42 protein-coding genes (2 of these 42 running past the window's edge) are annotated in these 57,671 nt (G+C 54.4%); 26 read left to right on the top strand and 16 right to left on the bottom strand.

Annotation, left to right across the window (positions count from 1 at the left end):
* On the bottom strand, window positions 1-63 hold the start of the coding sequence (locus tag IRJ17_RS23905) for a M20 metallopeptidase family protein (protein WP_242772095.1). It extends 1,125 nt beyond the left edge of the window; 63 of the gene's 1,188 nt are visible here — the first part of the coding sequence; its start codon is at window positions 61-63; its stop codon lies beyond the left edge, outside the window.
* Between the two features lie 247 nt (window positions 64-310).
* Here IRJ17_RS23905 and IRJ17_RS23900 point away from each other — a divergent pair, with 247 nt between their 5' ends.
* The 7 genes from IRJ17_RS23900 (at window position 311) to IRJ17_RS23870 (ending at window position 8,258) form a co-directional block, all read left to right on the top strand.
* Window positions 311-1,588, top strand: a complete 1,278-nt coding sequence (locus tag IRJ17_RS23900) for an ATP-binding protein (RefSeq protein WP_242772093.1) — start codon at window positions 311-313, stop codon at window positions 1,586-1,588.
* A 430-nt stretch (window positions 1,589-2,018) separates the two neighbouring features.
* On the top strand, window positions 2,019-4,277 hold the full coding sequence (locus IRJ17_RS23895; protein ID WP_242772091.1) for an immune inhibitor A domain-containing protein: 2,259 nt from the start codon (window positions 2,019-2,021) through the stop codon (window positions 4,275-4,277).
* A gap of 356 nt (window positions 4,278-4,633) precedes the next feature.
* Entirely contained in the window at window positions 4,634-5,464 is an 831-nt protein-coding gene (locus IRJ17_RS23890; RefSeq protein WP_122963210.1) for an electron transfer flavoprotein subunit beta/FixA family protein, read from the top strand.
* Entirely contained in the window at window positions 5,461-6,483 is a 1,023-nt protein-coding gene (locus IRJ17_RS23885) for an electron transfer flavoprotein subunit alpha/FixB family protein (protein WP_173599786.1), read from the top strand. The genes IRJ17_RS23890 and IRJ17_RS23885 overlap by 4 nt, the downstream gene beginning before the upstream one ends.
* Window positions 6,476-7,771, top strand: a complete 1,296-nt coding sequence (locus IRJ17_RS23880) for an FAD-dependent oxidoreductase (RefSeq protein WP_122963212.1) — start codon at window positions 6,476-6,478, stop codon at window positions 7,769-7,771. Before IRJ17_RS23885 ends, IRJ17_RS23880 begins: the two co-directional genes overlap by 8 nt.
* Complete coding sequence (locus tag IRJ17_RS23875; RefSeq protein ID WP_122963213.1) at window positions 7,771-8,067, top strand: ferredoxin family protein; 297 nt, start codon at window positions 7,771-7,773, stop codon at window positions 8,065-8,067. The genes IRJ17_RS23880 and IRJ17_RS23875 overlap by 1 nt, the downstream gene beginning before the upstream one ends.
* A gap of 17 nt (window positions 8,068-8,084) precedes the next feature.
* Window positions 8,085-8,258, top strand: a complete 174-nt coding sequence (locus IRJ17_RS23870) for a hypothetical protein (RefSeq protein WP_167470239.1) — start codon at window positions 8,085-8,087, stop codon at window positions 8,256-8,258.
* Window positions 8,259-8,299: 41 nt separating this feature from the next.
* Here IRJ17_RS23870 and IRJ17_RS23865 read toward each other — a convergent pair whose 3' ends face one another.
* From IRJ17_RS23865 to IRJ17_RS23845, 5 genes are all read right to left on the bottom strand, one after another.
* On the bottom strand, window positions 8,300-8,662 hold the full coding sequence (locus IRJ17_RS23865) for a M67 family metallopeptidase (protein ID WP_242772088.1): 363 nt from the start codon (window positions 8,660-8,662) through the stop codon (window positions 8,300-8,302).
* A gap of 46 nt (window positions 8,663-8,708) precedes the next feature.
* Window positions 8,709-8,891, bottom strand: a complete 183-nt coding sequence (locus tag IRJ17_RS23860) for a hypothetical protein (RefSeq protein WP_063227158.1) — start codon at window positions 8,889-8,891, stop codon at window positions 8,709-8,711.
* A gap of 82 nt (window positions 8,892-8,973) precedes the next feature.
* Entirely contained in the window at window positions 8,974-13,107 is a 4,134-nt protein-coding gene (locus tag IRJ17_RS23855; RefSeq protein WP_242772086.1) for a hypothetical protein, read from the bottom strand.
* Between the two features lie 172 nt (window positions 13,108-13,279).
* A complete protein-coding gene (locus IRJ17_RS23850) occupies window positions 13,280-14,482 on the bottom strand; it encodes a BMQ_0737 family morphogenetic spore coat protein (RefSeq protein WP_242772084.1) in 1,203 nt (400 codons plus the stop codon).
* Window positions 14,483-14,589: 107 nt separating this feature from the next.
* Complete coding sequence (locus IRJ17_RS23845; RefSeq protein WP_122963216.1) at window positions 14,590-15,474, bottom strand: glycosyltransferase family 2 protein; 885 nt, start codon at window positions 15,472-15,474, stop codon at window positions 14,590-14,592.
* A 139-nt stretch (window positions 15,475-15,613) separates the two neighbouring features.
* On the opposite strand from IRJ17_RS23845, the gene IRJ17_RS23840 reads away from it, so the two are divergent.
* Window positions 15,614-17,131 (top strand): hypothetical protein, encoded by a 1,518-nt coding sequence (locus tag IRJ17_RS23840; protein ID WP_242772083.1) that lies wholly within the window; start codon window positions 15,614-15,616, stop codon window positions 17,129-17,131.
* Between the two features lie 60 nt (window positions 17,132-17,191).
* Here IRJ17_RS23840 and IRJ17_RS23835 read toward each other — a convergent pair whose 3' ends face one another.
* A complete protein-coding gene (locus IRJ17_RS23835) occupies window positions 17,192-18,268 on the bottom strand; it encodes a peptidoglycan-binding protein (RefSeq protein WP_242772082.1) in 1,077 nt (358 codons plus the stop codon).
* 94 nt (window positions 18,269-18,362) lie between these two features.
* Between IRJ17_RS23835 and IRJ17_RS23830 the strand changes: the two genes are divergently transcribed.
* Window positions 18,363-18,707, top strand: a complete 345-nt coding sequence (locus IRJ17_RS23830) for a DUF1360 domain-containing protein (protein ID WP_122963219.1) — start codon at window positions 18,363-18,365, stop codon at window positions 18,705-18,707.
* 16 nt (window positions 18,708-18,723) lie between these two features.
* Here the strand turns inward: IRJ17_RS23830 and IRJ17_RS23825 are convergent, their stop codons facing one another.
* Both IRJ17_RS23825 and IRJ17_RS23820 read right to left on the bottom strand, forming a co-directional pair.
* Window positions 18,724-19,911: a glycosyltransferase family 2 protein gene (locus IRJ17_RS23825; protein WP_173596256.1), complete on the bottom strand. Its 1,188-nt coding sequence runs from the start codon at window positions 19,909-19,911 to the stop codon at window positions 18,724-18,726.
* A 195-nt stretch (window positions 19,912-20,106) separates the two neighbouring features.
* A complete protein-coding gene (locus IRJ17_RS23820) occupies window positions 20,107-20,955 on the bottom strand; it encodes a DUF1698 domain-containing protein (protein WP_173596257.1) in 849 nt (282 codons plus the stop codon).
* Between the two features lie 212 nt (window positions 20,956-21,167).
* Between IRJ17_RS23820 and IRJ17_RS23815 the strand changes: the two genes are divergently transcribed.
* The 5 genes from IRJ17_RS23815 (at window position 21,168) to IRJ17_RS23795 (ending at window position 26,325) form a co-directional block, all read left to right on the top strand.
* The gene (locus IRJ17_RS23815) at window positions 21,168-22,016 is read left to right on the top strand and encodes a hypothetical protein (RefSeq protein WP_173599789.1); all 849 of its coding nucleotides are present in this window, start codon (window positions 21,168-21,170) and stop codon (window positions 22,014-22,016) included.
* Between the two features lie 168 nt (window positions 22,017-22,184).
* Window positions 22,185-23,552 (top strand): sugar phosphate nucleotidyltransferase, encoded by a 1,368-nt coding sequence (locus IRJ17_RS23810; protein ID WP_242772081.1) that lies wholly within the window; start codon window positions 22,185-22,187, stop codon window positions 23,550-23,552.
* Complete coding sequence (rfbG, locus tag IRJ17_RS23805; RefSeq protein ID WP_242775323.1) at window positions 23,552-24,655, top strand: CDP-glucose 4,6-dehydratase; 1,104 nt, start codon at window positions 23,552-23,554, stop codon at window positions 24,653-24,655. The genes IRJ17_RS23810 and rfbG overlap by 1 nt, the downstream gene beginning before the upstream one ends.
* Window positions 24,652-25,419 (top strand): glucose-1-phosphate cytidylyltransferase, encoded by a 768-nt coding sequence (gene rfbF / locus IRJ17_RS23800; protein ID WP_173596260.1) that lies wholly within the window; start codon window positions 24,652-24,654, stop codon window positions 25,417-25,419. Before rfbG ends, rfbF begins: the two co-directional genes overlap by 4 nt.
* A gap of 6 nt (window positions 25,420-25,425) precedes the next feature.
* The gene (locus IRJ17_RS23795; RefSeq protein WP_173596261.1) at window positions 25,426-26,325 is read left to right on the top strand and encodes an NAD-dependent epimerase/dehydratase family protein; all 900 of its coding nucleotides are present in this window, start codon (window positions 25,426-25,428) and stop codon (window positions 26,323-26,325) included.
* Between the two features lie 104 nt (window positions 26,326-26,429).
* On the opposite strand, the gene IRJ17_RS23790 is transcribed toward IRJ17_RS23795, so the two are convergent.
* The 5 genes from IRJ17_RS23790 to IRJ17_RS23770 are packed head-to-tail and all read right to left on the bottom strand — an operon-like array spanning window position 26,430 to window position 32,197.
* Complete coding sequence (locus IRJ17_RS23790) at window positions 26,430-27,863, bottom strand: FkbM family methyltransferase (RefSeq protein ID WP_242772080.1); 1,434 nt, start codon at window positions 27,861-27,863, stop codon at window positions 26,430-26,432.
* A gap of 18 nt (window positions 27,864-27,881) precedes the next feature.
* Window positions 27,882-28,988 carry a glycosyltransferase family 4 protein gene (locus tag IRJ17_RS23785; protein ID WP_173596262.1) on the bottom strand — a complete coding sequence of 369 codons (1,107 nt, stop codon included), beginning with the start codon at window positions 28,986-28,988 and terminating at the stop codon, window positions 27,882-27,884.
* Window positions 28,985-29,941 (bottom strand): GDP-L-fucose synthase family protein, encoded by a 957-nt coding sequence (locus IRJ17_RS23780; RefSeq protein ID WP_122963226.1) that lies wholly within the window; start codon window positions 29,939-29,941, stop codon window positions 28,985-28,987. The genes IRJ17_RS23785 and IRJ17_RS23780 overlap by 4 nt, the downstream gene beginning before the upstream one ends.
* Before the next feature lie 31 nt (window positions 29,942-29,972).
* A complete protein-coding gene (locus IRJ17_RS23775; RefSeq protein WP_173596263.1) occupies window positions 29,973-31,214 on the bottom strand; it encodes a glycosyltransferase family 2 protein in 1,242 nt (413 codons plus the stop codon).
* Window positions 31,214-32,197 carry a GDP-mannose 4,6-dehydratase gene (locus tag IRJ17_RS23770; RefSeq protein WP_242772078.1) on the bottom strand — a complete coding sequence of 328 codons (984 nt, stop codon included), beginning with the start codon at window positions 32,195-32,197 and terminating at the stop codon, window positions 31,214-31,216. The genes IRJ17_RS23775 and IRJ17_RS23770 overlap by 1 nt, the downstream gene beginning before the upstream one ends.
* Before the next feature lie 237 nt (window positions 32,198-32,434).
* Between IRJ17_RS23770 and IRJ17_RS23765 the strand changes: the two genes are divergently transcribed.
* Window positions 32,435-33,151 carry a hypothetical protein gene (locus IRJ17_RS23765; protein WP_242772077.1) on the top strand — a complete coding sequence of 239 codons (717 nt, stop codon included), beginning with the start codon at window positions 32,435-32,437 and terminating at the stop codon, window positions 33,149-33,151.
* On the opposite strand, the gene IRJ17_RS23760 is transcribed toward IRJ17_RS23765, so the two are convergent.
* Window positions 33,148-34,896 (bottom strand): phospho-sugar mutase, encoded by a 1,749-nt coding sequence (locus IRJ17_RS23760; protein ID WP_242772074.1) that lies wholly within the window; start codon window positions 34,894-34,896, stop codon window positions 33,148-33,150. The two genes, IRJ17_RS23765 and IRJ17_RS23760, sit on opposite strands and share 4 nt — an antisense overlap.
* Before the next feature lie 227 nt (window positions 34,897-35,123).
* On the opposite strand from IRJ17_RS23760, the gene IRJ17_RS23755 reads away from it, so the two are divergent.
* The 10 genes from IRJ17_RS23755 to IRJ17_RS23710 all read left to right on the top strand — a co-directional run bounded on the left by IRJ17_RS23755 (window position 35,124) and on the right by IRJ17_RS23710 (window position 47,528).
* Window positions 35,124-36,092, top strand: a complete 969-nt coding sequence (locus IRJ17_RS23755; RefSeq protein WP_242772072.1) for a GDP-mannose 4,6-dehydratase — start codon at window positions 35,124-35,126, stop codon at window positions 36,090-36,092.
* Window positions 36,093-36,383: 291 nt separating this feature from the next.
* Window positions 36,384-37,409, top strand: a complete 1,026-nt coding sequence (locus IRJ17_RS23750; protein ID WP_122963232.1) for an asparaginase — start codon at window positions 36,384-36,386, stop codon at window positions 37,407-37,409.
* A 69-nt stretch (window positions 37,410-37,478) separates the two neighbouring features.
* A complete protein-coding gene (locus IRJ17_RS23745; protein WP_217021969.1) occupies window positions 37,479-39,149 on the top strand; it encodes a peptide ABC transporter substrate-binding protein in 1,671 nt (556 codons plus the stop codon).
* Between the two features lie 74 nt (window positions 39,150-39,223).
* Window positions 39,224-41,299, top strand: coding sequence for a sigma-54 interaction domain-containing protein (locus IRJ17_RS23740; RefSeq protein ID WP_173596267.1), 2,076 nt, complete (start codon window positions 39,224-39,226; stop codon window positions 41,297-41,299).
* Window positions 41,296-42,732 (top strand): dipeptidase PepV, encoded by a 1,437-nt coding sequence (pepV, locus tag IRJ17_RS23735; RefSeq protein ID WP_242772070.1) that lies wholly within the window; start codon window positions 41,296-41,298, stop codon window positions 42,730-42,732. Before IRJ17_RS23740 ends, pepV begins: the two co-directional genes overlap by 4 nt.
* A gap of 15 nt (window positions 42,733-42,747) precedes the next feature.
* On the top strand, window positions 42,748-43,680 hold the full coding sequence (locus IRJ17_RS23730; protein WP_063227133.1) for an ABC transporter permease: 933 nt from the start codon (window positions 42,748-42,750) through the stop codon (window positions 43,678-43,680).
* Window positions 43,681-43,689: 9 nt separating this feature from the next.
* Window positions 43,690-44,625, top strand: a complete 936-nt coding sequence (locus IRJ17_RS23725; RefSeq protein WP_167470244.1) for an ABC transporter permease — start codon at window positions 43,690-43,692, stop codon at window positions 44,623-44,625.
* A gap of 17 nt (window positions 44,626-44,642) precedes the next feature.
* The gene (locus tag IRJ17_RS23720; RefSeq protein WP_122963237.1) at window positions 44,643-45,671 is read left to right on the top strand and encodes an ABC transporter ATP-binding protein; all 1,029 of its coding nucleotides are present in this window, start codon (window positions 44,643-44,645) and stop codon (window positions 45,669-45,671) included.
* Window positions 45,668-46,618: an ABC transporter ATP-binding protein gene (locus tag IRJ17_RS23715; RefSeq protein ID WP_122963238.1), complete on the top strand. Its 951-nt coding sequence runs from the start codon at window positions 45,668-45,670 to the stop codon at window positions 46,616-46,618. The genes IRJ17_RS23720 and IRJ17_RS23715 overlap by 4 nt, the downstream gene beginning before the upstream one ends.
* A gap of 235 nt (window positions 46,619-46,853) precedes the next feature.
* Window positions 46,854-47,528: a hypothetical protein gene (locus IRJ17_RS23710; RefSeq protein WP_242775321.1), complete on the top strand. Its 675-nt coding sequence runs from the start codon at window positions 46,854-46,856 to the stop codon at window positions 47,526-47,528.
* Here IRJ17_RS23710 and IRJ17_RS23705 read toward each other — a convergent pair.
* Window positions 47,506-47,883 carry a DUF3899 domain-containing protein gene (locus IRJ17_RS23705; RefSeq protein ID WP_242772068.1) on the bottom strand — a complete coding sequence of 126 codons (378 nt, stop codon included), beginning with the start codon at window positions 47,881-47,883 and terminating at the stop codon, window positions 47,506-47,508. The two genes, IRJ17_RS23710 and IRJ17_RS23705, sit on opposite strands and share 23 nt — an antisense overlap.
* 334 nt (window positions 47,884-48,217) lie before the next feature.
* Between IRJ17_RS23705 and IRJ17_RS23700 the strand changes: the two genes are divergently transcribed.
* On the top strand, window positions 48,218-57,671 hold the 5' portion of the coding sequence (locus IRJ17_RS23700; protein ID WP_242772066.1) for an Ig-like domain-containing protein. Its footprint extends 230 nt past the window's final position; only the first 9,454 of its 9,684 coding nucleotides appear in the window; it begins with the start codon at window positions 48,218-48,220; the stop codon falls past the right edge of the window.

The raw sequence follows: 57,671 nt of genomic DNA, 5'->3' as shown, positions 1-57,671 counted from the left end.
GCGTCTGAATGAAACCAGCTCCGGGTAAATTTCCTGTAAACGGGCAAACATTTTGTCTTGCATCGGACCCACTCCTTTTCACGGTGGAAACAGATTGGTAATTCGCAGTCTCCTTATTATAAAAAGAAGTCAAAATAGTTTGCAATCTATGTTGTGCGAAAGTATGTCTGTCAAGAGGGGAGCGCAGGTGGACAGCTTTGAAACAAATCGACTAGAATGGATAAGGGAGTGACACGTCAATGAGAGAACGGCAGAGGAGAAAATGGTAACATCCTTTACAAAAAATCGCAGAGTCTGGATTTGTGTGCTGATGTCAGGCGTCCTGTTTTTGACGATGACCTGTCTTAGCATCGCAGGCTCTTATTACAATACGATGCAGTCGGTCCGCCTTTCGATTGCCAATCAGAGCATGAAGACGGCGGCGATGGTGGCGCAGCGAATCGATATTGCCGCCTATGAGCAATTTTTGCAGCACCCTGCCAAGGACAACCCGGCTTATGAGTCGATTCGTACCCAACTTAGTCAGGCGCGAGAGCAATTCGGGATTCTTTACTCGTACATTATGCAAATCAACGAGGATGGAAACGGCGGCAAAGTCATGGTCGTGGCCTATCCGCCTGATCGGACGCTTCCTTTTCAAATTGGCGATCCTTGCTATGTGACGGCAGAGCAGATTGCCAAAATTCGCACGGGTCAATCCTACTATTCCGACATCATCCGCGACCCTGTTTACGGCGTTTACATGTCGGCCGGTGCGCCGCTGGTCGGAAAAGACGGCCGGCTGCTAGGCATCGTTGGCGTCGACACAGACATGGCGATGGTGGAAGGGATTGGCGAAGAGGTCGTTCGAAACAGCACGCCTGTCTTTGTTTTTCACGGGCTGTTCGTCGTCGTGCTGATCGTGCTGATCCTCGGGTTGCAGCGCTGGTATCGCCGGGAGCTTAAAGCAGCCGTTGGCGAGACAGAGGAGCATTATCAGGATGAGCTGCGCTCCGTCATCAGCTCGATTCGTTCGATTCGCCACGACTTTGTCAACCATATGCAAGTTTTGTACGGTTTGATCGAGTGCGGCTATTTTGACAAGGCACGCGATTACATTCAATCGCTGCTCAAGGAGACGAAGCTGCTCGATCTTACGGTGCGGATCGCCAACCCGGCGTTGATGGTTTTGTTCCACACGAAATGGGAGCAGGCCAAGTCGAAACAGATTGTCATGCAATTTGCCGAATGTCCCGATCCTTTCGAGAGCATTCCGTCTATCGATTTGGTGAAAATATTGTCCAATCTGATCGACAATGCGATCGATGCCGCGGAAACGGCGGAGGGCGAAAAGCGAATCCGGATTGCTTGTCGCCGGGAAGACAAGCAGTACATTTTTGAAGTAGAAAATACAGGGACGGAAATATCGCCAGAGCAGCGCGCGCAAATTTTCACGGTAGGATATACGACCAAGCCAGCCACGCAATCATGTGCAAGGGGAGCGGGCCTGCCGATCGTGCAAGCAGTAGTCAGCAAACATGCGGGGAACATCGAGATCGTGTCAGAGCATGGCGTTACGAGATTCACCGTGACCTTGCCGATCAAGTGATATTTTCCGGCCTATTACGCATCAAGGTATCGAGGGAAAAGCCATCTGTGCGAGATGGCTTTTTGCGTTTTTTTCAAAAAGGAAACGTGATATGCAAGGTAACAGGTAAGGAAAATGCAATTATATTTCGACTTATTGCGACAAAATACGACAATTTTTTCCTGCGTCTTTTGGCAGTAGACATATAAGTGAAGTGGTCTTTTTTTTCAGCCAAATGGACAAGAATCTGCATAAAAATCAAAAAAAATAAAGATTTGTCAAAGTGGGTCAGATTGCTCAGGTGAAAAAATGATTTTGATCATGAAGGATTTTCTGTCGAAAGAATTTTTTTGGCTATAACCAAAAAACATGTAATAATTGTGAATAGTCGGAACTGGGGGTTTCTATCATAGTCCGGCAAAAAATAGATAGAAAAAGAGGGTGAACGGCAGTGAAGAAAAGCAAGAAGCTATTATCCATTTTATTTTCATCATCGCTCGTGCTAACCGCATTTGCGGCGGTACCCGCTACGGGGTTGGCGAAATCGAAGGAGGACAAGCATAGCCTGGAGGTGGACTTGTCCACGGTCAACATCGACCGGCTGGTCAAAGGCTTGATTGAGCAAGGGATCATTGATGAGGATGCCGATCAGGATGAAATCAATGAAGCTTTGGAGGATTACCTCAAAGACAAGAAAGTGCCGCATGGCGTAGACGAATCCTCTTCCTTCGGGAAAAAGGCGACGAAATCCCAGTTGGCGGCTTTGTCGGATGCAGCGCAACGAGTTACGGAGATTGAAGATGAAGAAGAATTGCGCGCTTCGAAAAGAGTACATACAGACAATATCGTGATCGCGCTGGTTGAGTTTTCCGATCGCGAACACAACGAACTGCCTAAAATGAACGATACGCTCTGGACAGCGGATTTCAACGAAAAGCACTACAAGGAAATGCTGTTCAATCAAAAAGGATACGAGACGCCAGAAGGCACCAGCATGACGACCATGGCGGAATACTACTACTTGCAATCCGGCAGAAGCTGGACGGTAGACGGGGTAGTCACTCCGTGGCAAATGGCTGAGAAAAGCTACAAGTATTATGGCGAAAACAACTCCGGCGGCAGCGATTCCGCTCCGCGCGACTTGGTCGTGGAAACGCTTGACGCAGTAGGAGAGGCAATCGCAGGCAAAGAAGACGAGTACGACCAACGCGACCCGTACGATTTGGATGGCGACGGGGATTTGATGGAGCCGGATGGCATGTTGGACAACCTGATGCTTGTTCACGCAGGCATCGGGGAGGAAACAGGGGAAGATGTAGACGCAATCTGGTCGCATCGCTGGACTTTGAAAAAGCCGGTGGAAATCCCAGGCACCAGCCTGAAAGCTTTTGACTATATGATCCAGCCAGAAGACGGCGCGCCAGGCGTATTCGCTCACGAGTACGGGCACAACCTCGGCTTGCCAGACTTGTATGACACAAGCAAGCAAGGGCACGATTCCCCAGTAGGGGCTTGGTCCTTGATGTCGTCCGGAAGCCATACCGGCCAAATTTTCCAAACGCAACCGACCGGAATGGACCCTTGGTCTAAAATGATGCTGCAACAAATGTACGGCGGCAAATGGATCTCGCCGCGCGTGCTTGACTACAAAGATTTGGAAAACAAGAAAAAGACAGTCAGCCTGGTTGACGCTTCCAGCCTGGAAATGGGCGGAAAAGTCATCAAGCTCAACATGCCGCAAGTAGAAAAAGAGCCACCGATTCAGCCAAAAGATGGGGACTACTCCTACTTCTCTGACGAGGGTGACAATCTCGATACCAAAATGGTTTCCGACGTCATTGACTTGAGCGGAGTAAGCTCGGCTTCCATGAGCTTTGATTCTTGGAGAGCGATTGAAACCGACTACGACTTCCTGTACGTCAATGTGATTGATGAAAATACCGGGGAAAGCAAAGAAGTAGAAGTGTTCGACGATGTAACGAAAGGCTGGGATCACGAAAAAATCAGCCTGAACGATTTTGCCGGCAAGAAAATTCGCGTTGAGTTCAACTACAAGACAGATGGCGGCTTGGCTATGGCTGGCTTCTATCTCGACAACTTTGAAGTTGAAGGAGACGGACAGGTTATTTTCGAGGATGACGCAGAAGGCGAACCGAAGTTCAAGCTGGACGGCTTCCAGCACTTTGATGGAAAAGGCAAAATGTACGACACGTACTACCTGATCGAGCTGCGTTCTCACGAAGGCGTAGACGCTGGATTGAAGTATTTCCGTCGCAACGATACGTTCTTCACTTACGATCCAGGTATGGTGATCTGGTACTACGACGGCCGTTACGGCAAAACGCAGGACAACAACACAAGCCAGCATCCAGGCTACGGCATGCTCGGCGTAGTCGATGCGCATCAAGAAGTGCGCTACTGGAACAACGACGAAGGAAACAAAGACGCGATCGCAGACTCCCGCTACCAGGTGAACGATGCGGCATTCAGCCCGAACAAAACATCTGGCATGGATCTCGATTACATTTACGGCACGATGGATTATGAGCCGCTCGCTGGAGTAACGACATTCGACGACGGCGACGACTACACGATGTCGGAAGTGCCGGAAATCGGTAAAATCCTTCCTGAGATCGGACTGCAAATCAAGCTGAAACGGGTATCCAAGAAGTTTACCGAAGGAACCGTTGAGCTGTCTGTGAAAAAGTAAGAAGCAAAGAGCAAGACGCCCGCAAGCCACGAGTTGGCAGCGGGCGTCTTTTTGCATGCCGTAGACAAACAGACGGAAAAACATGCCCAGAAACGAATGCATGATCTCGGATCGCTCGTCTTTCCGATAAGCGACACCTGCTTCCAAGCGAATGCTCACGTCCGCGAAGGGGCGGCAGACAACGGATTTTCCCCCGTGCAAAGGCATTCCGGCTGTTTACTGGTCTAAGCCTGCCTCTGGTGCAATAGGTTATAACAACGAACGACAAGCTGCCCGCAGGAAATCGCGCGAAAGAAAGACAACCTTTGCACAGGCCGACAGAAAAGCCCGCGCCAGGCAGCAAGGGGGGATTGTTCATGCTGCACATCGTTGCCTGTATCAAGCAAGTACCGGATACGAAGATCATCAAGATGAATCCGAAGACAAACACGATGGATCGCGCCAGTGCGCCTGCGATCCTCAACCCGTATGACGCGCATGCAGTAGAGGAAGCCGTCCGTCTGAAACAGCGTTATGGCGGCGTGGTTTCTGTGGTGACGATGGGGCCGCCGCCAGCCGTAAAAGCGATTCGCAAATGCATCGAGATCGGCGCAGACGCGGGTTATTTGGTGACGGACCGCGCATTTGCCGGAGCAGACACGCTGGCGACGAGCTATGCGATCACGAAGGCGATTGAAAAAATCGCTGAGGAGCATCCGGTTGACCTCGTCATCTGCGGAAAGATGACGATTGACGGAGATACGGGACAGGTCGGGCCGGGAGTTGCCAGACGGCTGGATATTCCCCCGCTGACCAATGTGAAAAAGGTAGTGGAAGTGAACAAGGAACAAGGCTATGCCATCGTTCACCGCAAGCTGGAAGACGGTCATGAGGTTGTCCAGTCGACGCTGCCTTGTCTTTTTTCCGTGGAAAAGGAAATCAACGAGGTGCCGTATTCTCCTCTGCCCAACATGCTACGAGCGGCCAGGTACAATCCGGTTGTCTGGTCCGTGAACGATCTCGGCGATATTGACCGGACTTTGCTTGGATTGAAAGGCTCGCCGACGATCGTCGCGAAAGTATGGCCGCCGGAAAAGCCGAAGGGCGGAGAAATGCTGGAGGGAACAGCGACAGAGCAAGTGGAGCGCTTAATGGACATCCTCCGGGAGAAACAGGGATTGTTTCGTGTGAAGGAGGGACAGTCATGAATCTGGAGGAGTATCGCGGCATCTGGGTCTATCTGGAGGCGCGGGATGGACAGATTGCGCCCGTATCGCTGGAGCTTTTGGGAGCAGGGCGGCAAATGGCGGACAAACGCGGCGTGCCGCTGGCGGGACTTTTAATCGGAGATGGCGTGGAGGAGTTGGCGCAAACGGCTTTTCCGTACGGGGCGGATCAGGTGTACGTCTACGATCAGCGCATTTTTGCCGACTACCGCACGGAGTCGTACATGCGCGCTGTCATCGAGTGTGTGGAGAAGCACAAGCCGGAAATCATTTTGTACGGGGCGACCACGACAGGAAAAGACTTGGCGAGCGCGGTAGCTACCGACTTGCAGACGGGGCTGACCGCTGACACGACGATGCTGGATGTCAATGCGGAGACAGGACTGCTGGAAGCGAGCCGACCTGCTTTTGGCGGGAACATTATGGCGACGATTTTATGCAAAAAGCATCGGCCGCAAATGGCGACGGTGCGCCCGAAAGTCATGAAAGCACTGGAAGCGGATCAGATGCGGACGGGCGAAGTCATCAAGGAGAGCATCAAGCTTGCAGAGGAAGATATTCGCACCAAAGTGTTGAAAATCGTGCGGGAAACGAGAGAAAAGGTCAGGCTGGATGAAGCCGATGTCATCGTAGCTGGCGGGAAAGGGCTGGGCAGCAAGGAAGGGTTTCAGCTCATCCACCGTTTCGCGGAATCGATCGGAGCGACAGTTGGGGCGAGCAGGGATGCCGTCGAAGCGGGCTGGGTCGATCACGCGCATCAGGTGGGACAGACCGGGGTTACGGTTACGCCGAAAATTTACTTTGCCATCGGCATTTCCGGGGCGATCCAGCATCTGGTCGGCATGCGCAATTCCGGGCTGATCATCGCGATCAACAAAGACCCGAATGCCCTGATCTTCCAGGCGTGTCACTACGGCATTGTGGGCGACGCTTTTGAGATCGTGCCATTGCTGATGAAAGCGTTCCAAAAGGAGCCGGACAGGGAGGTTACGTATGGCTGAAAAATTTGACGTGATTGTCGTCGGGGCAGGTCCGGCCGGAACAGCCTGTGCTTACACGCTGGCGAAGGCTGGTGTCAGTGTGCTGTTGATGGAGAGAGGCGAATATCCCGGCTCCAAAAATGTGATGGGCGGGGTGTTGTATCGCAAGACGATGGAGGATATCATTCCGGGCTTTTACAAGGAGGCTCCGGTCGAGCGGCCGATCGTGGAGCAGCGCTTTATGATGCTCGATAAAGAATCGGCGCTCAATTTCAGCTACAAAGGCATGGAATGGGCGCAGGAGCCGTACAACAACTTCACGGTGCTCAGAGCCAAGTTCGACCAGTGGTTTGCCGATAAAGCGGTGCAGGAAGGCGCGCTTTTGCTGAATGAGACAGTGGCGTTATCCTGTATTGTCGAGGACGGCAAGGTCGTCGGGATCAAGACTGACCGACCGGACGGCGATGTTTACGCCGATGTGGTCGTCCTCGCTGACGGGGTCAATTCGTTGTTGGCAAAATCGCTCGGCTTCCACAAGGAGTTTCGCCCTGACGAGGTTGCGCTGGCCGTGATGGAAGTATTGAAGCTGGATCGCAAAATCATCGAGGACCGCTTTAATCTGGAGGGCGATCACGGCTGTACGATCGAGATTTTTGGAGACTCGACCAAGGGAATACTGGGCACAGCCTGGCTCTATACGAACAAGGACAGCCTGAACATCGGCGTGGGCACGATGCTGTCCGGGCTGATCAAGCATAAGCTCAAGCCGTATGAGCTGCTGGATTACGTCAAGAACCATCCGATGATCCGCCCCTATATACAAGGCTGCGAACAGCAGGAGTATTTGGCGCACCTGATCCCGGAAGGCGGCTATCGCTCGATGCCAAAAGTCGTCGGAAACGGCGTCATCGTCGTGGGAGACGCGGCACAGCTCGTCAACGCGATTCACCGGGAAGGCTCGAACATGGCGATGGCTTCGGGGGTAATGGCTGCCGAGACGATTATGCAGGCAAGAGAGGCGAACGACTTCTCGGAAAAAATGCTCATGCCGTACCGCGACAGCCTGTTGAACAGCTTCGTCGGTCAGGATTTGAAAAAGTACAAGGATGCTACACACCATTTTGAAAAGTTCCCGCAATATTTTGAGCAGTACATCCCGCTGATGAACAAGGCAGCCAGCCAAATGTTCACGGTGGACGGAAGCTCGAAGTGGAACAAGCAGAAAAAGATATGGAGCGATCTGGGCAGCGCCAAGGACAAGTGGAAAATGGCGCGCGATCTGATGAATGCATGGAGGGTGATGAAGTGATGACGCAAATACCCAAAGGGCAATCGATCGAAGAGAAGCAGTATCTCGTTCGCTTCAAGGCAGATACGCAATCGCACCTGCACGTATTGAGCGCGGATGTGTGCGCGTCGCAATGCCCGGATAAGCTCTGTACGATCTTTTGTCCGGCGGAGGTTTACAAATGGGAAGAAGTGCGGATGCATGTGGGCTACGAGGGCTGTCACGAGTGCGGGAGCTGTCGCATCGGCTGTCCGCACGAAAACATCCGGTGGGAATACCCGAAGGGCGGCCACGGAATCATTTTCAGACTCGGATAATGGGCGGGCGATCTCCGGTGATCCAAGTGGGCGATCTGGTCGTATTTGTGAAGGATGGAGCCAAAGGTGTCGTCATCAGCATCGAGGAAGAACGGTGTCAAGTTTTGTGGGAGGATGATTTTGTAAGCTGGGAGCAGCGCGAATGCTTGCTGGTCGCCAAAAAGGAACAGCCAGAACAGCGGGGGAGATGACCCGGCGTTCTGGCTGTTTTTCCTCTGTGGGTGAATAGTGTTTATTCAAGGCGGAAGGGGCGTGGAAAAGCTCTGGCCCCCCAAATGCGATAACAACCGAGTGCAGGTTGGGGCGAAGATAAGGAAACGATGAGGTAAGCGGCTTCCGTGTAGTGGGCGTAAGCGATGTCCTCGGTGGACGGAACGGGCGGAGCGGTTGGATGGGAATGGTAAATCCCGACCAAATTCTCGCCGCGCATGGCCATTTTATTTAGCACCTTCTGAATTTGCCGTGTGCTCATGGCAAAAGCATCGGGGCGTTTCAGGACGTTTTCCATCCGCCAAATGGTCTGGGCGCTGTTGCCCCTTCCGGAGAGCAATCCGCATGCCTCATACGGTTTTTCTTCTTGGCAATGTCGAACCATTTCGTCCCACACAGATCGGGTCATGGAAAAGGGTGTTTCGGTTGTATTAGCCTTGCCAACGTCTGCCGCAGCATCCTCCGGTTGTTTTGGATTGGACAAAGGGTTTCACGTTGTGCACAGGCCCGGATTTTGGCAGTGGCGATGGCGGCATCCCCAGCGGACGCATGCCTTGGCGAACAGGGCGTTGCTGACGCTGATTGTAAAGTGCGCGGAGTTGATCTGGTGTCATGGATTTCCCTCCCTTTCTGTACTGTACTATGTTTTATTCAGCGAGCTGTCGAGTGGTAACGGCGATCGCACATTGCAACTGGTCACTTGAACGGGTTGAATGTGTTTCCTTGCTGCGTATGCGGCGGCATCTTGAACGAGATTGGGCTGGAAGCAGGGATGTTGTTGTTTGCGTTGCCGTTCATGTGGCCGTTCATAGACGAAGAAGTGCTGTGCGGCAGTTGGCTCAACGTCTTGTTTGCCCGCGCTTCTTTTTGGCTGAAATCTTTTATGGCTTGTCTGTACTTCTCCTCTTTCTCCTGATGCTCCTTGACCAACTGTTTTAGTCCGGCGACTGTCTTTTTCAAGACAAGCTCCTGGGTAGTGATTTGCTCCAGTTGTTTTTCTTTTTCTTTGAGCTGTTGCTTGAAGGAGTGAATCGTGTCTTCCAGGCGTTTGTTCCAGCTGCTTTCATCCGTCTGTTGCAAAGTCAGCTTGTCTTCGGCGGCCCGCAGCTGCTTTTGGATCGCGGACAAGTTTGCGTTTGCTTCGGTTAGCTGTTTTTGCGCGTCGTCGAGCTGCTGTTGTTTTGCTGTCAGGCGCGCTTCCAGTTCTTTCGTTGCTTCCAGTTGTTGGGAAGCGGTGTTTAGCTGCTGAATGAGCGAAAGGTGCTTGTCGTTCAATTGCTCATACGATTGGCGACTCGTTTGCAGTTCGCTGCTCTTTTGTTCCAATTCTTGCTTCAACTGCTGCTCCTGTTGCTCCAAGCGGGCGATCGCTGCTTCCAGCTGTTGCTGCTTGGTCAGCAGCTGTACCTCCTGCTCGCGAGCGGCATGGAGTTGCTGGGAAGTAACGTCGAACCGGGAAGTTGTGCTTTGCAGTTGGGTTTTTGTTTCGTCCAGTTGTTTGGTCGTCTCGGCGAGTTGTTGCGCAGAACTGTTAAGCTGCTGAAGCGTCTGGGTGTGCTTTTCGCCCAATTCGAGATAGTCGCGGTGGGCGTCTTGCAGTTCGGTATTTTTTTGTTCCAAAGCTTGTTGCCACAGTCGCTCTTGTTGCTCCCACTGGGCAATGCTTGCTTCGAGTTGTTGCTGTGTTTCGTCGAGTTGTTGGGAAGATGCGTCCAGTTGGGAGCGGGTGCTTTGTAGTTGGGTGATTGTGTCTTCCAACTGTTGAAGTGCCTGCTCGTTTTTTTCGCTCAATTCGCGGTAGTCTTGCTGGGCGTTTTGCAACTCTGTCTGCTTTTGTTGCAAAGCTTGGGTCCACTCGGCCTCTTGTTGTTCCCAATGTGCGATGCTCGCCTGGAGTTGCTGCTGCTTTGCTATCAGCTGAGTTTCCGCGTCGCGGGAGGCAGCGAGTTGCTGGGAGACTGTGTCGAGCTGGGAGCGGGTGCTTTGCAGCTCGGCTTGAGTATCTGCCAACTGTTGCTGTGCTTCGTCAAGCTGCTGGGAAGCTGTGTTCAACTGCTGAAGCGCTTGCTCGTGTTTTCCGCTCAGTTCGAGGTAGTCCTGATGAGCGCTATGCAGCTCGGCTGTTTTTTGTTCCAAAGCTTGCTGCCAGAAAACTTCCTGTTGCTCCCAGTCCGCGATGCTTGCCTGAAGCTGTTCCTGTCGCGCAATCAGCTGCGCCTTGGAGGCAAGGGCGCTTTCGAGCTGTCGGGAAGTGGCGTCAAGCTGCTGCGCAGTCGCGTCAAGTTGCTGTGAAGTGGCGTCCAACTGCTCCGACTTGGCGTCGAGCAGGGAAGTCGTGTCTTGCAGTTGAGCCGCCGTTTCCGCCAAAAGCTGGTTCGCTTCGCCGAGCTGGGCGGAAGTGGTGTCCAGCTGCTGCGAAGTAGTGTCGAGTTGCTGAGTAGTCACGTCAAGTTGGGCGGAGGTGGTGTCAAGCTGCTGCGCAGTCGTGTCGAGCTGCTTCGTGGTCACGTCAAGTTGCTGCAAAGCGTCGTCAAGCTGCTCGGACTTGGCATCGAGCAGGGAAGTCGTGCTGTGCAGTTGAGCCGCCGTTTCCGCCAAAAGCTGGTTCGCTTCGACGAGTTGGGCGGAAGTGGTGTCAAGCTGCTGCGAAGTAGTGTCGAGTTGCTGAGTAGTCACGTCAAGTTGCTGTAAAGCGTCGTCAAGCTGCTCGGATTTGGCATCGAGCAGGGAAGTCGTGGTTTGCAGCTGAGCCGCCGTTTCCGCCAAAAGCTGGTTCGCTTCGTCGAGTTGGGCGGAGGTGGTGTCAAGCTGCTGCGCAGTCGTGTCGAGCTGCTTCGTGGTCACGTCAAGTTGCTGCAAAGCGTCGTCAAGCTGCTCGGACTTGGCATCGAGCAGGGAAGTCGTGGTTTGCAGCTGAGCCGCCGTTTCCGCCAAAAGCTGGTTCGCTTCGCCGAGTTGGGCGGAGGTGGTGTCAAGCTGCTGCGCAGTCGTGTCGAGTTGCTGCGTAGTCACGTCAAGTTGCTGCAAAGCGTCGTCGAGCTGCTCAGCCTTGGCATCGAGCTGTTGAGAGGTCGCGTCGAGCTGCTCAGCCTTGGCATCGAGCTGTTGGGAAGTCGCGTCAAGCTGTTGAACCACCTGGTCGTGCTTCGCATTCCACTCGTGGGACAGGTGGAGCGCAGCTTGCACCTCAGCGTCTTTTTGCTCAAGCGCCTCGGTCCACACGATCTTTTGTTGCTCCCAGTGCGTGACGGCTGCTTCGAGCTGTTGCTGTTGGGCGAGAAGCTGCGTCTCGTGTTCGCGAGCGGCATCGAGCTGGCGGGAAGCGGTGTCAAGCTGTTGTGTAGTTTGATCCAGTTGCCGGGAAGTCGCGTCAAGCTGTTGCGCAGTGTGATCCAGCTGCTGGGAGGCGGCGTCGAGTTGGGAAGTTGTGCTGTGCAGCCGGGCTGTGGTGTCTTCCAGTTGCTGATTTGTTTCGTCGAGTTGCTGTGCCGTTGTGCCCAGCTGTTGCAGCGTCTGATCGTGCCTTTCAATTAACGCTAAATAATCGTGATGAGCCGCGATCAGCTCAGCGTCTTTTTTCTCCAGGGCTTGCTGCAACGAAAGCTCCTGCTGTTCCCGCTGAACAAGGGCAGCTTCCAGCTGTTGCTGCTTCTCGACCAGCTCCTGCTCCAGAGCGCGGGCCGCGTCAAGCTGCTGGGAGGTAGCTTCCAGCTGGGCCGAGGCGTTTTGCAATTGTACGGTTGTCTCGTGCAGTTGCCGTGCGGTTTCATCTAAGTGCTGCTGTTTGAGCAAAAGCTGCGCTTCCAGATCGCGTGCAGCTTCCAGTTGCTGGGACGCGTTTGTCAGCTGTGCGGACGTGTCTTGCAAAAGTTGAGTCGTTTCTTGGAGTTGCAGGGAAGTTGTTTCCAGATTCTTGTTTGTCGCTTCCAACTGTTGGCGCTTGGTGTGCAGGTCTTGCTGGGATGCTTCCAGCTGCTCTTGCAAATGCTCCAGCTGGGAAAGCTGCTCCTGTTCCACGAGTTGGGCGCTTTCGTATTCGTCGTGCATATGCTCAAGCGCTCGTTTCCAGGAATTTTCCTGCTGCTCCAAATGGGTAATCGTTTCGAGCAACTGCTGGCGTTCTGCAAGCAGCTCCTCGATCTTGTCACGCTGTTGTTGCTGCTGCTCATGCAACTGGGTGTTGACCTGCTCCGACGAGGCGATCAGCTGTGCCAGTTCTGCTTCTTTTCGTCTTGCTTCCTCCAGCTTCTGCTGTGCGTGCTCGCTGGCGGACTCATATGATTTCAGCTTCGCCAGGCTTTGCTCCCACTCCGCTTCCTTTTTCTCAAAGTGATCCAGCCTGCGCTGCAATAGTTCGATACGCTCCCGCAAAGTGGCTTCCATGGCCTCATGCTTGGAAATGGCTTCCGCGAGCTTGGGGGATGTTTCATGCTCGTGCAGCTCGCTCCGCAGCTCATCTACCGTTCGCTTCAGCTTGCCCTCCCGATCTTTGTAGACCGAAATGGCTTTTTCGCGCTGCTGGAGAAGGTTCTGGTAGTGGTCCAGTTTCGCTTCCAGATCGCTGAGCAGCTTCTGCGACTGATCTGTGTACTGCTGCCATTCATTTGCTTTTTGGTCCAGATCGGCGAGGGTCTGGTGCAGTTCCTCCAGCTGTGCCCGGTATTCCTGGTTTTCCAGGCTGGTTGCTTCTATCTTTTCCTCAAGCTCCATCACTCTCATGCCCAGTTGGTTAGCTTTGTCCTCGTAGTAGTACGCCTGTTTTTTCAGCAAAAGGAACTTCTCGTTCCCTGCTTTTGGCTTGCTTGTGCTGGAGGTTCTTTTTTTAAGCACAGTGTTGTCCTCCTTTTTTGCGTAAGGTTATCCTCTATAGACATATGTAATGGTCGGCATTTGGTGCATGTATCCCGATGCGGCCAATCTGGCGGCAAAAGAAACGAAAAAAGGAGAAGACAAAGTCTTCTCCCGGTGGAAACACCAATATGGTTTGCAGGAAGCAGGAAGCTTACGGCGTGGTGATGACGATGTCTCCGAATGTGACGCAATCGCGCACCAGCAATTGCTCGTCGGGAACGATGGTGAGGTTGGCAGAGAAGACGAGGATGCCGTTTGCATCTGTCAGTGTCAGGATGATCACGTCTGGCAGACCGAGTGCTGTTTCGGCCAGAGTCAAGGAGTAGGTCATGAACTCTTGCGCTCCGGTTGCTGTGAAGGTTCTCACGCCGGTACCGGATACGACCAGACCAGTGATCAGATCCAGACCTGGCAGCACGGTAATGCACGTAGGCGAACTGATCGAGGTAGGCGAGAAGCTGAAGCTTTGGTCGCCCAACAGGTCAGTCAAGACTGTATCGAAGAAATTAAAGGTGAACGAGCTGCTGGATGGATCGCAGCTTGGGCAGATATCGGCGATGAGCTGGACTGTACCGACTGCGACTTCGAGTGGGATACCGATGCTGATCGATACGTTCGGGATCAGTGCGTTTACGGACGCCTGGCAATCGCAGTTGCGAACTGGGAAGATTGGCGGGCATTGTGGCGGGAATGTGATCGGCGGGCAACGGAAAGAAGGCGTTGGCGACGGTACAGGAATGTTGTTAGGACGCGGCGAGCAGAATTTGGCGAGCACTTCGAGTTTGACTTCCGCTTCTACCTGGATTTCCACGCACACAATGACATCCAGCTGAACCATGCCGCCGAGGAGTACGTTGCCGGTAGGGCTGCATTCCAGGGCGCTGATTCGGCAAACGATGTTGTCTTCGTCAAGCGGTTCAGGCAAGCACAGTACGACCTCCTGATCGAACTGTACCGTTGTCGTAAATTCGCAGAGTGGCGTTCCGTCTGCGAAAACGCGCACGATAACAGTGGCGCTGAACACGAAGCGGACAACACCTACGCGGACGGTTGTGCCGTTGACTGTGATGTTTTCGCGGCGAATGCTGACGACGCTGCAGCTAGGGCCAGGAGATACAGGCTCTACGCACGAGATGGAAATATCTTGCCCTGCACGAATAGCTGCGTCCACAAGTGCTCGACAATCGTCGGGAAGGGCAATCTTGTTCCGGTAGCTGTTAGCAAGAACGACCCAGTCGTACACCTTTTGAACGCGAATGCACTCTTCCTGAAGGTTGTTCGGAGTAGGAGGAGTAGCGGTCGGTGTTGGTGTAGGGAGCTGGCGACCCATAATGGGCTTCACAGGATGTTTCACCGTAAGAATCCTTCCTTTCCTAGGGGATTTGCTTTGCAGTTACATACTATGTGGGCAAGGGGAAATTTGCTTGTCAACGAATGCCCATTTTTTAGGTGAAAGACGGATTAAAACGGGATTTGAAATTGTTGGAAAAACCAGTTGTCATCGCGTTTTCTCTGGGCGAGGTAGCGGATGCGCTGGGCAGCTGCTCCAGAGGTCAGCACGTCGTCTTCGATTTCGCTGGCATTTGCGTACACGATGAGCTTCTTCGTGGCTTCAATCCGCTGTTCGCTAAAATGGCTGTACGCCATCCGCAGCATATTGTAGTAGATGTGCTCATGCACCACTGTATAAGGATGAGTTTGCCTGAACAGATGGCGAATTTTCACGGAAGGGTGGACAAAGCAGGTGAAGCCGAACAGCCACATTTTGATGGAAAACTCGATGTCTTCAAAGCCCCACACGCGGAACCCGCGATCGAATCCGCCGACCTTCATGAAAGCTTCCCGCGTGACAATAAAGCAGCCCCCTGGCAAAATCGCAATCGGAGCAGGCCGCTGCGGATTCGGATACCAGACGACGCCCAGCTTTTGATCAAGCTTTTGGCCGTAGCCGATTTTGTGCGGCTCTGTCATGGAGGCGATCCCCGGTGCGACGCCGTCCGCTTTTTTGGTGAGGATCAGCTCCAGCATGCGATCGATCCAGAAATTTTCAAAAGCGAGGTGCGCATCGCAAAAGATCAAAAACCTGCCCTGCGCGTGATCGACGCCCAAATTTCTCGCGGCGGCTGCTCCGATCCCTTCTGTCGTGATCAGCTTGATGTTTGACGGGTTTTCCTGATTGCGCAAAAAATGACAGCCATTATCAGTAGAAGCATCGTCGACCACGATGACTTCATAGGTCATATTGGTTCTCGCATTGACGAGAGAAGTAATCGTTGTGCGCACATTGTCTCCTTCGTTTTTGACAGGGATGATAATAGAGACCAATGGCGGTTGCTCGACGGACATATGACCACTCCTTTCTAGTAGCCATGGTATGCCGCACGTCAGGGGAGGGAACGCCCGCTGCCAAATTTGCTCACTCTTGGCACTAGGCATTCATACAATATCGCGGAGAGTCTAGATCGTGTCGTGAGGAGTGAAAAGGATGGACGTCGAGGTATATTACAGCGGGCAGCGTGGCGGGACCATGCCGTATGCGGCTCTGCCTGCTTTTCGATTGTTTTGCAAGCAAAACGGATTTCAATTGAAATGGGACCCGAAACAGAAGCGGATCGATCTCGATTCGGGCCTGAAAGGGAAAGTATGCGTTCTTTTTACAGGCGGCCAAACGACGGAAACTGCCTACGAGTGGGATGTGTTGGGGAAAGTGCAGCGCTTCGTTTCTGATTATGGAATGGAAGTGGTGCTGACGAAAAACAACCTCAGCCTGGCGAAAAATACGGATGTTGCGATCCGCTTCAGCATGAAGGAACTGCGCTTGCTGGAAAAGCCGCGGCTGGTTTTATATCCGCACGAAAATGAGCGGCAGAGAGAGCTGATCCGCTGCTTGCAGCAAGAACTGAAGCAGACGGGGATAGCGTGCCAGCAAAAAGCGAGCAAAGCGCCCAAACAAGCGGGCGGAATCGTGCATATCCAGTTGCAAATTCCGATTCACACGGAAGTGTACAAAAGAAAAGCTTACGGCGAAAAAATAGCTTTCTATCTCGCTTCGGGCATTTTGGAATATTTTCAAAACGGCTTGCACATTCAGCCGCTTGCTTACCTTCCCCCGAACATATTGAAGCTGTTCTACTCCAGCGTCTGGTCGTCCGAGCAAAGTCAGCTGACCACAAGCACAAGCGACGATGAGGAATTGCTTGCAGAAGTGGAGGAGCTGCTTGACCAGGCAGATGAGCACGATTGCGAGCAAATCGAGAGCGAAGCTGGCGAGGAGCAAGCAGAGGCGCCAGTCATGACCGCACAGGCGGCGCTAGACGTTCAGGAGGAACAGACAGCAGTAGCCAGCCTGCAAAAGGCGGAACAGCCGCAGGCAGAGCAAGTGGTTCAGCAAGAGCAGGAAGCTGCTGCACACCTGGCAGAAGAGGTAGTCGCATCGCAGGAGCGAGAGCAACCACAGGAACCGCACGCAGCCGTCCTCCATATAGAAGAAGCAGCTCCCGAACAAACAGAGGAACAGGAACAGGCTGTAGAAGCGCGCACAGCGGCAGAAGTGTTTTTTGACTATACATTGATTCACTCAGACTCCAATGAAAAACCGTATTTGCTAATAGGCACTTTGCAAGTCAAAAACACGGGAACAGAGGTGCTGTACAATCCGATCGTTTGCCTGCGGGTAAGCCCAGCCGACTCGATCAAGATGGGCGGGCAAATTTTGCCGCCGCGGCTGGTCGAGACATTGGCTGTGCAAGGCAGCAACGGCTTGAAAGGCTGGCGGTATCTTGATGACGACTGGTTTACCCAAGCGATGGAACGCGGCGAATACTGGATTGCTCCGATCCAGCCTGTCGCGATCCCGCCGCAGTCAGCGGAAGCTTTTCAAAATTTCCAGGTATCTTTTTTGAAGCAGGATTCGGGCAAGGCGATCGTTGTAGAAGGAGTCGTTCTCTGCAACGACCAATCCGTGCATTTTTCGGCGAACAACCGGATTGCTGTTTCGTTCTAGGCATAGGCAAAAAAAGCCACCATTTCGATAGCGAAATGATGGCTTTTACATTCAGCGAGCTTACTTTTTCAAAAACATTTGGACGAACGTTTTTCCGTAAGGGCCGCCATTGACTACAGCGATTCCCACATAGTCATACGTAGGGCTGAGGATGTTGGTCTTGTGGCCCGAAGAGTTCATGAACATTTGATGGGCACCGCTCACCGACGGATTTTGGGCAATGTTTTCAGCTGCCGCCATATAATTGATACCAAAGGTGTCCATCATCTGGAAAGGCGAACCGTACGTCGGAGAAGTGTGGCTGAAGTAGCCTTTGGTCACCATCTCCTGGGCTTTGACTCGCGCTACTTTGACCAGTTGCATATCGACCTGGTACGGCGCGAGTCCGCGGCTCGTGCGCTCCTGATTGACCAACTGGACCATTTCCTTTTCGTCAGCAGTCAAATCGGCTGGCAAAGGAACGGTCGTGCCAGTGCCCGGGTTTTGCGGTTTTTCCGGCTGTGTTGGCGTCACAGGCGGTGTCGGGGCTGGCGTTGGTGTCGGAGTTGGCTTCGGATTGTTCTTGTTGTTCTTGTACTGTTCCTCAATCGCCTTGTACGTTTTCGCGTCGGCTTCCCCGGTCAAAGTCTGCTTGTTGCGGGATTGAAACAGCATGACGGCAAAACGGGTAGAGTCATCATAAGTGCCTGTCGCAGTCACCTTGTAGCCGAGGTTGGCGAGCATGGCTTGCAAATCTTTGACGCGCTCACCTGTAGAGCCGAGCTTCAGGGTGACAGCTGGTTCGGCAGGCTTGCTTGGCGTCTCCGGTTTGGGAGCCGGTTTTGTCTTTTGCGCCTTGTACACTTTGTTCAGCTTGTCGTAAGTCGCTTTGTTCACAATTCCCGTTTGCTTGAGCTTGTACTTTTTCTGGAATTGCTTGACGTTGTACACGGTGTCGACGGTATAGAGCTTGTCTACTTTCAGCTTGTGGTCAAAATGCAGGGCATCGAGCATTTTCTCCACTTCGAGCACGCGTGCATTATTCATCCCCTTTTTCAGAGGGGTAAATGTTGTTTTTGCAAATGCAGGTTGTCCGATCATGGTGAAGGTGACGGACAGGGAAAGGATAGCTGCAATCTTCGAAATGTTGCGATTCATGTCATCACGCCTTTCTCTGGTTTGTCGCCCTCCAATGGTACCCGATATTGTTTTGGGAAAGAAACCACAAAATATTGGAAAGAGGGAAAATTCGATGTTTGGCATCTCGTGGATTGACCTGGTCATTCTCGTGCTGGCCAGCTTTCGCCTCACCCATTTGATTGTGTATGACGAGATCACGTCGTTTCTTCGCAACCCGTTTTTTACCGTCGTGTACGAGGCAGACGCGACCGGACAAATGAACCGGCAGTATCGTTTTAAAGGGGGAAAAATCCGCCGCTTTTTTGGCGAATTGCTCAGTTGCCACTGGTGCACGGGCATTTGGGTAGCTGTGGCGACAGTGGCGGTCTACGCGTATGTACCAGCCGCCTATCCCATCTTGTTGCTGCTGGCGATTGCAGGGGCGGCGGCTGTTCTGGAGACGAGGCTGTACATGTGAAGCATGCGCAGGGTCTTTAGGCTCGCGAAAAAGCTTGATACACAACAAATTCATCATGAGACAGCGGGATCACTTCCTCGGCCTGATAACCTCCGACCAGCTTGTTTTGCAGATGCGGGACGGTCGCCGGGGCCGTCAAGGAAGAAGCGATGTCTACGCGATGCACGTTTGTTCGCGGGTCGAGCGGGATTTCCAGGGCGAACTGCGACTTTTCGACGGTGAAAGACTTGGCCCGAGCTCCGTTGACGAGAGCGGTCAGTTGAAAAGGTTTGGGCAGCTTCGCTGGCGCACCGGGAATTTTGCCTTTGATCAGCAAAATATGTGCCGGCTTGTCAGGGTCAGACTGAATGATCGTGCGCAAGACGGGAGGCGCCCATGTGTCCGGGAAGCGGTTCGTGCTGGTGACATGTGTGGAGTTGGAAGGAAACGACTTGAATATTTTCAGCAAGTCAATTACGCCCATCCCCCGATATTGCGAGACGTGCGAGATCCAGCCGCTCGGGATGCTCGAATAGTGCTTGGCGAGCGATTTGAACACTTCCGGGATTCCGACCGAATGCCACTGCGTCGTCGATTTGCAGGTGGCGTGGATGCGGGCATTGGCGAAAAACTCCGGAACAAAGCCAATTTGATGAAATTTGGCGATGCGCATCCAAAGCTCGTAGTCCATGCAAAAGTTCAGCTTTTCGTCCACGCCCTTCATGTGGGTGATGACATTGCGGCGAATAAACGCGGCGGGCTGGCAGATGCAGCACGTGTAGTAAAGCTGTTTGGCATCGGCGTGCGAGGAGGGAAACGTATTGACTGCCTGGCTATGTTCATTGATGACCTGACATTTTCCATGAACCATTCCCCAAGCCGGATGCTGCAATAAAGCGTGGACAGCCTTGCGAATCGCTCCGGGAAGATAGGTGTCGTCCGAGTTGAGCCAGCCGATGATGGTTCCTTGCGCCATGGCAAAACCTTTGTTGAGCGCATGGGATTGTCCGTTGTCCGGTTCGGAAATATATCGGAAGCGGCTGTCCGCACTGGCGTATTCCTGCAAAATGGCGAGTGTTCCATCCGTCGAACCGCCGTCGATCACGAGCATTTCCAGGTTCGGGTAGTCCTGGAGCAGCACGCTGTTGATCGTTTCGCGAATGAATCTGGCCTGGTTGAAGGAGGGGGTTACGATACTGACGAGAGGCAGCTGCCCGCTAGACATTTCTGTCACTCCTTTTCAAAAAGTCAGCGCAAAAAAGAAATGGCACGCCTGCAATACCATATGTACAAGAACCGGATTTGGCATCGGGATACGTTTCTTATTTTGACAGATTCCCATAGCAAAAAGGTGTGGCGCCCTCGCTTGCAGGAGGGAGCGCACACCTTGATAGACGCACATGGCGAGATTGTGCTTACCTTACAAATAGTCCGGCACCAGACCCGGGTTGCGGTAAATGCGCAGCAGTTCCGCGTACGAATCGGCAGCTGTTTCCCGCCCGCTGATGGCCCGCGCAACCATCGTGACGCGGCCGATCGGGTAGTCGTTTTTGGTCCCGGAGTTGACGGTTGTGATGCTTTGCGGCAATACTTCGAAAAGCGTGCTGGCGAGCATCTCCCGCAAGCATCTGATCGAAGGCACCCAGTAGGTCGTTATATCGTGGTAGATTCTGTTCATATTTCCCGGAGGGCCGTTGAAGATCATTCTTGATTCGTTGTCGTCGAGGATGCAAGCCGTCTCCAACAGCAGATGTCCGCCAGTCTTGATCACACTGCGCGCTTGCGACAGCGTCCACAAAGGATCGCGGACGTGGTAGAGCAGTCCGGTATGCTGAACGATATCGAACAGGTTGTGGCGAATTTGCTGCGGGAACGGCAACGGAGCGGAGAAATCGTCCATCAGCAGCACTTTCAAACCTTCCCACAAGTTGTAGGGAGAAATGTTATACAGCGGAAGAACCTTGCTTTCGAGAATGTCTTTGCACAGTTCAAAGTTGGAGTACAGCGGCTGCATGCAGTCGGTGGCGACGACGAGCGAGGCTCCGAGCTTTTCTGCTTCAAACGCCCACATTCCGTCGAAGCTGGCAATGTCCAGCACCCGTTTCCCTGCGTAATTGATGTGCGCTCTGGATTTGCGCGTACTGTCCCAAAGTGGCTCCAAAATTTTCAGGCCAGGAGTTGCGATCCCGGGACGCAACTGAATTTTATGGTACCAGGTGCGCTTGGCAATCTCCGCCAAAATTTCACTGTCTGTCCATGTTCCTCCCACTCATGTCCCTCCTTCAGAAGAATCGGTGTCTAGGCAAAATGCGATCATGCTACATTACGATATGAACGCCGCAGATGTCGGGAAACGGGTGTAATCCCCCATTCTCAGGCGCATGGCGGCGGATTTAGGCGTCCGGTACAAGCAGTGGCCGTTTCCGGCACGATCCGAAAAGCATACGGTGGAGGAAAAGGAATGTACAGGAGGGTGCGCCAATGACCTTGCCTATCATTTTCATGCACAGGGACGATGAGGATTATTTAGCCTACAGTTTGCGGCAAGCCAAGATGAGCAATCCCCGCTCTCCCGTTTACTTGCTCGGCAGGGAGGCTAACCGGAAATACGCCTCGTCCGGCGCCATGCATGTCATGATGGATTCGTATATGCAGACAGCGCAGATGTTCGCCAAGGTGTATCAGCACATGCATGTCATGAGCTACGAATATAATTTGTTCTGCTTTCAGCGCTGGTTTATTCTCCGCGACTTCATGCGCAAAAACCGGATACAAGGCTGCTTTTACCTCGATTCGGACGTGATGCTCTACACCCAGGTCAACAAGCCGGAATACCGGGCGTTTTCCATGGAGTTTGCGTGGACAAGTTTCGTAGGCTTGGATACGCTGGATCGTTTCTGCAATTTGACGATGCAATACTTTGTGAATCCGCAGATGTTCCGGCTGCTCGTGCAAAAAACGATCGAGCTTGACCAGGTGATCGAAGGGGTTCCGCTGGTGTCGGACATGGTGCTGTGCCTGCTTTATTTCCGTTCTTACTCCGGCCAGGCGCATACGCATGGAACGTTCGGCGACAGCTTCTTCGACGAAAATATTAACCGCCCGCGGTGGGCAGAGAGTCTTTCGGGCAAGAAAAAAGTGTACGCCATCGACGGACAGCTCTACTGCAAGGATCAGGCCAGCGGTGCCCTCAAGCGGCTAAATTCGTTGCATTTCCAGGGGCTTACGGCCAAAAGCTACATGAAAGATTTCTGGCTCCCCCATATCCCCAGGCAACCCGGCGTTCATTATTACGACTATGCATCGTCCCAATGGACCATACAGAACTGAAGCTCATGCCCCGGCGAATCGCGTCGGGGTATTTGTCTACTAGGCTAGTGATTGCCGGTTTTCCAAAAGGCGGGAGAATCGACCATTTTCGCGTACCAAACAGTCACCCTCTATCAACTTTTCATATGATGATTCATGCATGAAGTTTAACGGACAGAGGTGGCCTGGATGAAACTGGTGTTGCTATCGGGCGGTTCGGGCAAAAGACTGTGGCCGCTCTCCAACGATGTTCGCTCCAAGCAGTTTTTGAAGCTGATTCGCAATGGGGAAAGCGAACCGGAATCCATGGTTCAGCGGGTATGGAGGCAGCTTGCTGCCAATCAGTTTGAGGACATGGCTTATATCTCAACGAGTCAATCGCAGGTAGATCTCATATACAGCCAGCTGGGAGCGGATGTGCCGCTGATTCTGGAGCCGCAAAAAAGGGATACGTTTCCCGCCATCGCGCTGATCGCCAGTTATTTGCACAGCGTCAAACAACTGGGGCCAGACGAGGTCGTGACTGTGATGCCTGTCGACTCTTTTGTGGAGGATCACTTTTTTCAAAAGTTGAAAGGACTGGAAACGGTCATACAGCAGTCAGGGGCCGACCTCGCCTTGATGGGAGTCAAGCCGACGTACCCTTCCACCAAGTATGGATACGTCATTCCGGTGCAAGCCGACAACGAGTCTGGCAGCTTTTTGCAGGTCGCGCGCTTTACAGAAAAGCCTTCTGTGGAAACAGCTTCCCAGTTGATTGCGCAAGGCGCCCTGTGGAATTGCGGCGTATTTGCGTTTCGCCTGGGCTATATGCTGCAAGAGCTGCAAAAGAAACAACTGCCGACGGACTACGATCAGCTGGTTGCGCGCTATACGGCATTGCCGAAAATCAGTTTTGATTACGAGGTTGTCGAAAAAGCCAAGCATGTCGTCGTTGTGCCGTACGCAGGCGATTGGAAGGACCTTGGCACATGGAACACGCTGACCGAGGAAATGAGCGACAGCTCAGTGGGGCGCGTGCATCTGGAGGAAAGCACGAATACGCATGTCATTAATGAACTGGATTTGCCGATCGTCGCAATTGGCGTATCCGACCTCGTCGTCGCCGCCAGCCCGGATGGCATCCTGGTCGCAGCGAAGGGCAAAAGCCACAAGGTCAAGGATATTGCAAGCGATTGGTCGCAGCGGCCGATGTTCGAGGAGCGGCGCTGGGGCTGGTACCACGTCTTGCAGTTTCAGAAAATGAATGAAAAGGTCGAGGTGTTGACCAAGCAGCTCCACCTCCACGCCGGAAAAAATTTGAGCTATCAATACCATCACTTTCGCAGCGAGGTGTGGATGATAGTGGAGGGAGAAGGGGAGTTTGTCCTGAATGATCGCTTGATGATCGTCAAGCCTGGCGATGTGGTGGAAATTCCTGTCGGAGCCAAGCATGCGATCAAAGCGATCAGCGACCTCGACATTATCGAGGTGCAGATGGGCAGCAAGCTGGTCGAAGAGGACATCGTCCGGCTGGGCATGGACTGGAATGACATCGTGGAAATGGTCAGTGAATGATGATGCGACCAGACGCTGCCTTTTGGCAAGGAAAAAGAGTGTTCCTGACAGGACATACGGGCTTCAAAGGCTCGTGGATGTGCCTGTTGCTGCATCGTTTGGGGGCGCAGGTGACCGGATATGCGCTGGCTCCGCCGACCCATCCCAGCCTGTTTGAGCTGTGCCGCATCGATTCCTTGATCAACTCCGTGTCAGGCGACATTCGCGACAGTCAGCAGCTGCAAACGGCGCTTTTGCAAGCAAAACCGGATATCGTCATCCATATGGCGGCACAGCCTCTGGTTGGCCTGTCCTATCAGGAACCTGTCGCCACTTATGAGACGAACGTCATGGGAACGGTTTATTTGCTGGAAGCCGTTCGCCTGGCGAGAAATGCAGGTATTCCCATCCGCGCGCTGGTCAATGTCACGACAGACAAATGCTACGAAAACAAGGAGTGGCCCTGGGGGTATCGGGAGGTGGACACGCTGGGCGGGCACGACCCGTATTCCAATAGCAAGGCGTGCGCTGAAATGGTGACCGCCTGTTACCGCGCCGCTTTTTTTCAGCAGGACGGGCAGGCCCAAGACTTGCCTCCGATCGGACTTGCAACAGCACGCGCAGGCAACGTCATCGGTGGCGGCGATTTCACACCCGGGCGGTTGATTCCTGATCTGCTGCAGAGTTTGCTCGCTGACCAGCCGATGCAGCTTCGCCATCCGCAAGCGGTTCGCCCTTGGCAACACGTTTTGGAGTCGCTGCACGGGTATTTGCTGCTGGCGCAAAGGTTGTATGGGGATAGTCCACGCTACTCCTGTAGCTGGAATTTCGGGCCGGATGCCAACGACGCCAAAAGCGTGGAATGGCTGGCTGCGCGTCTGTGCCAAAAATGGGGAAAGCAGGCGACTTACGAGGTTGACGAGCGAGCTTCTTTTCACGAGACGACGTACCTCAGGCTCGACAGCTCGCAAGCGCGGGAAAAGCTGGGCTGGCGTCCGCACTGGACGATCGAGCAGGCATTGGATCGCATCGTGGAGTGGACAAGAGCCTACCAGCAACAAGCCGACATGCGGCAAGTCTGTTTTGCGCACATCGATCAATACGGAAAGGAGGGGGCTTCATGAAAGTCGTTATCTTGGCTGGCGGATACGGAACGCGGATCGGAGAAGAATCGCAGCTTAGGCCGAAGCCCCTGATTGAGATCGGGGAAAAGCCGATCATTTGCCATATCATGTCCATCTACTCCAAGTACGGGTACAACGATTTCATTATTTGCCTCGGCTACAAAGGCTACATGATCAAGGAATATTTCGCCCACTACTTTTTGCACCAGTCGGATGTCACGTTTGACTTTCGCCGCGGGAACGAGATGATTTTGCACAATCGCTGCCAGGACCCGTGGAAGGTGACGCTGATCGATACGGGCAAGGATACGATGACAGGCGGCAGGATCAAGCGAATCCAGCCATTCGTCGGCGAGGAGCCGTTCATGCTTACGTATGGAGACGGGGTGGGAAATATCGATATTGCCGCTCTCGTTGCGTTCCATCAGTCACACGGCAAGCTGGCGACGATTACGGCCGTGCAGCCGCCAGGAAGGTTTGGCGCGCTCGATCTGGAAGCAGACGGCCAGGTGAAAGGCTTCCAGGAAAAGCCGAGCGGCGATGGCGGTTGGATCAATGCCGGATTTTTCGTGTTGCAGCCAGAGGTGTTTTCCTATCTGGGCGATGATGCGACTGTTTTTGAGCAAGCGCCGCTGGAACGACTGGCGCAAAGCGGCAAGCTCGCAGCCTATCGGCACAGCGGATTTTGGCAGCCGATGGACACGATGCGCGACAAAAATTACCTGGAGTCGCTGTGGAAAAGCGGAAAGGCGGAGTGGAGGTAGCAGAGCATGAACATTTTGCTTACGGGAGCGACCGGATTTCTCGGCAGCCATCTGGCGCGGGCATTGGTGCAAGCTTCGCATCGGCTGGTCATCGTCAAACGCAGCTCGTCCGATTGCGCAAGGCTTGCGGACATCGCCAGCGAGATGATCGCGTACGATGCAGATGAGGAAGCGAGCGTGTACCGGCTCTTTGCCGAGCAAGGGCCTTTTGATGCCGTCATTCATGCCGCAACCGCTTACGGCCGGAGAGGGGAGTCAGACGTGGGACTGCTGGAAGCCAACGTCTTGTTCCCGCTTCGGCTCCTCCAGCTTTGTTGTGAGCAGGGCACCAGGCTGTTTGTGAATACGGATACGTTTTCCCGCGATTCCCTTGCACAAGGAGCGCCGCATTTGGCAGGCTATCACCTGACGAAAAAGCAGTTTGCGGAATGGGGGGCGTACATAGCCAAAAAGTACGGGCTGACGTTTGCCAACATGCGGCTGGAGCACGTATACGGGCCGTTCGACCAGTCTGACAAATTCATCCCGTACGTAATCAGCCAGTGTCTTCGGGATGGGGCACAGCTCGCGCTCACTTCCGGGGAGCAGAAGCGCGACTTTGTATATGTAGAGGATGTCGTGGCAGCGTACTTGCTTTTGCTGCGGGAAAAGTCGTCCTTGCCAGCCGAATACGCCGAGTTCCAGGTGGGAACGGGCAAAGCGACGGCGGTACGTGAATTGGTCGAAAAAATTCATTCGCTGACTCGTTCGACGGCGGTGCTGCAATTCGGAGCATTCGCCCAGCGAGAGGGGGAGCTGATGTGCTCGCAAGCCGATACGGGCAAACTCGGCGCACTCGGCTGGCAAGCGCGCGTTTCCCTGGAGCAAGGATTGAAGCTGATCTTGCAAAAGGAAGCCGCGGATTAACACAAAAACAGCGAACGAACAACAAAACAGCCCGGCTGCGCTCCCTTCATTCGGGACGGCGCAGCCGGGCATTTTTTTGTTGCGGCTGACGAGGCTGGCGTGGATTACAGCAGGGCCGTTTTGTTCGTGCAAAACAAATCGCCGTGAAACGGCCTGATGGCCTCCAACAGTTGGGGATAGGAGTGGATCGGGAGCAGCCCGCCTTCCCGTTTAATCAAGTAGATGTTTTTGTACAGCGCGAACAGGCGCAGGAACAGCTCGTTGGGGTCCTTGCCGAAATAGCCGCGCAGGTTGTCGGGATTAAATTCGATCACCAGATCGGGATCGAAGGCTTTGAATGTTTCCTGCCCGCCTTGCAGCACCTGAATCTCCGAGCCTTCCACGTCGAGCTTGATCAAGTCGATCCGGGACAGGTTATGAGCAGCGACCCAGTCGTCCAGACGCGTGCACGAAATCGTGTTGGTAGCAGCAGAAGTCGCTTCGCTGGCGATGAACGACCAGCCGCCGCCGCGATCGACCTCGCAAAACTCGATGATGCCGTTGCGGTCGAATACGCCGAGCGGAACAGGCTCTACATTGCCGATCCCATTATCCTGCAAAGTCTGATGCAAGAAGGCGAGGTTGACGGAAGATGGCTCAAACGCGTACACCTTGCCCTGCGGTGCGAGATGACTGAGCGCAAGCGAAATCGTTCCGAGGTTCGCCCCGATGTCGAGACAGATGGAATCTGGCTTCACGACCCGCTTCAGCACGTTAAGCACGTACTCCTCGTAGAGGCCGTTTGCCATTTCGATGTAGTACAGGACGCTCTGGTCTGAACTGCTGCCGTGGACCAAAAACGATTTTTCGTCAAAAGGCAGACGGAAGGTGACCGTCTTTTGCGGATCATGGGCAATCGGCGGATGAATGCGGATGATGTCGTCCTTCACTTCGAAGTGCAGATCGGGCCGCAGGGTAGCCACGTACTGTTTCAGCTCGGCGATGGTCGGATAGTCTTTTAACAGCGGATTGGAGCCGATGAAGCAGCGGGCGTCGTCAATCAGGATGACGTGATTCGGCACGGGATGGGACAAGATGGCGGCCAGTTCGGCCAAAATCGGCGTATCGAGATTGCCTTTGGCAGACTCGGTTGACAGCGGGATGTAGTGTCCGTCCAGCCAGAACAGGCAAGGTTCGTCAATCGATGCGAGCAGTTGGGGAAGCACTGTGCCGCTGTCGCCGTGCAAGATGGATACATGGGCGTCGGCGGCGAAATGCGTTTTGGCTGCCGTGTACAGTGCAAGGTCAAGCTCGATCGAATAAATTCGTTGAAAAACAGCCTTCTGGGTATCCACCATGTAACCGCGATACGTGCCGGTTTCAATCAGCGTGTTGATTTGGTGCTTTTTTCCGTATTGGGCGACAGCTGTCGTTTTCACCTCGTAAGGCGGCGATTCCAGCAGCCAAAAATCCCACGCTTCCTGAGCGGTGAGCGGAAACGGAATGCGCAACTCCTGTTGCCAAACCCGCCTGATTTCGTCCATGCGTGACATGAGCATGCTCCTTTCCTCTTTCGGTTATTTTCCTGCGACCTGATGCAGAATCGCGAGCGTTTCCCTGGCGCATTTGGACCAGGAAAACTGTGCCGCTTGCCGCAATCCTTTGGCGATGAGGTCCGAGCGCACAGACTGGTTTTGCACCTCGACCATTTTGCGGGCGATGTCTTCCGGAGAAATCGGATCGAAAGTAAGCGCAGCATCTCCGACGATTTCCGGGATGCTGCCGTTGTTGGAGCAAATGATCGGCAGCTCGGTTCGCATCGCTTCCACCAGCGGAATCCCGAAGCCTTCGAACAGGGACGGGAAGCAGAGAAAGTTGGCGTTGCGAAACAAATACGGCATCTCTTCCTGCGGAATGTAGTCCAGCCACGTAATTTGATCGGACAACTGGTGCTCACGGATCGTCGCCAGAACCTGGTTGTGTGCTTCCTGGGGGGCTCCGGTGAACACCATATGAATTTTCAACTGGTGTGCATCGCGCAAATAAGCGAGCGCCTGCAAGAGCGAAACGTGATTTTTGTGCCACCACGTATTCGCAGGATAATAGCCGTAATGAGCGGGCAGCCGATACTTTTGCCGCACCCGCTGATTGACGGATTCGTTGTACGGGAGCGTAAATTCATGGGCAGAATCGAGATGGATCGCATGTACGCGATGCTTCGGAATCCCGAACTTGGTAATGATGCTCTCCCGGGAATACTCGGACAACGTCAAGACGGCGTTTGTCTTCAGCGCGGACGATTGGTAAGTCGCCTTGCGCCATTGCAGCGAGTTCTCGTCAAAAAACTGCGGGTAAAATTCATGCTGAATGTCCGGGATGTTGATCACGCTCGGGATGGGAGCATCGATCGGATTCAGCACCAGGAGCGGGCAGAACCACAGATCGAGCGCAAGCGCGCGAATCCAGGCGTGGAACTGCTTGTGCGCGTCTATGTGCTCGTGCATCATCACTTTTTGGATTTTCGGATGGTTGGGAAAGGTGTGGTAATTCGTCTTGGTCAAAAACAGGAACCATTGGTCGTTGTCCTTGTTTTGAATCGAGTACGCCAGCAAATTCCGCACGTACTGTTCCATGCCGCCGATTTTTCCAGGGATACAGGCGAGCAGATTTACACCGATTTTCACGGAGCCTTCACCTCGTCATCGCGTCTGTGCTGGCGATACCAGTCAATCGTTTGCTGCAAGCCTGCGAGAAGCGGAGTGGTTGCCGTAAAGCCAAAAGCGTCCCTCGCTTTGTCTGTTGCCAGCTTGCGGCGCGGCTGTCCGTCAGGCTTGCTGGCGTCCCAGACAATCCGTCCTTCGTACCCGCACAGCTTTTGAATCGTACTGGCCAGCTCGGCAATGGTCATTTCTTCACCGGAGCCGATATTGACCGGATCGGAGGAATCGTATTTCTCGGTCGCCAGCACAATGGCGCGGGCAGCGTCCTGTACATAAATAAATTCGCGGGTGACGTTCCCGGTGCCCCAGAGAACGATCTCGTCCTGTTTGGCGGCTTTGGCCTCCAGGCATTTGCGGATGATCGCCGGGATGACGTGCGAAGATTCGAGATCGAAATTGTCGTGAGGGCCGTACAGGTTGACGGGCAGCAAGAAAATCGAATTGAAGCCGTACTGCTCACGATACGCCTGAGACTGCACCAGCATCATTTTTTTCGCCAAACCGTACGGAGCGTTCGTCTCTTCCGGGTAGCCGTTCCACAGGTCTTCCTCCAGAAAAGGGACGGGTGCGAACTTGGGATAAGAGCAAATCGTTCCGATGGCGACAAACTTTTTCACGCCAAACAGTCTCGCTTGCTCGATCAACTGCGTGCCCATGATCAGGTTGTCGTAAAAAAATTTGCCGGGATTTTTCTGGTTGGCGCCGATGCCCCCTACGACGGCGGCGAGGTGGATAATGATGTCCGGTGCGTAAGTATGCAGCATCAAGACGATGTCGTTTTCTTTGCGCAGATCAAAGTCGCGGCTTCTCGGGACGAACACATGCTGGCATTGCTGGGCTTGCAGCTGGCTGAGCACATGCTTTCCCAGGAAACCTGCTCCGCCGGTAACGACGATTCGTTTGTCCGACAGATTCATGAAAGCAACACCTTCCTTTACGCGAATGTGGTCACAGCGAAGGGACTGGCTGCCTGTTTTTCAACAACCAGTTGGCGACATCCCGAGGATTTTTTTTGTATTCCAAGTAAAAGTGGTATTCCTGGGCAGAGAGCGGCATCGCGTTTTGCACCTGGAAGCTGACCGTGCCGATGCTTGCCGCCATTTCTGTTTCCGGCAAAATTTGCTGCCTGCTGCACACCAGCTCGACGACGGCATTTGGCGTAGTAACTGGGAATACGATGCTCGTTTCAAAGTGACCGGCCGGAATGACGTGATGAGCGGTCGGCACTTGATCGACCATGACGTGGACGTGAACAGGCTGGTTGAATAACGTATTGATGCCTTTGATGACCAGAGCATGCATCGGCTGGGCCGGATCGACGTACAGATGCATCCGGTAGCGCGGCGGGACCCAGAAGGAAGCATGGCGATTGCTGTCCACGAGCAGGGGAGTATTTCCGAAGACCCGATGACTTTTGAACAGATCGAGATACCAGAACACGCCTTTGTTCGGATAGTGCGTAAGAAAATGATACAGCCAGTGATTGGCGACGGTGCCGAAGTGCCGGACGCTGGCCAGCAATATTTCCGGCAGTCCGAGATCGACCTCCAGCGCGACGGACTTGCAGGCTGCATGCAGGCGGGAGGCAGCGAGAAAATCGTGAATGTAGCCGACCTGGTGCGTTTTGGACAGGCGCATCCACAAGTCGTAGTCCATGCAATAGTGCAAGTTTTCGTCCACACCGCCGACAGCTTGAAAGACTTCTTTGCGGATGAAGGCAGTCGGTTGGCAAATGATGCAAAACAGAAACAGGGCCTGGCGGGAAAACGGCTTTGTCGGGTAGACGCTGGTAATCTTGTCCTCGGCGTTGATGTGCAGGGCGTTCCCGTACACCATCGACCATTGCGGGTTGGTTTGCAGCGCATAGATGGCTTTGCCGACAGCGCCATTCAAATACTTGTCATCCGAGTTCAGCCAGCCGATGATCTGGCCTTTTGCCAGTGCCAAGCCTTTGTTGATGGCGTGCGACTGGCCCCGGTCAGGCTCGGAAACGAAGCGGAAGCGCTGTTTTTCATGGGCGTATTCCTGCAAAATCTCCAAAGTCCCGTCTGTGGAACCGCCGTCGACGACGATGTGTTCGATGTTCGGATAGTCCTGGCTGCGCACACTCTCGATCGTTTGCCTGATAAAGGCGGCCTGATTGAAGGAAGGCGTAATGATACTGACTAGCGGCAAGTTCTGCGATCCCATCAACTGCCCTCCTTTTCCCCGGCTTGTGCTTGCAAAGTGTCTCGCCAATATTGAAGTAAGTCGTGCATCGTCTGGTGAAAAGGAATTTCCGGCTGCCAGCCCGTTTGCGTGCAAAAAGCGCTGGCGTCGCCGAGCAGTACCTCTACGTCGGAGGGGCGCAGCCGCTTGGGATCGACGAGAATCTGCACAGGTGCGGAAGTGAAGGACAGGAGGGTATGCAATACTTCTTCAATCGTTCGCGTGTTCCCCGAAGAGATGTTGTAGACGCTCCCGGGCACTCCCCGTTCCAGCGCGAGCCAATACGCTTTGACGACATCGCGCACATCTGTAAAGTCACGTCGCGCTTGCAAGTTTCCGACATGGACGTGCGGCGGCTGCAAGCCAAGCTCGATTTGGGCAATTTGTTTGGCGAAATTGGAGGTGGCAAAGCGCTCTCCCCGCCGCGGCCCTGTATGGTTAAAAGTACGCGTGCGAACAATGGAAAGTCCGTAGCTTTGATAATACTGGTAGCCGAGAAAATCTTGGGCGATTTTGCTCACGGCATAAGGACTCTGCGGCCGCAGCGGGTTTGTCTCCCGCACTGGCAGTTCGTCAGGGTAGACGAGGCCGTATTCCTCGCTGGAGCATGCCACCTGTATTTTGCACGGAATATCAGCTGCCCGGATCGCTTCGAAAATGTGCAGCTGGCTGACGATATTGTTCATCATCGTGTCGGCGGGCGAAGTCCACGAAGCGGGGACAAAGCTTTGGGCAGCGAGATGGTAAATATGTGCCGGCTTGATTCGGGCAATCATTTGGGCGACGGCTGCGGGGTCTTGTAGTTCGCATTCCACGAGATGAAGCTGATCCGCGATGTGGGCGATATGGTCCATTCGGCTGCGAGCCCGGTAAGTTCCATAGATTTCGACATCGCCGCGCGAGAGCAGATATTCTGCCAAATGGCTGCCGGCAAACCCGGTAATGCCTGTAATCAAAACTTTCAAGAGGCTTCCCCCCTTGCTCGTGATGTTTTTTTGCAGCAGCAGGCAAAACCGTTTCCAAAAAAAGAAAGCAGTTGCTTTATATATAGTAAGAACATGCGGATACTGGCACGGCGAATGTCTTTTTATGTACAGGGAAAGTGCGGCACGCCTTTTTCTCGCCAAAGGGGAGCAGATGACTACGCCTTTCGCGCATACGGCAAATACGATGGAGAAAAGAGAACGAAAGAAGGAGGGGCGATGAACCGAATGGACTCCATCAATCTCTATGAAAAGCGTGTTTTCTCGCAAAATGGTGAAGATGGCATGATCGAGGAGTTGTTTTCGCGGATCGGGACAACGAATCGATTTTTTGTTGAATTTGGAGTCGAGGGGGGCGTGGAGTGCCTGTCTCGAAACCTGGCGTACGCGCACCAATGGTCGGGAGTGTTGATCGAGGGACACCCGCTCAAATACATCTATTTGCAGCAGAACTATGCCGCGCTCCCTCAGGTTGCCACCCATCAGGCGTTCATTACCAGAGAAAATATCGCCTCGTTGTTTGCCCAATTTCGCGTTCCGGCACAGTTTGATTTGCTCTCGATCGATCTGGACGGGATCGACTATTGGGTCTGGCAAGCGCTGGCTGCCTACAAGCCGCGAGTGGTGATCATCGAATACAACGCTTCTTTTCCGCCACCGCAAAAGATGGTCGTAGCGTACGATCCTTCCTTTGCATGGAACGGAACAACCTATTTCGGAGCGAGCCTGACATCGCTTGCCGAACTTGGGAAAAAGCTCGGCTATGCGCTGATCGGCACCGATTCGCGTGGAGTCAACGCCTTCTTTGTCCGCCGGGAGCTGTTGGGTCTGGCACGCTTTGTGGAGCGAACTCCACAAGAGGCGTACCATCCGCCAAGCTACGGCCCTGATGGCGGGGGCCACCCGCGTGGAAATGGCCCCTACCTGGAAATCTAGGCGGGCAACAGCTGCTGCAAATAGTCGAGCACCGCTTTTTTCATGTTCGCAAGGGCAGTCAAGGCTGCACTTTCCGAGACGTCCCTGACCCCAAAATACAGCTTCATCTTCGGTTCCGTACCGGATGGACGGATGCAAAACCAGGCATGGTCGCCCATGATGAACTTCAAGACATCGCTTGCTGGCAGCGCCAAAGGCTGTGACTCGTTTGTCGCTTGCAGCCGACGTTCGCCAGTCAAGTAGTCCTCGATGGAGGTCACCGCATCGCCCGCGACAGTTGTCAGCGGCCTGTCGCGCAAGGCAGCGAGGATCGCTGTCATGGTTTGCATGCCGTCTTTTCCCGGATACGTAATCGAGATCAGCTCTTCCCGGAAAGTGCCGTGCTTGGCGTACAGCTCCTGCAAACGCTGGTGGAGGCTTGAGCCTTGCGACAGCTGGAACGCGCAGGCGTCCGCCAGCAAAAAAGCGGCCTGGACGGCGTCTTTGTCCCGGACGAAATCACCGCGCAAATACCCGCAGCTTTCTTCCAGTCCAAACAAAAAGTGATGCGCTCCGCTTTGCGCAAATTCCTCGATTTTTTCCCCGATGTACTTGAATCCGGTCAAGGTGTCGATTGTAGCCACACCGTAATCAGCGGCGATCGCGCGAACCATTTCCGAGGTGACGATCGTTTTCACGACGGCAGCGTGGGCCGGGAGCGTTCCGGCAAGCTTTTCTTGCGCCAAAATATAGTCCAAAAGCAAGACGCCCGCCTGATTTCCGTTCAGGATGACATGCTGGTTAGGGCCCGTCCTGATGGCTACCCCGAGCCTGTCTCCATCCGGGTCTGTACAGATGATCAAGTCGGCGCCTTTTTTGCGAGCGTTCTTCAAGGCAAATCGAAAGCTTTCCGGCTCTTCCGGATTGGGGGTGGAGACGGTAGAAAACAAAGGATCTGGCTCCGCCTGCTCCTGAACGACCTTTACCTGCTCAAAGCCTAGCGATTGCAGTCCTTGCGCAATCGGTACAAGCGTCGTGCCGTGCAGCGGAGAAAAGACGATGCGCGGCTGGTGGGCAGCGACGATGGCGGAAGCGGCAGGGGAGCGAAGCTGTTTTTGGCAGGCCATATAGGCGGTAAATACTTCGTCGCCCAACATTCGCAACAGACCGCTGTCCAACAGCTCATTCACTTCACGCGTTCCGATTTGCAGCTCATCTCCGGCTTGTTCCATTTGGGCAAAAATCCGGTCGGCAGCTTGCGGCGGAATTTGTCCTCCGTCTGATCCGTATATTTTGAAGCCGTTGTACTCCGGCGGGTTGTGGCTCGCCGTGATGACGACGCCTGCGGCAGCTCCCAGATGCCGAACGGCAAAAGACAAGAGCGGCGTCGGACACAAATTCTCGAACAAACATGCGGAAACGCCGTAATAACCGAGAACTTTTGCCGTTTCCAGTGCGAAGGTGTACGAATCGTTGCGCGAGTCGTAGGCGATGACGACCGCAAGCTGGGCCGCAGCCGAATGTTGCTCCAGCAAATGCAGGGCCAGCCCTGCGGCAGCCTTGCGAATCGTATAAAGGTTAATCCGGTTGATCCCCGGCTCCATGACCCCGCGCATGCCACCTGTACCGAAGGCAATCGGCTTGTAAAAGCAGTCTTCCAGCTTTTGCTCGTCGCCTTCCAGTTGCTCCAGGTGGCGCTGAAGCTGCGGGTCCAGGTCTGTGTATTGCTTCCAGCGCGTATAATGCTTGTGCCAATCCATCTGCATGCCAAACCTCACTTCCCGTCAAAAAAGTCTTGCCTCTTTCTTAGCGTATTAAGGAAAAGGGCGGGAAGTGAGGGAGGAGCAAAAGATCATTCGCAAGAGACAGGGCGGAGGCACATGCGAAAAACGAAGTTGCTGCAAGCGTCCAGCCCTGTTTTTGAACGAATGCGCGCAGGGTGGCATATGCTTTTAACGATTGGGATTGGATCAGGCCAGGGGAGAGGTGACGCATGAAAACAGCTTTCCTTACAGGAATAACCGGGCAGGACGGTGCGTATTTGGCGAAGTTTTTGCTGGACAAAGGCTATCGCGTGGCAGGACTTGTGCCGCGCCGCAGCACTGTGGATCGCTGGCGGCTGGAGTATTTGGGCATTGCCGATGAAATCGAGTACAAGGACGGCGATATTTTGGATTTGTCGTCTTTGACCAGGGCGCTCAAAAGCGTGAAGCCGGATGAGCTGTATCATTTGGCGGCGCAAAGCTTTGTCGGCTCATCGTGGGAGCAGCCCGTCTTGACGGCGCAATCGACCGGGATGGGTGTTTTGCATGTGCTGGAGGCCATTCGCGAGACGAATCCCGCGATCAAAATGTATCAAGCTTCCTCAAGCGAGCTGTACGGACTGATCCAGGAGCCGCAGCAATCGGAGCAAACCCCGTTTTATCCGCGCAGTCCGTATGCGGTATCCAAGCTGTTCGGCTACTGGATGACGAAAAACTACCGGGAAAGCTTCCAGATGTATAGCTGCAACGGCATTTTGTTCAACCATGAATCGCCGTTGCGCGGGCTTGAATTTGTCACCCGAAAAGTAACCGACGCTGTGGCGAGAATCGCCGCGAACAAACAAAAAGAGCTGCGGCTCGGCAATATAGCGGCCAAACGGGACTGGGGCTTCGCAGGCGACTTCGTGGAGGCGATGTGGCTCATGCTCCAGCAGGAGAAGCCGGATGACTTTGTCATTGCGACCGGAAAAACGTCAACCGTCGAGGACATGTGCAAAATCGCCTTTGACTACGTCGGCTTGAATTATCAGGATTACTTGGTAATTGATCCGAAGCTGTACCGCCCCGCAGAAGTGGACGTCTTGCTGGGAAATCCGGAAAAGGCGAAGCGGGAGCTGGGCTGGACGCCGAAAACAAAGCTGGTCGAGCTGATTCATATGATGGTGGAAGCCGATATGCAGCGCGTGGCAAAAGAGTAGCGAAACAGCAGCGAGAAAATCATTAGTGACACCCTATTTCTGGAAGCGCAAAAGAAAAGGGGTGTTTTTTTGTTTGGGCAAAAACGAGTTAACCTATTTATGATTAAAAACAACCTATTAAACCTTGTGTAACAACCAGTTACCCTCTGCTGCTCCCCGCTTTTTCACTCGCTACAGCGATAAACTTGCAGAAAATTCGGTTTTAACCCTGCCTTGCCAGTGGTTGGCACGCAACTTGCTTTTGAGAAAAGTACAAACATTTCAACTATCGCGTCAAAAGGAGACTTTGCTATGAATGTAGTTGCCAACGTATACCGGGGAGAACAGGTGGAAAGCTCGCACCTTGGTCATATCGCCGTTGTGGATGCTTCCGGAACTTTGCTGTATGCATTCGGAGATCCACACCGAATGACCTATGCCCGTTCAAGCATGAAGCCGTTGCAGGCGATTCCGGTCGTGGAGACAGGCGCCGCTGATCATTACGGATTTGAGCCTGCCGATCTGTCGCTTTGCTGCGCCTCCCATAGCGGGGAGCCGCGCCATCGCACGCGCGCGCTTTCGATGCTGGAACGTGCGGGTCAACCGGAAGCGACCTTGCAATGCGGGACGCACGTGCCGCGTCACGAGGAGAGCTACAAAGAGCTGATCCGTCAGGGGAAACCGCTTACACCCGTATTTTCCAACTGCTCCGGTAAGCATTCGGGCATGATTGCAACCGCGACGTACATGGGAGAAGAGGTCGCCACCTATCACCTGCCAGAGCATCCGGTGCAGCAGCGGATTCTCGATGTCGTGGAAGACATTACAGGCTATCCAAAAGAGAAGATCAACCTGGGAACAGACGGTTGCGGAGTGCCTGTTCATCAACTGCCGCTCGCGAACTTCGCCTGGGCTTTTGCCAAGCTCGTTCGCCCGGAAGTGATCGCGAAGCCGGAGCGCCGCAAAGCGGTAGAGAGAATTACAGAAGCGATGACGGCTCATCCGGAAATGGTCGGGGGCGAAAATCGCTACTGCACCGATCTGATGAATGCTTTTGCCGGGCGCATCGTGGGCAAGGCGGGCGCTGAGTCTGTCTACTGTCTGGGTGACAGAAAAACAGGGCTGGGTATCGCAGTGAAGATCGAGGACGGCGGGCCACGCGCCATCAATCCGGTCGTAAACGAGGTGCTGCGCCAACTCGGGATCGGTACAGACGGCCCGCTGGAAGTGTTGGCACAATACACAAACCCGCCGATCACCAACATGAGCAATAGCGTCGTAGGCCGGATCGAAACGCCGTTTTTGCTGACGCAAACGAGCGTGTCACTGGGGGTATAAGCGGCAGCTACCTTTCGTTGCCGTTTATCTATAAAGATTTTTTCAAAAGAAGAAGGGGGTCACAAAAAAATGAAGTTGCACAAAGGATGGAAGCTGCTCAGCACTGCCGCCCTGGTCGCGGTTTTGGCCGTGACAGGATGTAGCCAGTCGGCTGCTCCGACGAAGCAAGGCGAGGGAACACCAGCCGGACAGCCAGCAGGCGACTCTGGTGGACAAGCAGATCCGGCAGCAAGACTGAAGCTCAACCTGAAGACCGAGCCACCGTCCCTCGATCCGCCAAAAGGCTTTGACAGCACGTCCAATGAGGTGCTGAATGCGACGATGGAAGGTTTGGCCCGTCTCGACAAAGACCACAAGCCGCAGCCTGCCATGGCGGAAAAATGGTCGGTGAGCGAGGATGGAAAAACGTACACCTTTACGCTGCGCGACAGCAAGTGGTCCAATGGCGATCCGGTAACGGCGCAAGACTTTGAATTTGCTTTCAAGCGCATCGTCGATCCGAACAACGCGTTCCCGTCCGCTTTCCTCGCCTACTACATCGATGGAGCAGAGGAGTTCAACAAAGGAACCGGCACCGCAGACGGCGTGAAGGTAAAAGCGGTCGATGAAAAGACGCTGGAAGTACATCTCAAGGCGCCAGCAGGCTTTTTCCTGCACATCATCACGCAGCCTACGTTCTTCCCCGTGAATAAAAAAGTGGTGGAAAGCAATCCGAAGTGGGCAGAAAATGCGTCGAGCATCGTCACAAACGGTCCTTTCAAAATGGAAGACTGGGTGCATGACCAATCTGTCAAACTCGTGAAAAACGACGGCTACTGGGATCGGGACTCCGTCAAATTTGCCGGAATCGACTGGGTGATGGTCAACGACGAAAATACACAGTATCAAATGTACTCCACCGCACAACTGGACATGATCCAGACCGTACCGAACGACTTGAAGAAAAAGCTGATCGATTCCGGAGAGGCCAAAGTAGAATCCGAAGCGGCGATTTACTACTACCGGATGAACACGCAGATGCCTCCGTTTACGAACGCCAACATCCGCAAAGCGTTTGCGCTGGCGATCGACCGCCAAACGCTGATCGACAACGTGGTACAAGGCAAGCAGGCTCCTGCACTGGCGCACGTGCCATTCGGCTTCCCGGAACCGGAAGGCGGCGACTTCCGCGAGAAGGGCGGAGACTTCATCAAAGACAACGACATCGAGCAGGCAAAAGCTTTGCTGAAAAAAGGAATGGAAGAGGAAGGCTGGACAACCTTGCCGCCTGTAACCATGACGTACAACACAAGTGACGCTCACAAAGCGATCGCGCAAGTTTTGCAAGAGATGTACAAGAAAAACCTCGGGGTAGACGTGAAGCTGGAGAACAAGGAATGGAAAGTGTTCCTGGAAGAACAGCGCGGCCGCAAGCTGCAATTCTCCCGTTCCACCATCCCGGCTGACTACGGCGATCCGGTCAACTATCTGGAGCTGTTCGTCACCGATCACCCGGGCAACCGCATCAATTACAGCAACAAAGAGTACGACGCGCTGGTCGAAAAAATTCGCAACACCGCAAACGAAACCGAGCGCTTCAAGCTGATGCACGATGCAGAAAAAATCTTTATGGAAGACATGCCGCTGGTGCCGATCTACTTCAGCACCAAAGTGTTCATGGATCAGCCAAACATCAAGGGCATCATTCGCCATCCGGTCGGAACTCTCGACTACAAATGGGTAGAGATCGGGAAGAAATAGTAGAATAGACGAAGACAAGAGCGCAAGGGCAGCTTTGTGCTCTTGTCTTCACACTACATCTGGAGCGAGTGTCCATGCCAAAAAAAACAATTACGTTCATCGCGAGAATGGACGAATTTTTGCAATCCGTGGTCAGTCAATGCCACGAACTGGGGATATCTGAAGACATTCACGTGGAAGCGATCCGAGTGGACCAGCTTCCGTTTCGACCGATTACGCCGGGGGCGCTGGTGGTTTTGTCCACGAAAAGCATCGTCTCGCTTGTCGAGCCGTATTTGCCTGGCGATGCGAGCATTCTCGTCGCCAAGCGGATGCTGCCGTATCACAATTTGCGCGGCATGCTGGAGATTCCGAAAGGCGTCAAAGTGCTTTTGGTAAGCGATACCAAAGAAACCGCAGAGGAAAACGTTGATTTGCTGCGGGCGTCCGGCATGGATTTTGAGTTGTATCCGTACTATCCCGGAGCGGACTATCCGTCCGATATTGAAATTGCAGTTACGCCTGGCGAGCCTGAACATGTTCCGCCCGGCATTCGCAAAGTAGTCGACATCGGTTACCGCGTCATTGATTTATCGACCTGGATGGCGATCTACTCGCATTTTGGCAGTGGAAATTTCCAAAAGGTGACGGCGAGAGCGATGCAATCGTTGATTTACGTCACGAAAGAGCTGAACAACGAGATTCAGCACGCGCACCTTTTGAGCAAATACTTGGAAGCCATCGTCAACCGGATCGAGGATGCGATCATTGCGTTTGATGAGAAGGAATGGATTCGCTTCGTCAATCAAAAGGCAATCGAATCGTTGCATCTGGAGGGCAGGCAAGTGGTCGGAGAGCGTGCAGCCGACTGTCTTCCGCCGGACTTTTACGAGTTGATCCGGCAGTGTGAAGAGAATGAGGACGTTTTGGTAGATTGGGCGAACAAAACCTACTTTTTCCGCAAGATGCACATTGTCATGGAGGGCAGCTTTCTCGGAAGCTTGCTGTTGTTCCGCAAGGCGGCGGAGATCGAAAAGCTGGAGCACGACTACCGCATGCGCCTGTACAGCAAGGGGCTGGTTGCCAAATACCATTTTGATGATATCTACGGAGAAAGTCCTTCTGTGCAAAAAGTGATCCAGATTGCCAAGAAAATGGCCAGAAGCAATTCGACGGTGCTTTTGTTAGGCGAGACAGGAACAGGGAAGGAATTGCTCGCCCAGGCTATCCACAATGCCTCTCCGCGCAGGCGAGAGCCGTTTGTCGGCGTCAACTTCGCGGCTATCTCCGAATCGCTGTTGGAGAGCGAGCTTTTTGGTTACGAGGAAGGGGCGTTTACAGGGGCGCGAAAAGGCGGCCACATCGGCTGGTTCGAGCTTGCCCACAAAGGAACGATTTTTCTCGACGAGATTGGCGACGCCAGTGGCGCGATTCAAAATCGGTTGCTCCGGGTGTTGCAGGAGCGGCAAATCATGCGGGTAGGGGGCAACAAGGTCATTCCGACGGACATCCGCGTGGTCGCTGCCACCAATCAGGATTTGCAAAAGATGGTGACAGAAGGCTCTTTTCGCGCTGATCTGTACTATCGGCTGAACATCTTGCCGATTCACCTGCCGCCACTTCGCAAACGCCGGGAGGACATCCCGTGGCTCGCGCAGCAATTCGTGAAAAAATACTCGCTCGATTTGCGGCGTCCGCCTTTTACCTTGACCAGCGAGGCGATGAAGGCGCTGATGAACTACGATTGGCCGGGGAATATCCGCGAGCTGGAAAACGTCATCGAGTATTTGGCGCACGTCGCAGAGGAAGAGGCGTACGTGTATCAGTTGCCGTTTTGGAACGAGGCACCGGAAATGCCGCTTGTATCAGACGGGCAGGAAGAACGGTTTGAGTCGATCGCAAGCGAATACGTCAAGCGAGGCTTTTTGGAGGAGGTCTTCGCGATTTTGCAGGAGCTTGGAGCCGGGAGCGGCGGTCGCTACTCCTTGATGGAACAGCTTGGCGAGCGCGATGTGGCGATTTCGTCGCAGCAGCTGCGTTACCGTTTGAAACTGATGCAGCAAGATGAACTGATCCATGTGGGAAAAGGCAGACAAGGAAGTCATATTTCTGCGAAGGGAGAAGCGTTTCTGAGATTCCTTGCGCAGAGGAAAGCAGGTGGACACAGATGAGCGAATATTGGAAGAAGCAAGCTCTCCTGCAAAAAGAAGCGTTCGTGGACGAGCTGGTGGCGTTTCTTTCCATTAACAGTATCGAGGACATGACGACTGCGACAGAGGGCAAGCCGTTCGGACAAGGTGTCGCGGCCGCACTGGAAGCGATGCTTGAGCGCGGACAGCAGGACGGGTTTGCGACGAAAAACCTCGACGGCTACGCAGGAACGATTGAGTATGGCGACGGCGAAGAAGAGATCGGGGTGCTCGTCCACATCGACGTCGTGACGGTCGGAGAAGGCTGGACGACGCCTCCTTTTGAGCCGACGATTCGCGATGGGCGCATGTATGCCAGAGGAGCGCTCGACGACAAGGGACCGGCTCTTGCTGCTTACTATGCGCTCAGGCTGGTGAGAGACTCCGGGCTTGCTCTCTCCAAAAAGGTGCGTTTGATCATCGGAACTGATGAAGAGAGCGGCTGGCTGTGCATGAAGCATTTTGCCGAGCATGACCGGGTGCCGCCTGTCGGCTTTTCGCCAGATTCGGCTTTTCCGATGATTCATGCGGAAAAAGGCCAGATCAACCCGACGCTGACGATCGCTCCGACACAGCGGAGTGCGGACGCGGACCGGGGCTGGACGTTGCTTTCCTTTGTTTCCGGCGATCAGGGCAACAGTGTGCCGGACAAGGCGGAAGCGGTTGTCGAGCTGGGCGCACAAGCGAAAGCGAAGTTCGACTTCGCGCAGCTCGCTGCCGAGTGGGATGCCTTTTTGCAGGCAATGGGAACGAGCGGGCGGATCGAGCAAGTCGATTCAGACAAGCTGACATTCACCCTGGCAGGCAAGCCCGCACACGGAATGGCTCCACACGAGGGCGTGAATGCGGGAACGATGCTTGCCTGTTTCTTGCGGGAGCAATCGTTTGAAGGTTCCGCATCTTCGTTTCTTTCGCTCTTGTCAGATATTATTCACGAAGATTATTACGGGCACGAGCTTCATCTGGCTTGCGAAGACGAAGTATCCGGCAAGCTGACAGTCAATGCGGGAATTTTGCGCTACAGCGAAACGGACGGGGGAAGCGTTCGGCTGAACATCCGCTATCCTGCGACGATTTCCTGTGAGGAGTACGTGGAAAAGCTGAGGGCGCGCGTGGCGGAGCTGGGCTGGACAATCGCCAGTCTGCGCACGTCGAAGTCGCATTACGTTCCGGCCGATCATTCTGTCATTCAGACGTTGTCCAAGGTGTACGAGGAGCATACGGGCGAGCCGACTGCCCTGCTGTCATCCGGCGGTGCGACCTACGCCAAAATCATGCCGTACGGAGTCGCTTACGGGCCGCTTTTTCCAGGCAAGGAATCGACGGCGCACCTGGTGGACGAATATGTGGAAATCGACGACCTGCTGCGGGCGATGGCGATTTACGCCCACGCCATCTACGAGCTGGCCAAATAAACGAGGAGGAACTTCATGTCAAACTACCTGGTGAAACGCGTTTTGATGATGATCGTCACGCTGTGGATCATCGTGACGCTGACTTTTTCCTTGATGCATGCCATTCCGGGAAATCCGTTCGCCTCCGAGTCGGATCAGCTGCCGGAGCAAATTTTGAACAACTTGCGGGCCAAGTACAACCTCGATCAACCGCTGCCCGTCCAGTACGTGCTCTACTTGAAAAATTTATTGCTGCTCGACCTCGGCCCGTCCATCAAATCAGACTCGCGCGGCGTCAACGACATGATTTCCGACGGCTTCGGCGCGTCCGCCTGGCTGGGGGCGCAAGCAATTGCGATCGCCCTGGTGTTCGGGATCACCTTTGGTATCGTGGCAGCGCTCAACCGCAATAAATGGCTGGACTATGTCGCGATGGCGCTGGCCGTTCTCGGGGTAGCGATTCCGAGCTTCATTATGGCTCCGTTGCTGATCAACTTTTTTGCGATCAAGGTGTCGATTTTTCCGGTGGCAACGTGGGGCACATGGATGCACACGGTGCTGCCGTCACTCGCTCTCGCCTTCGGTCCGGTCGCCATCATCACGCGGTATATGCGGGCCAGCATGATTGAAGTGATGAATCAAAACTACATTCGCACGGCCGAGGCAAAAGGCATTCCGATGTTTTTGGTCGTGTTGCGCCACGGCATTCGCAACGCGATTTTGCCTGTCGTGACGTTTCTCGGTCCATTGATCGCCTCGCTGATCACGGGAACGTTTGTCGTCGAGAAAATTTTCGCGATTCCCGGCATCGGCAAATACTTCGTGGACGGTATTTTCAACCGTGATTATCCGGTTATTTTGGGTACGACGATTTTTTACAGCGCCATTTTGATCGTGACCATTTTCCTGATCGATATCGCGTATACGCTGATCGACCCGAGAATCAAGCTGACCAACAAGGAGAGATAGCCTGTGGCGATGGAACATAGAGTAGACCCGTTATTTCAGCCGCTGTCCAAAAAAGGGCAGGCCAACGTCATTTCCCGGCCGAGCCTGAGCAATGGGCAGCAAGTGATTCGCAAGTTGGCAAAAAACAAGCTGGCGATGCTCGGTTTGTTCATCATCACGGCACTGGTCGCGATGGCGATTATCGGACCGAACCTCGTGCCTTACAGTTACTCGGATCAGAGCTTGTTGACGAAAAATCAGGAAGTGTCGTCCGAGCACTGGTTTGGAACTGACGAGCTTGGCCGGGACATGTTTGCCAGAACGTGGTACGGCGCGAGAATCTCGTTGACCATCGGGGTGGTGGCGGCGCTCATCGACCTGGTGATCGGCGTAACTGTCGGCGGCATCGCTGGCTACATGGCAGGGCGCGGCAAGCGGGGGGATCGGATCGATACGATTATCATGCGCGTGATTGAAGTGTTGTACGGCTTGCCGTACTTGCTGGTCGTGATCTTGCTGATGGTCGTCATGGAGCCGGGCATATTGACGATTATTATTGCGCTGTCCGCTACGGGCTGGGTCGGCATGGCGCGGCTGGTGCGCGGACAAATTTTGCAGTTGAAAAACCAGGAGTTCATTTTGGCTGCGCAAGTGCTGGGAGCCAAATTCAACCGGATTTTGCTCAAACATCTGATCCCGAATACATTCGGCGTCATTATTGTCAATTTGACGTTTACGATTCCGTCCGCGATTTTTGCCGAGTCGTTCCTGAGCTTTCTCGGACTCGGCGTGCAAGCGCCTGTGGCGAGCTGGGGAACGATGACGAACGACGCTCTTGGCGTTATTTTGACCGGAGACTGGTGGCGGCTGTTTTTCCCGGCGCTCATGATCTCGCTGACGATGTTCGCTTTTAACGTATTTGGAGACGGTTTGCAGGATGCGCTTGACCCGCGCCTGCGCGACTGATGGGGGAGAGGGAGAAAATGACGAAAAATCAGCATTTGTTAGCAATCGACGAGCTGCGTGTCAACTTCAAGACCTACGGTGGCGAAGTGCAAGCGGTGCGCGGCGTCTCCTTTCACGTGGACAAGGGCGAGACGGTCGCGATTGTAGGGGAGAGCGGCTGCGGCAAAAGCGTCACCGCGCAGGCGATCATGGGGCTGATCCCCAACCCGCCTGGCAAAATCGTCGGGGGAAAGATCGTGTTTGACGGGCAGGACATCAGCGGGCTTTCCAAAAAGGAGCTGCTCGGCATTCGCGGAACGCAGATCGGGATGGTGTTCCAGGACCCGATGACCGCGCTCAACCCGACGATGAAGGTCGGAACGCAAATCGTAGAAGGATTTGTGCGCAGTCAAAAAGTGACGCGTGAAGAGGCGCGCCAGCGTGCCATCGAGATGCTCCGGCTGGTCGGCATACCAGACCCGGAAAAGCGGATCGATCAATACCCCCACCAGTTCAGCGGCGGGATGCGCCAGCGCGTCGTCATCGCGATTGCCCTTGCCTGCCAGCCGCGGCTCGTGATCGCCGATGAGCCGACGACAGCTTTGGACGTAACGATTCAGGCGCAAATTCTCGATTTGCTGAAGCGGCTGCAAGCAGAGCAGGAGCTTTCGGTTGTCATCATTACGCACGACCTCGGTGTCGTGGCGGAAATCGCCCATCGGATGGTCGTCATGTATGCAGGCATGGTTGTCGAGACAGGAACGGTCGAGGATGTGTTTGCCAACCCGCGCCATCCGTACACGTGGGGATTGATGCGCTCGCTGCCTCGTCTCGATGAGGGCGAGAAGCAGCGGCTCGTACCGATCGACGGCACGCCGCCGGACTTGTTCCAACCGCCAAAAGGCTGCCCGTTTGCGGCGCGTTGTGATTTTGCCATGGAAATATGCGATCAGCAAATGCCAGCCAAAAACGACTTCGGAGCGGGCCACGAGGCGGCTTGCTGGCTGCACGATCCAAGAGCGCCGCGCATCGATGAATTGGTTGCAGCAGGGAGGCAGGGAGTATGACAGAAGCGTTGGTTGATGTACGCGATTTGAAAAAGCATTTCTCCATGGGTCCCGGTTTTGATCTGAAAGCCGTGGACGGGGTGACTTTTACGATTCAAAAAGGCGAGACGCTTGGACTGGTAGGCGAGAGCGGCTGCGGCAAATCCACGCTGGGCCGCACGATTATCCGGCTGTATGAGAATACGGCTGGCGAGGTGCTGTTCAAAGGGAAGAACGTCCACCAGTTGCGCGGAAAAGAAGTGGGCCAGTTCAATCGGGATGTCCAGATGATTTTCCAGGACCCGCAGGCCAGCCTCAATCCGCGCATGACGGTAGAGGACATCATCGCGGAAGGTTTGGACATTCACGGACTCAGCAGAGGATCGCGCCGGGAGCGGGTCGCCGAGCTGTTGCAACTGGTCGGTCTGCATAAAGACCACGCCCAGCGGTTCCCGCACGAGTTCAGCGGAGGCCAGCGCCAACGGATCGGCATCGCCCGCGCCCTCGCTGTCGAACCGCAATTCATCATTGCCGACGAGCCGATTTCCGCTCTGGACGTCTCGATTCAGGCGCAGGTCGTCAATCTGCTGGAAGATTTGCAGCACGATCGCGGTCTTACGTATTTGTTCATCGCCCACGACTTGTCCATGGTCAAACACATTTCCAATCGCATCGGCGTGATGTACTTGGGCAAAATGGTCGAGCTGGCTGCCAGCAATGATTTGTACGCCCGTCCGTTGCATCCGTATACGCAGGCACTGCTCTCGTCTGTGCCTGTTCCCGACCCGACTGTCAAGCGCGAGCGAATCGTGCTTCAGGGCGATTTGCCAAGCCCGGCGAACAAGCCAAGCGGCTGCGGCTTCCGGACGCGCTGCCCGCTCGCCACTGCGCGCTGCGCCGAAGAAGAGCCGAAGTGGCTGGAGGCAGAGCGAGGACACTGGGTCGCCTGTCATTTGCTAGAAGCATAGGTACGGAAACAAAAGACGCCTTTTTCCAGGCGTCTTTTTGCGTTAGATGGCGGGTGGCGGCAGGTGATAGATAAAGGAGCGATGTTCGAGTCTGCCCGGTTCTGGCGCGATCCTTTGCCTAATCCCTTGGTCAATCCCTTGCAATCCGTGAATGTCCAAGCCTTCCTTCCGCGATGTCTCGTCATTTACAAGCAGTTGTGTTTTTACATATATTAGGAGTTGAGGTTTGGATGAGGTGTTTGCGAGATTGTGGGGAGAGGTTGTTCGGAAAGGGCGTGCGACGGTGAAAAAGAGAACGATGACTGCCATTCTAGTATTACTGGCTGTTGGGCTTGGCTTGACACTCGCTTTTATAAAAAGGCAGGAAGCATCTTTGGCGGATTCTTCCGGTTATTCATTGTCAAAAGTGTACAACTCCACCAGCGAGTTGGTCGATTTTTCCAATGTAATCCTCAAAGGAAAGATTTCCAAGGAACCGAGACAAGAGCAATTGGCCGAGCTCGTTTTTCATGTGTACGACGTCGAGGTAGAAAAGCTGTACGACAACCAGACCGAGCAAAATATCAAGGCTGGGGATACGGTTGAGGTTTACCGGATCATTGGGTACGCCCCAGGGGATATCCACGAGATGGCCAGTCTCGTCGCCCCCGAGTATCAACAGCTGGAGCAAGGGGAGTACCTGCTCTTTTTGAATAGCAGTTATGAGGAAGAAGGCGACAAGCACATCTTGATTCCCAATTCACCCGAGCAGCTTTACAAAGCGAAGGGAGCAGAAGGCTTTCCCTGGCTGAAGCCGGCAGGCGAACGCTTTGACAGTATTTCGCCGCAAGAGCAGCTGCCGACGATCTATGAATCCGATGTATTCCTGGCCATCGGCAAATCGTTGCTTATAAATAGTAGAAACAAGTAAGCACCAGCGAAAACACAATCAATCCGGTCCCGGAGGCGAGAAAGAGGGAAGTCGCCACCTTGATGACGGATTGTTTTTTTTGCGCAAAAACGGGATCGTCTCCTTGCACGAGATCGTTCTCCATCATGCGCGGCTTGCGAAAAAAGAAGCCTTTGAGCTGCTTGAAGCCGCGCATGAAAACGGTGAAGAAGCCGGAACGGGTAACGACGGCAGCACAGCCGACCATCAGCAAAATCAGCCCGAGCAGAAAGCTCTGATTGATATAAGGCAGCAAGGCAAGCGTCTCGGAGGTCACCCCGAGTACGAGGCTACAGGTGATTGCTAGGACCAGGATGATGGCAAACCAATTGTTCACAGTAGAAGCACGTCCTTTTTCGAGTCAGTCTTTTGCCAGCCAAGCCGGCAGTAGGTGCAAATCGACATTTTCAGAGAAAATCCTGTTCATTTGACTTTACCGCAAATGTTGAAAAATTGCCAATGGTGTCGAAAATGCAAATTTCAAGTAAATTCCTGTTGAACCATGTTTTGAAATTTAATATAATTCGCCTGAATGCAACAGGAATATTTTACTATTTTTGCTGTGAATTTCATACCTTTGCAAACTGTTGACAGGAGGGAGAGGTACCATTTTCATTGGGCAAATGACACAGCCGCAACCAACAAATCAATCCAGATAAGGAGTCACGTGAATGAACCAGGCCTTCATCCGTTTATTCAGTATGTTCCAAGCGTTCCTCCTGGTGTCGCTCCTGCTTTTGCAGCTCGTTCCCGCGCATGCGGCGGCGAGTGCGGACAGCAAGACGTACCTGATCGGCTTCAAAAAACAGGAACGCGCCAAGGTCCGAGCGATTCAGCGGTCATCGGTGGAGCCACTCACCGGACAAATCGTGGTCGCCGAACTGACCGAAAGCGAAAAACAGGCGATGCTGGAAGACGAAAATGTCGCCTACATCGAAGAAGACAGCGAAACCGAGCTGGCGGAAGCGAATCTCCCGCCAGGTCAAAGTCAGCAAGTGCCGTGGGGCGTCGAGCATATCGGTGCCGCCGCTGCGCACAGTCAGCAGTACAAAGGGCAACGCATCAAAATCGGGGTGCTGGATACGGGAATTTCCGCTCATCCAGACTTGGAGATCAAGGGCGGTGTGTCCTACATCGAAGGAGAGGACGATTTTGGCGACCAGCACGGCCACGGTACGGCTGTAGCGGGAGTCATTGCCGCTCGGGACAACGATTTTGGTATCGTCGGCGTCGCGCCGGAAGCGGAATTGTACGCGATTAAAGTGTTGGACAAAAAAGGCCACGGGACCTACTCCAGCATGATCCAGGGGATCGAATGGGCGATTCAAAACCGGATGAACATCCTCTCGATCAGCGCGGGCGGTTATGTAAACAGCCGCGCCTTGCACGACCAGATCAAACGGGCGAACGAGCACGGCATTCTGGTCATTGCGGCGGCGGGCAACCGGGGCTTGGGCGAAGAAACCGAGCTGTTTCCAGCCCAGTATGCGGAAACGATTTCGGTCGGCGCGGTTGACCGGGAAGACCAGCGCGCCGATTTTTCCAGTGTCGGAAAAGAGCTGGACCTCATGGCGCCAGGGGTGGATATCCGCAGTACCGCGCCTGGTGGCGATTTTCAGACGAGATCAGGCACTTCGCTCGCTGCTCCGCACGTAGCGGGGGCGGCGGCCGTGATTTGGTCGGCGAAAGGAAACATTTCTAGCGCTGAGCTGCGCGATCTGTTGACGAAAAGCGCTACGCCGCTGGGCGAGTCCCGTTTTTACGGCAAAGGGCTCGTCCATCTGGAAAAGGCGCTGGGTCAAGGGGAAAGTTCTGCGGAAATCGCAGCGCTTTTGCCTTCTGTTTCAGAACTCAAGCTGGCACAAGGGGAAAGCCATCCGCTCAAAGTCACAGCCAAGCGCACAGATGGTTCGGAGCAAGACGTGACCAAGCGGGTCAGCTATGCCGTGCAGGATGAGGCCATTGCCAAGGTAAGTGCAGCAGGACTTGTGAGTGCTGTCGGTCCGGGCGAAACCAAAGTAACCGGAGAGTTGGAAGGACATCACTTCGAGATTTCCGTTACGGTGACCCCGCCGGAACCGCTGCGTCCACTGGCAGGGCTGGATAGTCCGGAAAATGGCGAATGGACGAGCGGCCTGTTGAATGGAAAAGGGTGGTATCTCGATCCTGCGGGAGTGGCGAGCATTCGCATCCAAGTGGATGGGGCTGACGCAGGAGAAGCGCAGTACGGTCAGCCACGGCCGGATATCGCGGCGAAATATCCGGCGTATGGCAATCCAAACGCCGGGTTTACGTTCCAACTGGACACGCAAACACTAGCGAGCGGAGCGCATACACTGGCCGTTGTGATTGAGAATACGGCTGGCGAGAAAACGACCATCGCGGGCCGAGCCTTTTATGTCGGGGAAACGCCGTTGCCGGAGGGCTTGCAGGCGGATGTCCAGAAGCTGGAGCTGGCTCCGGGCGACAGCCACCCGTTGAAGATATCCGTCATTTTGGAGGATCGATCGGTCCAAGACGTGACGCAGCAGGCGACCTATGTTTCCTCTGACCCGGGAGTCGCTACCGTGAGCGAGACGGGAGTCGTGCAAGCGGTTGGAGTTGGCAGCACAAACCTTACCGTCACCTACGAAGCCAAGACGCTGGTCATCCCGGTACAGGTTCAAGTCAAGGAAGAAACACCGCTCCCTGCGCGCGGGGAAGTGGAGCACCCAGCAAACAACGCCACCGTAGCGGGTCAAGTGCTGGTGGAAGGCTGGTACTTGGACCCGGCCGGAGTGGCGAAAATCGAGGTGCAACTGGACGGAACGCGGCTGGGGGATGCGCAGTACGGGATTGTCCGTCGCGACATCGAAACAGCTTACCCGGACTACCGCAATCCGGCGGCAGGTTTTCAGTTCCATTTCCAGACAAGCGCTGGGCAAGAAGGAGCGCATGTATTGAAAGTAACGGCTGTCAGCAACGACGGCACGGAACATGTGCTGGCGGAGCGAGCTATCCTAGTTGAACAAGAACAGCCAACGACAAGCATCTCGGCTGCGCCTGAAAAAGTAGAGGTGGCTCGCGGGAAAACGCAACAGCTACGCATTTCGGCTGTCCTTTCCGATCAAGGGACAAAAGACGTGACCGCAGGAGCGACCTATACCGCAGAACATCCGCATGTGGCCAGTATTTCGCCAAGCGGAATGGTTACGGGATTAGAAGCCGGACAAACGACCATCACCGTCCACTACCAGGAACATGTGCTGACCGTTCCCGTAACGGTGCGGGAAGCGGCAGGCTTGATCCAAGGCGGCATCGATACCCCACCAGACAACGCGACCATTAGCGGCGTGTACCCGATTACGGGCTGGTATTTCCACTCGGGCGGAGTCGCCAAGGTAGAAGTGCTGGTAGACGGTGCCCTCCAAGGAGAAGCCGCCTACGGCATACCACGTCCAGAAGTAGAGATCACAGATGTTTCCTCGCCGAATCACGATATCGGCTATCAATTCGATCTCGATACAAGCAAGCTCCAGGAAGGAACGCATACGCTTTCCGTACGCGGAACGGGCCAAGACGGGACGCAGACGATGCTTGGGGAAAGAAAGATCCACGTCGTTCCGCTTTTGCCAGCGAAAAGCTTGCGGGCAGACCGCACTGAACTGAGCCTCGCAGAGGGAAAAACGCATCTACTCGTGATCAAGGCGATCTTGGAAGATCAGAGTGAGCATGACGTCACCAAGTTAGCTCGCTATATAGTGGATAATGCGTTAGTAGCGAAAGTAAACACAGATGGCCTCGTCACCGCCATTACACCTGGCACGGCAAACTTGACCATTACCTACGGACAGCAGAGCCTCCTTATCCCCATCACCGTTACGGAAGCCGGACCACTGTCCGCAATGGGCGAAATCGAGACGCCCGTCCAGGGAGCTGTCATCGAGGGCACAAGCACGATCGCCGGATGGTTTTTAGCAGCGACTCCTATTACGCGTTACGACGTTCTCGTAGACGGAACGAAGAAAGGCGAAGCAAAAGCAGGCATCGCTCGCCCGGATATCGCCTTGCTGCACCCGGATTATGCGAACAGCCACGCCGGTTTCAGCCTGACGCTGGAGGGATCCGACCTGTCAGCCGGGGAGCATACCGTTGCCGTGGTGGCCATCGACGGAGAAGGCAAGTCGCATCCGTTGCCAGAAAAACGTTTTGTCATCGGGAAACAACCCCCGATCCTTCGTTTGCAGCCACAAGAGCCAACCGTCACCTTGCCGAAAGATTCCAGCAAAAAGCTGACCATCTCCGCGCTACTGACGGAGCAAACGACCAAAGAGATCACAGGAGAAGCACAGTACACGGCAGAAAAAGCCGAAATCATCCACATCAGCCCTCTCGGTGTGGTAACGGGGCTGCAAGTCGGCCAGACCAACGTAGTCGCAAGCTACGGCGGGCAATCTGTTACCATCCCGATCACCGTGACGGAGACAGAAGCCGGGTCCACGCAGCCAAAAGGGCAATTAGAGCTGCCATTTGACCGCGCTGTCATCGGTGGCGTGACCACCGTCCAAGGCTGGCTGCTCGACCCGTCTGGCATCGCCAAAGTCGAGGTACTCGTGGATGGACAAGCTGTGGGCACCGCCGAATACGGCGAACCTCGCCCGGATATTGCGGCGCTGTATCCGCATTACCGCCAGGCAAACGCCGGGTTCCGCTACCAATGGGACACGCTTCCGTTCGCCGAAGGCACGCACAAGCTGACCATCCGCGCCACGAATCAGACGGGACAGGAAAGCCTTGTGCTGGAAAGAGACGTGGTCATTGGTCCCGTTGCCAAACTGACCGCCAATCTCACCTCGATCGCGCTGGAAAAAGACAAGACCGTGACCTTCCAACTGACCGCCACCCATCGTGACAACAGCACAAAAGACGTCACCGCCGAAGCGACGTACGCGTTTGAGAACCCGGCCCTCACCAAAATCGAGGCGTCGACAGGCTTGATCACGGGCCTGATGCCAGGAAACACGCATCTGCGCGTATCGTATGCCGGAATCGTGCAGACGTATCCGGTGCAGGTCCAAGGAGACGGACCGAGCCACGGTGGAGAAATCGACACGCCGTCAGACAACGAAGTCATCAGCGGAAACTACCTCGTCACGGGTTGGTTCCTCCCCGAGGGCGAGTTGGACAAAATCGAGGTGCTGCTGGACGAAACCGTTTTGGGCGAGGCGTTGTACGGCACCGAGCGCCCCGATGTGCTGCGCACGTACCCGGGCAGCCAAGGCGCGAAGCCAGGCTTTTCCTACGGGCTGCGTGCAGAGGAGCAGCCAAAGGGAACGCACAAGCTGACCGTTCGGGTTACCGAAAAAGACGGAAAACAAACCAACCTGGAGAGAACCGTCACGATTGTCGAGGCGATCACCGAAGAAAATCGCTACTGGCTGCAATTTTCCAAGGAACAGGGCAAACACAACTGGTCCTATTTGGAGGCCAAGGAAGAGCGCTACACCGAGCTTATGTGGAACCAGGAAAGCGAGCAGTGGAAAAGCCCGCAAGGCGAGACGATCATCGGGAATACGTGGATGCACATCGGCGGCTCCGATCCGGTCATTCGCTGGGAAGCGCCGCGTTCCGGGAAGATTCACGTCGGCGGCTGGGCGTCCATGCTCGAAGGAAGCGAAGGAGACGGCGTTAACCTCCGCCTTTTGAAAAACGATACCCAAATCTGGCCGTCGGCAGGCTGGCAGTCCATTGCGTTCAACGATCAGATTGGGGTGGAGCTAGCGCAAGAGCTGGAAGTTGAGGCAGGAGACAAGCTGTATTTCCAGGCGCAGGCCAAAGAAACCGAGGTGGGGGATTCATTCAAATGGACCCCGGAGATTGACTATCTCTCCACGAACATCCCGGATCATGCCGCGCCGCGTGTGTACGTCACCACCCCCGTTACGGGAAAAGTCATCGATCAGGTGAACGGACAGGATGTGATCCCCCTTTCCGGTTGGGTCATGGACCCGAATCTGGGGGATCGCGTCAGCCTCTGGTATCAAATCGACGAAGGGGAAGTGCACCAGATCGCTTCGTTCTTGGCGTCAGAAAACGCCTCCGCCTTTTTGCACCATGCTCCGGTGCAAGACCTGAAGCCAGACGACGTATACTCCCTGAAAGTCTGGGCCACCGATCAGAAGCAAGGCCTGTCTCCCGTGCAGCAGGTGGACTTCACCCTGGATATGCGCGCGCAGGCCAAGGAAAAAGACCCGATCGATGTCGGGGCCACATGGAATAGTCCAGCCAATAACGCGGAGATTAACTTGGGAGAACGGGTGATCCTCACTTGGGATTACTCGACAAGCTATGGCTCCTACTTGGACAAAATAACGGGCCAAGAATTGACGATTTACATTTCCGAGGCGGGTCATGTCACTTCCACCGTTAAGGAAAAACTGTCGGCGAATACCCGCTCCTATGAGTTGAATACTTCCACCATTTCCAAAAGCGCCAACGTGGAAGCGCGGCTGCGCACTATTTTGAGCAGCAACGTGCCCGCATACGTCAGCGGCACCACCGTCAAACGGTTTTTCAAAATCCTGAACGGCAACCAAGCTCCGGTTTTGGAAAGCACGGAACTCATCGTCATTTACGGAGGGAAGACCGGACAAATCAGCTTCACGATTGCGGATAAGGATGCTACGGACAAACTGGTAGCACGGAAAATTCGGATTGGCTGGACACCGGGTGGAAATGAGGTAAGAGAGACGATGGAGGGTATTTATGAGGTGGATCAAGGGCGAAAATTCACAGGTCGCTACCAATTTCCCATCACCAAAGACATGCTGTTTCGGACCATCTATTGGACCGCACAGGCCCAAGATAACCGCGGAGCCTGGTCGGAGCCGCAAGTCTACTCGGCTCGTCTGGTGGATCACCTCCCAGAGCTGGCAGTCTACACCCCTACAGAGAAGCGCATTATCGACTTGAAGGAAACCTTTACCCTGGACGGCACGTACAGCCGCTTGCAGGCAGGAGACACGCTCACAGGAACGATTTATCCGGCGACGTATGCCAGGAAAACGACGACCACGACTGGTTCAGCTGGTTATTGGAGTATGAGCTGGCTGGGCCAGGAGCTGGGTGAAGGTACGTATACGAATACGGAGGTACGCAGCGCAAGCGGTCGAGCCGCTTCTTACAGCGGAGTCCTGGTCGTCGAACGGAAACCGGGAGCGCCGGTCATTGTCAAGACCGAGCCGACCAAGAACGCCATCACGGTGTACTGGAACCCGAGCCCCGGAGCCAGCACCTACCAGATCCGCTTGGATAACCATCCTCTGGCGCGAGATGTAGGGAACGTCACCAGCTACACGTTCTCCGGCCTCCAGCCAGGCCGCGCCTATACGATCATGCTGTGGGCCTACAGCCCATCCGGAATCAGCAGCTACCCGGCTTCGATTTCCGTGGAGACGCTGCCTGCGGAGGAAAACTTCACGTTGTTGCAGGAAAACAGCCCGATTCGTATGTACTACCCGGCGGAGCAGGCGAAATATTTCAAGCTCACCGCCAAAACGAGCGGCACGTACCAGTTTACGTTGACCAACGATTCCAGTTCCCTCGCCGCAGGGAAAATCGCGGTGTTCCGCAGCGCGTCTCTGCAAACGCCGGACCAAATCGCTTCCGGTGAAAACGGGAGTGTCAGCGCGGCGCTGGTCGCAGGCAAAACGTACTATCTGTCCGTCCAGTCCCGCAGCTCCTTGTACGCGACGCTCCTGGCCAAGGCGAGCGGAGAAGCGATTGTGTTCAACCAGGCCAAGGAACTCACGATTCCGGCCGGGCAATCGGTCGAGCTGTCCATGAATGCGCTGATTCCTGGAACCTACCGCACCGTGGTCCAGCTGAAAAATCCAAGCAACAAATACCCGACGGTCGCTGTGCTGTCCAACGGCACGCTCGTCAGTCCGAAGCAAAAGCCAAGCGAGGCCGAGGCCGTGTACGAGCTGGCATCCGGCAGCTACACCGTCCGGCTGACCAACAACGACACCACTGCGCTTAGCCTGTCGTTTACCGTCTTTGCTCCACTGGCAGGAGGCACGCTGTATGAATACGTCTACGATGCCAACAACCGGATCACGGCGATCAAGGAAAACGGCGCCAACAGCGTCACTTTCACCCACGATGAGAACGGAAACTTGCTCAAAAGCGTCAAGCAAGCCGTTTCGCCTCAGCCAAAGGCAATCGCATTAAAGCTCGGTTCGGACAAAGTGGATGTGTCCTCCGGCGGCTCGGCGTCCATCCAGGTAACCGCAACGCTGGAAAATGGCAGTCAGGTGGACGTCACCTCACAAGTGACGGTCATCGTGGAAAATCCATCCGTGGCGTACATCAGCAACGGGCGCGTCTACGCCGTCAACGGCGGGACCACCCAGGCACGGCTGTACTATGGCGGACAAACGAAGACACTCACGATTACCGTAAGCGCTCCGGCGATCTCTTTGTCGTCCATCAGCCTGAGCCCGGCGCAAACGACCCTGGCAGAAGGACAAATCCAGCGCGTGTACGCCACCGCCTACTACACCGATGGCAGCAGCAAAGACATCAACAGCGTCGCCAGCTTTTCTTCCTCCAGCCCATCCGTGGCCCAGGTGAGTAGCCAGGGCGTCGTGACCGGGATCGCCCCAGGAACCGCGACGATTACGGCTTCCTATAACGGCAAAAGCGCTTCTGCTCAAGTAACGGTGCAGGGAGCTTACTTGCTGGGGCTGAAAGCCAGTCCCGCGCAGCTTTCGCTGGCAGCCGGAAACAAGGGACAACTGAGCATCTACGCGCAGTATCCCAACGGAGTCGAGGAAAACGTTTCGGCCAAAGCCCAATACACCAGCGGCAACCCTGCGATTGCCTCGGTCGATGGCATGGGAGGCGTGGTGGCAACTGCCGCCGGAACGACAACCATCCAGGTCACCTACGGAGCGAAGACCCTTTCCGTTCCCGTCACGGTGACAGGAAATGTCGTCACCTTGCAGACCATCTCGGTTCGTCCGGAGTCCGTCAGCGTGAAAAAGGGTGCAACTCAGCAACTGGAAGTCAAAGCAACGTATAGCGATAACAAGGTGACCGATGTGACCAGCCAAGCCACCTACCAAATCGCCCAACCCGCGATTGCCACGGTTTCAGCGACTGGATTGATTACGGGAGTGGCAGTAGGCTCCACGACGATTACGATTACGTTTGGCGGCAAAACCGTCTCGGTGCCTGTACAGGTCACAGAAGCTCAGGAGCCGGTGCAGAGTCTGACCGTCACGCCTGTCAAACTGGATCTTCTGGTAGGCAAAACGCAAACCTTGCAAGTAACGGCCACCTACCAAGACGGCAAAACGGCAGACGTATCCAAGCAAGTTACGTACTTGTCGCAAGATCCAGCCACAGCAACCGTCCAGCCTGACGGACTCGTCACCGCTGTCAAGGCCGGAAGTACGAGTCTCACTGTGACGTATGAAGGCGTGAGCGTCAACGTACCCGTTGTCGTCACGGCGGAGAACGCGGTAGTGGACATCAAGATCGTTCCGGAAGCCATTACCTTGCTGGAACATGCGACGAAGCAGCTCGCAGTCAAGGCTGTACACGCAGATGGAACAGAGTCCGACATTACCGACAAGGCCCAGTACACTGTCGATGACCCGTCCATCGCATCGGTAAGTACGGGCGGTTTGCTGACAGCTAAAAAAGCAGGAACGGCGACGCTTACCGCAGCATTTTCCGGCAAGCAGCGGAGCGTGGCGGTGAAAGTGAGTGACCCTGGCGTCCAATTGCAAAGTTTGTCTGCCGGAATGGCATATACACAGATTTTGCGAGCGGATGGAAGCCTTTGGGCAACCGGACAAAATGAGCACGGGCAGCTAGGGAATGGAACGATGCAAAATCAGACGACACCTGTTCCGGTTATGGTGGATGTCGTCGTTACACAACTGGAGACAACGGCGAATCTCGTAGAAATGAATGCGTACGAGAGTAAGCCATTAAAGGTGACAGCCACGTATGCAAATGGCCATGCGCAAGATGTTACCGATCAAGTCGTATATGAAAGCAGCCAGCCAGAGATTCTCCAAGTCGACCAGCATGGAGTCATGACATCCGGCGAAATGGGAGGGAAAGCGAGCGTTG

Source organism: Brevibacillus parabrevis, from assembly GCF_022701015.1.
Lineage (GTDB): Bacteria > Bacillota > Bacilli > Brevibacillales > Brevibacillaceae > Brevibacillus > Brevibacillus parabrevis.
Note: the sequence above shows the minus strand (reverse complement) of the source record. Positions and strands in the feature narration are given on the sequence as shown.

Coding starts and splice junctions, on each gene's coding strand:
- rfbG (WP_242775323.1), top strand. CDS start 23,552: ATGATGCGACCAGACGCTGCCTTTTGGCAAGGAAAAAGAGTGTTCCTG.
- IRJ17_RS23830 (WP_122963219.1), top strand. CDS start 18,363: ATGTTTGGCATCTCGTGGATTGACCTGGTCATTCTCGTGCTGGCCAGC.
- IRJ17_RS23815 (WP_173599789.1), top strand. CDS start 21,168: ATGACCTTGCCTATCATTTTCATGCACAGGGACGATGAGGATTATTTA.
- IRJ17_RS23880 (WP_122963212.1), top strand. CDS start 6,476: ATGGCTGAAAAATTTGACGTGATTGTCGTCGGGGCAGGTCCGGCCGGA.
- IRJ17_RS23725 (WP_167470244.1), top strand. CDS start 43,690: ATGGAACATAGAGTAGACCCGTTATTTCAGCCGCTGTCCAAAAAAGGG.
- IRJ17_RS23860 (WP_063227158.1), bottom strand. CDS start 8,891: ATGACACCAGATCAACTCCGCGCACTTTACAATCAGCGTCAGCAACGC.
- pepV (WP_242772070.1), top strand. CDS start 41,296: ATGAGCGAATATTGGAAGAAGCAAGCTCTCCTGCAAAAAGAAGCGTTC.
- IRJ17_RS23875 (WP_122963213.1), top strand. CDS start 7,771: ATGACGCAAATACCCAAAGGGCAATCGATCGAAGAGAAGCAGTATCTC.
- IRJ17_RS23780 (WP_122963226.1), bottom strand. CDS start 29,941: ATGAATCTGTCGGACAAACGAATCGTCGTTACCGGCGGAGCAGGTTTC.
- IRJ17_RS23900 (WP_242772093.1), top strand. CDS start 311: ATGTCAGGCGTCCTGTTTTTGACGATGACCTGTCTTAGCATCGCAGGC.
- IRJ17_RS23845 (WP_122963216.1), bottom strand. CDS start 15,474: ATGTCCGTCGAGCAACCGCCATTGGTCTCTATTATCATCCCTGTCAAA.
- IRJ17_RS23890 (WP_122963210.1), top strand. CDS start 4,634: ATGCTGCACATCGTTGCCTGTATCAAGCAAGTACCGGATACGAAGATC.
- IRJ17_RS23825 (WP_173596256.1), bottom strand. CDS start 19,911: ATGTCTAGCGGGCAGCTGCCTCTCGTCAGTATCGTAACCCCCTCCTTC.
- IRJ17_RS23765 (WP_242772077.1), top strand. CDS start 32,435: ATGAACCGAATGGACTCCATCAATCTCTATGAAAAGCGTGTTTTCTCG.
- IRJ17_RS23865 (WP_242772088.1), bottom strand. CDS start 8,662: ATGGTTCGACATTGCCAAGAAGAAAAACCGTATGAGGCATGCGGATTG.
- rfbF (WP_173596260.1), top strand. CDS start 24,652: ATGAAAGTCGTTATCTTGGCTGGCGGATACGGAACGCGGATCGGAGAA.
- IRJ17_RS23740 (WP_173596267.1), top strand. CDS start 39,224: ATGCCAAAAAAAACAATTACGTTCATCGCGAGAATGGACGAATTTTTG.
- IRJ17_RS23835 (WP_242772082.1), bottom strand. CDS start 18,268: ATGAATCGCAACATTTCGAAGATTGCAGCTATCCTTTCCCTGTCCGTC.
- IRJ17_RS23840 (WP_242772083.1), top strand. CDS start 15,614: ATGGACGTCGAGGTATATTACAGCGGGCAGCGTGGCGGGACCATGCCG.
- IRJ17_RS23730 (WP_063227133.1), top strand. CDS start 42,748: ATGTCAAACTACCTGGTGAAACGCGTTTTGATGATGATCGTCACGCTG.
- IRJ17_RS23795 (WP_173596261.1), top strand. CDS start 25,426: ATGAACATTTTGCTTACGGGAGCGACCGGATTTCTCGGCAGCCATCTG.
- IRJ17_RS23760 (WP_242772074.1), bottom strand. CDS start 34,896: ATGCAGATGGATTGGCACAAGCATTATACGCGCTGGAAGCAATACACA.
- IRJ17_RS23715 (WP_122963238.1), top strand. CDS start 45,668: ATGACAGAAGCGTTGGTTGATGTACGCGATTTGAAAAAGCATTTCTCC.
- IRJ17_RS23775 (WP_173596263.1), bottom strand. CDS start 31,214: ATGGGATCGCAGAACTTGCCGCTAGTCAGTATCATTACGCCTTCCTTC.
- IRJ17_RS23810 (WP_242772081.1), top strand. CDS start 22,185: ATGAAACTGGTGTTGCTATCGGGCGGTTCGGGCAAAAGACTGTGGCCG.
- IRJ17_RS23885 (WP_173599786.1), top strand. CDS start 5,461: ATGAATCTGGAGGAGTATCGCGGCATCTGGGTCTATCTGGAGGCGCGG.
- IRJ17_RS23750 (WP_122963232.1), top strand. CDS start 36,384: ATGAATGTAGTTGCCAACGTATACCGGGGAGAACAGGTGGAAAGCTCG.
- IRJ17_RS23790 (WP_242772080.1), bottom strand. CDS start 27,863: ATGCTCATGTCACGCATGGACGAAATCAGGCGGGTTTGGCAACAGGAG.
- IRJ17_RS23745 (WP_217021969.1), top strand. CDS start 37,479: ATGAAGTTGCACAAAGGATGGAAGCTGCTCAGCACTGCCGCCCTGGTC.
- IRJ17_RS23755 (WP_242772072.1), top strand. CDS start 35,124: ATGAAAACAGCTTTCCTTACAGGAATAACCGGGCAGGACGGTGCGTAT.
- IRJ17_RS23720 (WP_122963237.1), top strand. CDS start 44,643: ATGACGAAAAATCAGCATTTGTTAGCAATCGACGAGCTGCGTGTCAAC.